Raw genomic sequence first — 56,274 nt, 5'->3', positions numbered from 1 at the left:
GATAATTTTTTCGAGATTATTATCGCGATCGGTGGCCGGGCCTAAGGTGGTTACGATCTTGGTTCTGCGAAGCCTTCTGGACATGTAATACTCCGTTGACTGAAACAACTTTGGTGTTGCGTGAACATTGAATCGGCCTTCATCTGCTGCAAGGCAGCGGCGAGGGGACCGAATGCCGTAAATCGTTACATCGTCATTATTCGTGACGTATTCGTTATCAACTATCAGGGAACATCGCTCTTTATAAGCAATTCTTTATCAAAACGCGATTCCTTCAGCGCTTCCTTGACCCGCTTCAAGTTATCCCGGAATTTTGCCCCCCGACGTAAGGTAAAACCGGTCGCGAGCACGTCAATCACGGTAAGCTGGGCCAGGCGGGAGACCATCGGCATATAAATGTCGGTATCTTCCGGCACGTCGAGGGTGATCGCCAGCGTTGCCTCACGCGCCAGCGGCGTGCCTGCCGTTGTGAGGGCAATCACCATGGCATCGTTTTCACGGGCCAGCTGCGCCAGCTCAACCTGACTCTTGGTGCGGCCGGTATGCGAAATCAGTACCACGACGTCATCTTCACTGCAATTCATACAGCTCATGCGTTGCAGGACAATGTCATCGGAATAAATCACCGGGACGTTAAAGCGGAAAAATTTGTTCATGGCGTCATGCGCGACGGCTGCCGACGACCCGAGCCCAAAGAACGCAATTCGCTTGGCCTGGGTGAGTAAATCCACCGCGCGATTCACGGAGCTCATGTCCAGTGACTGACGGACGTGGTCGAGCGAAGCCATGGCCGACTCAAAAATTTTCGCGGTATAGGCATCAACGCTGTCGTCTTCATCCACATTACGATTAACATAAGGGGTGCCGTTAGCCAGACTTTGCGCCAGATGCAGTTTAAAATCAGGAAAGCCGCGCGTTTCCAGGCTGCGGCAAAAGCGATTGACCGTGGGTTCGCTAACACCCGCTTCCTGTGCCAGAGCGGCGATGCTTGAATGAATCGCCTGAGCGGGAGAGGCGAGAATGACCTCGGCCACTTTTCGCTCGGATTTGCTAAGGTGTTCCAGTTGAAACTGGATTTTTTCCAGCATGTTCATGTTAACAGGATGCTCATGGGTGTAAACGATTTCATAAATTGATGAAATCGTGATTCGATTTAGCCGATATTACCCTTGTGGCTTCCATTAAGGGTAACAATCGACAAGATAATGTTGTTGTTTTTTTTCATTACTTGATCGGTGTCGGGTTTTGCTATGACCCTGTTGCGCAAAGAAACGACGGTTGTTGCGTCATTAAGCCGTCGAAATCATCCGAAGGGTGAAAAATCGCGGTATCGCACGCGACGATAAGCGCTAATGGTTTCGGGAATGACGTAAAAGCAGTACAGTGCATTGTAATAAAATTACAACGATACCTGGCAGAAGTACCAGGTGATCCAACTGAGGAGAATGACATGGCGGTAACGCAAACAGCCCAGGCATGTGACCTGGTCATTTTCGGCGCGAAAGGCGATCTTGCACGCCGAAAATTGCTGCCTTCCCTGTATCAACTGGAGAAAGCGGGCCAAATTCATCCGGATACCCGTATCCTGGGTGTAGGGCGCGCCGACTGGGACAAGGACGCTTATACCAAAGTTGTCCGCGAGGCGCTCGAAACTTTCATGAAGGAAAAAATTGATGAAAGTTTGTGGGATACCCTGAGTGGACGTCTCGATTTCTGCAACCTGGACGTTAATGACGTCAGCGCGTTTACCCGCTTAGGCGCGATGCTGGATCAGAAAAACCGTGTCACGATTAACTATTTCGCCATGCCGCCAAGCACCTTCGGCGCCATCTGCAAAGGCCTGGGCGAAGCCAAACTGAACGCCAAACCGGCGCGCGTCGTGATGGAGAAGCCGCTGGGTACGTCGCTGGCAACCTCGCGTGAAATCAACGACCAGGTGGGCGAGTTCTTTGAAGAGTGCCAGGTCTACCGTATCGACCACTATCTCGGTAAAGAGACGGTACTGAACCTGCTGGCCCTGCGTTTCGCTAACTCCCTGTTTGTGAATAACTGGGACAACCGCACTATCGACCACGTGGAAATCACCGTGGCAGAAGAGGTGGGTATTGAAGGCCGCTGGGGTTACTTTGACCAGGCCGGCCAGATGCGCGACATGATCCAGAACCACCTGCTGCAGATTCTGTGCATGATTGCCATGTCTCCACCGTCTGACCTGACGGCGGACAGCATTCGTGACGCAAAAGTGAAAGTGCTGAAATCGCTGCGTCGCATCGACCGCTCCAACGTGCGTGAGAAGACCGTTCGCGGCCAGTACACCGCCGGGTTTGCGCAGGGCAAAAAAGTGCCGGGGTACCTGGAAGAAGAGGGCGCGAACAAGTCCAGCAACACCGAGACGTTCGTGGCGATCCGCGTGGATATCGACGACTGGCGCTGGGCGGGTGTTCCGTTCTACCTGCGCACCGGTAAGCGTCTGCCTGCGAAATGTTCCGAAGTGGTTGTCTACTTTAAGAACCCGGAACTGAACCTGTTCAAAGAGTCCTGGCAGGAACTGCCGCAGAACAAGCTGACCATTCGTCTGCAGCCGGATGAGGGCGTGGATATCCAGATCCTGAACAAAGTGCCGGGCCTGGATCATAAACACAACCTGCAGACCACCAAGCTGGATCTGAGCTACTCCGAAACCTTCAACCAGACGCACCTGGCCGATGCGTACGAGCGTCTGCTGCTGGAAACCATGCGCGGTATTCAGGCGTTGTTCGTACGTCGCGATGAAGTGGAAGAGGCGTGGAAATGGGTCGACTCCATCACCGAAGCCTGGGCTGCCGATCAGGATGCGCCAAAACCGTATCAGGCGGGTACCTGGGGACCTGTCGCGTCGGTGGCGATGATCACCCGCGATGGCCGCTCCTGGAATGAGTTTGAGTAAGATAATCCGCTAGCCCGAAAGTGTTATTTTACCGGTAACATGATCTAACACAGCTCGTGGCACAATTTTCAACTTTTAAGCTCCGCGTGGATTCACCCGCGGAGCTTTTTTTATTACACTGCCGGAAGTGATTTTGCCCCTGAGCTCCGGACAGCAAGCGTTTCAGCGTTGTTAACAACTGCCAGCGACTTTGTAAACTCCCGAGCCCGGACAGATAAATGAGAGGAGCTTTTATGAATCCGACATTGTTACGCGTAACACAACGCATTATTGAGCGCTCGAAAGAGACCCGTTCGGCCTACCTCGCCCGGATTGAGCAGGCAAAGAGCAACACCGTCCACCGATCTCAACTGGCCTGCGGTAACCTGGCGCACGGCTTCGCCGCCTGCCAGCCTGACGATAAAGCGTCGCTGAAAAGCATGTTGCGTAACAATATCGCCATCATTACCGCCTATAACGATATGCTCTCCGCGCACCAGCCCTATGAGGTTTACCCGGATATCATCCGTAAAGCGCTGCACAGCGTGAATGCGGTCGGCCAGGTGGCGGGTGGGGTACCCGCCATGTGCGACGGCGTAACGCAGGGTCAGGACGGTATGGAGCTCTCCCTACTGAGCCGCGAAGTGATTGCCATGTCCGCGGCGGTGGGTCTGTCACACAACATGTTTGATGGTGCGCTCTATCTCGGCGTGTGCGACAAGATTGTTCCGGGCCTGGTGATGGCCGCGCTGTCGTTTGGTCATCTGCCCGCGATCTTTGTGCCGTCAGGCCCAATGGCAAGCGGCCTGCCGAACAAAGAAAAAGTCCGTATCCGCCAGCTGTACGCGGAAGGGAAAGCAGACCGTCAGGCGCTGCTGGAGGCGGAAGCCGCGTCCTACCATGCGCCGGGCACCTGTACGTTCTACGGTACCGCGAACACGAACCAGATGGTGGTGGAGTTTATGGGGATGCAGCTTCCGGGCTCATCCTTTATCCAGCCGGACGCGCCGCTGCGCAAAGCGCTGACCGAGGCTGCGGCCCGTCAGGTCACGCGTCTGACCGGCAACGGCAACGAATGGATGCCGATGGGCAAAATGGTCGACGAAAAGGTCATCGTCAACGGGATTGTCGCGCTGCTGGCAACCGGTGGGTCAACCAACCACACCATGCACCTGGTGGCCATGGCGCGTGCTGCGGGCATTCTGATTAACTGGGATGACTTCTCCGAGATCTCTTCCGTGGTGCCGTTGATGGCGCGCCTGTACCCGAATGGCCCGGCGGACATTAACCACTTCCAGGCCGCGGGCGGCGTACCGCTGCTGATGCGCGAGCTGCTGAAAGGCGGTCTGCTGCACGAAGATGTCAACACCGTGGCGGGCTTTGGCCTGCAGCGCTACACCCAGGAGCCATGGCTGAACAACGGCGAGCTGGACTGGCGTGATGGGGCGAGCGCGTCTCTTGATGCGCAGGTTATCGCCACCATCGACAAACCGTTCTCTCCTCACGGTGGCACCAAAGTGCTCAGCGGTAACCTCGGTCGCGCGGTGATGAAGACCTCTGCCGTACCGGAAGAGAACCAGATTATCGAAGCGCCGGCGGTGGTATTTGAAAGCCAGCACGACGTATTACCTGCCTTTGACGCCGGTCTGCTCGATAAAGACTGCGTGGTGGTGGTGCGTCATCAGGGGCCTAAAGCCAACGGGATGCCAGAATTACATAAACTTATGCCACCACTTGGTGTATTATTGGACCGCCGTTTCAAAATTGCACTGGTGACCGATGGACGCCTCTCTGGCGCCTCAGGTAAAGTGCCTTCAGCCATCCACGTGACGCCGGAAGCGTACGACGGTGGCCTGCTGGCGAAAGTGCGTGACGGTGACATGATCCGCGTTAACGGTCAGACAGGCGAGTTAACCCTGCTGGTGGATGATGCCGAACTGGCGGCACGTCAGCCCCATATTCCTGACCTGAGCGCGTCGCGCGTGGGAACAGGACGCGAAATGTTTGGCGCGCTGCGTGAGAAACTCTCCGGTGCTGAGCAGGGCGCAACCTGTATTACGTTTTAAGACGACTTGATTTTAACGATCTGGCGAGAGAAAACTCTGATGAAAAACTGGAAAACAAGTGCAGAAGCAATCCTGACCACGGGCCCTGTCGTGCCGGTTATCGTGGTAAACAAGCTGGAGCACGCTGTACCGATGGCGAAAGCGCTGGTTGCGGGCGGCGTTCGCGTTTTGGAAGTGACCCTGCGTACCGCCTGCGCGATGGACGCCATTCGCGCCATTGCTAAAGAAGTGCCGGACGCCATCATCGGTGCGGGTACCGTGACGAACGCAAAACAGCTGGCTGAAGTGACCGAAGCGGGCGCACAGTTTGCCATCAGCCCGGGCCTGACCGAGTCGCTGCTGAAGGCCGCGACCGAAGGCACTATTCCGCTGATCCCGGGTATCAGCACCGTCTCTGAACTGATGCTGGGCATGGACTACGGTCTGAAAGAGTTTAAATTCTTCCCGGCGGAAGCGAACGGCGGCACCAAAGCGCTGCAGGCGATTGCGGGTCCATTCTCTCAGGTACGCTTCTGCCCGACGGGCGGTATCTCTCCTGCCAACTACCGTGACTACCTGGCGCTGAAAAGCGTGCTGTGCATCGGTGGCTCATGGCTGGTTCCGGCGGATGCGCTGGAAGCGGGCGACTGGGATCGCATCACCAAACTGGCTCGCGAAGCGGTGGAAGGCGCGAAGCAGTAAGTCATTCGTCGCATGAAAAACGGGCCTTTCGGCCCGTTTTTTTTATCCCTCTACCTTAACGCTTGCTGCGGCCGCTTTCGCTCTCGCCACGGCGTCGTCAACGTTATCCCCGGTGGCTAATGCCACGCCAAGACGACGGGTTCCGTCGATCTCCGGCTTACCGAACAAACGTACCTGTAACCCGGCACCCACCGCCGCGTCGACGTTATCAAACGTAACGTTCTGGCTGGTTAACTGCGGCAGGATCACCGCCGAGGCGGCCGGGCCGTACTGACGGATACCGCCGACGGGCAGGCCGAGGAAGGCACGCACGTGCAGAGCGAACTCGGAAAGATCCTGCGAAATGAGTGTGACCATGCCGGTGTCATGCGGGCGCGGGGAGATCTCGCTGAAAATCACCTCATCACCGCACACAAACAGCTCCACGCCGAACAGGCCATAGCCGCCCAACGCCAGGACGGTTTTACGGGCGATCGCCTGCGCACGTTCCAGCGCCAGAGCGCTCATCTGCTGCGGCTGCCAGGATTCGCGGTAATCGCCATCCTCCTGGCGGTGGCCAATCGGGTCGCAGAAATGGACGCCGTCAACGGCGCTGACGGTCAGCAGCGTGATCTCGAAATCAAACTTCACCACGCCTTCGACAATGACGCGACCGGCACCGGCGCGGCCACCCTGCTGGGCGTAATCCCACGCCTTGTCGAGCGTGCTGCTGTCGCGAATAAAGCTCTGTCCTTTACCGGAGGAGCTCATCACCGGCTTAACGATGCAAGGGTAACCAATCTCCTCTACGGCCTGCAGGAATGCGGCCTTATCGCCAGCAAAACGATAGCCCGAGGTGGGCAATTCCAGCTCTTCCGCCGCCAGGCGACGAATGCCTTCGCGGTTCATGGTCAGCTTTGCGGCTTTCGCGCAGGGCACCACGCGCTGGCCTTCCTGCTCAAGCGCAATCAGCGTATCGGTGGCGATGGCTTCAATTTCCGGTACAACGAAATCGGGTTTCTCGCGCGTAATCAGCTCGCGAAGGGCATCGCCATCCAGCATGTTAATCACATAAGAACGATGGGCGACGTGCATGGCGGGCGCATCGGCGTAACGGTCTACGGCAATGACTTCCACGCCTAAACGCTGGCACTCAATGGCGACCTCTTTTCCCAGCTCGCCCGATCCCAACAGCATCACTCGCGTCGCCGCAGGTCGCAGCGCGGTTCCTAAACGAATCATAACAATCCCCCTGAAAAAGTTGCGGGCAGTATAAACGAAAACGTTTGCGTCTGTCTTGTGCACCGCTAAGCGCGGGAGGAAGAAATTTGCGCTTCTTTAGCCCGGCCAGACATTTCCTGACGCCTGCTCGCTTACGCTGTGGAACATATTCACCGTTAAGTGAGGGAAACCATGTCTGGCTGGCTAAATCAATTGCAATCACTGTTAGGGCAGAAAACATCGTCTTCCGGCGAGCGGGACCTCAGTAAACTGCTGGTACCCGGGGCGCTCGGCGGGCTGGCTGGCCTGCTGGTCGCGAATAAATCCTCGCGCAAGCTGCTGGCAAAGTACGGGACAGGCGCGCTGCTGGCCGGTGGGGGCGCCATTGCGGGCACCGTCCTGTGGAATAAATACAAGGACAGGGTCCGGACCGCGCACAGCGACGAACCGCATTATGGCGAGCATACCTCGCCGCTGGATCTGCGTACTGAACGGCTGATCCTGGCGCTGGTTTTTGCCGCGAAAAGTGACGGGCATATTGACGATAAGGAACGACTGGCGATCGAACAGCAACTGCGTGAAGCTGGCGTTGAAGAGAAGGGCAGAGCGCTGGTGGCGCAGGCCATCGAACAGCCTCTGGAGCCGCAGCGTCTGGCGCAAAGCGTGAAAAATGAGGAAGAGGCGCTTGAACTCTATTTCCTCAGCTGCGCCGCCATCGATATCGATCACTTTATGGAACGCAGCTACCTGAATGCGCTTGGGGACGCGCTGAAGATCCCCCAGGACGTGCGTGAGGGCATTGAGCGGGATATCCGGGAACAAAAACAGGCGTTACAGGGATAGTACTCGCCGTTGCGATCCGGTTTCGCTTGCATCATGCGTGGGTTTTGCCAACCTTATAGGGTGTAAAACTAAAAAGAATGATGACATGCCACCGAAAGCCCGACGTATACCTTATGCGATCACCACGCATGGCGATACGCGTATAGACAACTATTACTGGCTACGGGACGATTCGCGCTCCCGGCCAGAGGTACTCGACTATCTGCACGAGGAAAATGACTACGGCCGCAAGGTCATGTCCAGCCAGCAGACACTTCAGGACCAGCTGCTGAATGAGATGGTGCAGCGCATTCCTCAGCGCGATATCTCGGCGCCCTGGACCAAAAACGGCTATCGCTACCGCCATATTTACGAGCCCGGCAACGAGTATCCCATCTACCAGCGTCAGTCGGTGCTCAGCGCCGAATGGGATGCGTGGGATATTCTGCTGGATGCCAACCAGCGCGCCGCCCACAGCGAGTTTTATACTCTGGGCGGCATGTCCATTTCACCTGATAACGCGGTAATGGCGCTGGCGGAGGATTATCTCTCGCGTCGCCAGTACGGCCTGCGTTTTCGCAATCTGGACACCGGCAACTGGTATCCTGAAATGCTGGAAAACGTCTCCCCGGATTTTGTCTGGGCGAATGATTCCGAGACGGTTTACTACGTCAAAAAGCATGCCTCTACGCTGCTGCCCTATCAGGTATGGCGACATACCGTGGGGACAGACTCTGCAGACGACGAGCTGGTCTATGAAGAGAAAGACGAAACGTTCTATGTCAGCCTGCATAAAACCTCCTCGCGCCATTATGTGATTATCTTCCTGGCCAGCGCCACGACGTCGGAAGTCCTGCTGCTGGATGCCGAGCTGCCCGACGCCCAGCCGCTCTGTTTCCTGCCGCGCCGGAAGGATCATGAGTACAGCCTGGATCACTTCCAGCACAGCTTTTATCTGCGTTCGAATCGCGAGGGTAAAAACTTTGGTCTTTATAAAACCAAAGTGCGCGATGAGCGCAAATGGGAGGTGCTTATCCCCGCGCGGGATCAGGTGATGCTTGAAGGGTTCACCCTGTTCACCGACTGGCTGGTGGTGGAGGAGCGTCAGCGCGGGCTGACCAGCATCCGGCAAATCAACCGTAAAACGCGGGAAGTGGTGGGGATCGCGTTCGATGACCCGGCCTATGTGACGTGGATTGGTTTCAACCCGGAACCTGAATCCTCGCGGCTGCGCTACGGCTACTCATCGATGACCACACCGGACACCCTGTTTGAGCTGGACATGGATACGGGGCAGCGCCAGGTGATTAAACAGACCGAGGTCAAAGGGTTTGAGTCTGAAAACTACCGCAGCGAGCACCTGTGGGTCACCGCCCGGGATGGCGTCGAGGTCCCCGTCTCGCTCGTCTATCACAAAGCCCATTTCCAGAAAGGCAAAAACCCGATCCTGGTGTACGGGTACGGCTCCTACGGCTCAAGCATGGATGCCGATTTCAGCAGCAGCCGATTAAGCCTGCTCGACCGCGGCTTTGTTTTCGCCATCGCCCATATTCGCGGCGGCGGTGAGCTGGGGCAGCACTGGTACGAGGACGGGAAATTCCTGAAAAAGAAAAACACCTTCAATGACTACCTCGACGTCTGCGATGCGCTGATTGAGCAGGGCTATGGCGATCCGCAGCTCTGCTTTGGCATGGGCGGCAGCGCAGGAGGCATGCTGATGGGGGCGGTGATCAACCAGCGCCCCGAGCGCTTTAAGGGGATTGTCGCGCAGGTGCCGTTTGTCGATGTGGTGACGACTATGCTCGATGAATCCATCCCCCTTACAACAGGGGAGTTTGAAGAGTGGGGCAATCCGCAGGATGAGATTTACTACCGCTATATGAAAACGTACAGCCCGTACGATAACGTGGAAGCGAAAGCCTATCCCCACATGCTTGTCACCACCGGTCTGCATGATTCTCAGGTGCAGTACTGGGAGCCGGCAAAATGGGTGGCGAAACTGCGGGAGCTGAAAACCGACGACAACCTGCTGCTGCTGTGTACCGATATGGACTCCGGTCACGGCGGGAAATCGGGTCGATTTAAATCCTACGAAGGGGTTGCTCTGGAATATGCCTTCCTGATTGGCCTGGCGCAGGAGACGCTGCCAGGCCGTGCGGAGCGTTAAGCTTCGCCCAGATAATGTTTCAGCGTCAGGCGCAGTTCCGGGCTCATTTTATCGAGGTTGTTATACAGCCAGCGCAAATAGCCCGGGTCTTTATCCGCAATATCCGACACCGCTCTGCCCCGGTATTTACCAAAAGTAAACGTGGTCAGCAGTGCGGGGCGTCCGGTAATCGTTGCCATATCGTCCGGCGTCCAGCCCGAGGTGTTCATAATATCGATGAGTAGCGCGGCGGTGATATAGCAGTCATACAGGGCCCGGTGATGGTGAAGCCCTTCAGGCGTGCGGACGCTGAGCTTGCGGGACTTGTACAGCGCCATATTGCTGTATTTAATGCCTGGCCAGAGGCGACGCGCCAGCTTCATGGTACAAATCCATTCCCCCGGCATCTCAGGTAGCACCCGGCGGTCAAAACTGGCGTTATGCGCGACGTACCAGGGGCTACCGTAATAGTGGGGAATGATCTCTTCGATCCACGGCTTGTCCGCCACCATCGATTCGGTAATGCGATGGATAGCCATCGCCTGAGGGCTGATGGGGCGGTCGGGACGCACCAGATGGCTCATTGGGTTGACGATTTTACCATCAACCACGTCGACAGAGGCCACTTCCACAATTCCGCCCTGAAGATCGCAAGTTTCGGTATCGATGACGCGCAGCATTGAACACTCCTGAGCTTAAAACGCCTAGCCTAAAGGAATGATATCGCCTTGCCAACCCTCTCCGCCGAGCGTGCCGGTCAACAGCAGCTCGCCCCGATCGGCGCGGACGATCAGCTGGCCTTTTTCATCCCACAGCGCGCTACCGCCGCAGGCGTTCGCCATCAGCACCGCAATGGCATATTTATGCGCGAAGCGCTGCAGGGTACTGATGGATTGCCGCCAGCGGTGATCCTCCACGGACTGGCTGCTGGTAAACAGCGACGCTCTGGGATCGAGATTGGGGGAATCGGCATGCGCATCAATAATGCTGAGCTGTTTCTCCCCCGGCACCAGGCTGGCACCGCTACCTTGCGGGTAACGCAGGATGCGGTGACGGGCGGGCGTGAAGAGCGCGAGGCCTTTCTGGCGCTGACCGTTCCGTTCCAGGGGGAGCCCGGCAATCACGGTAATCCGGTAAAAATGCGCCGCGTCCAGCAGCGGTTCCAGCTGCGCGTCATCGGGTGGGGGAGGTAGCGTCGTCGTACCCGAGCCTGTTAATGAGAGTTCAGGGAACACCAGCAGATCGCACCGCTGCCGTGCTGCTTCGGCGATGAAGCGCAGGTGGTGCGTGATATGGTCATCGACACTCTGATGCTGCCCACCATACTGGGCTGCCGCTATATTCCAATGTGACATCGTGACTTCCTTATACACTGAGTCGCAGAGATTTAAGAATACACCTAAATTTATCAGGGTTTTCTTATCCTGCCAGATTCAGCGTAAGGAAGTGTAACGGCTCGTTAAGCTTATTTAACTTTAGGTTCGTACGGTAAACGGGAGAGGTTAACCGAGGCGAGACGGTGGGCGATGAGTCTTTCGCGAAACCAGTCGCGCAGATGGGCGGGCTGTTCCCGTTCAACGACTTCAGCCACGACAGGCATGTTGTAACGCTCTTTGAACGCGACGCCAGCGGCAGCGAGATCGACATTCACTTTATCCATCTCGTCCTGTGGAAGGGCGGCCAGATTGATCTTCATTACCTTCTCCTTTTTCTGCGGCGGCAACGTTACCGCGATTGCACGACGATGACAAGCGGAGGCAGGATGTTCCTCGACTCGTTTATTATACAGCGTTATTCTTTAGCATACAGACATAACAAAAAGGAATGATTGCGATGGGTTTCTCCGCTTCCCGCGCGGTATGCGCACTGGTTTTTCTGACCTCTACAATGATGACCTCCTCCGCGCTGGCGCATGCGCACCTTAAGCAGCCGATCCCGGCAGCGGACAGCGTGGTGAGCGCTCCGCAGGCACTTACGCTGCATTTTTCAGAAGGCATCGAACCGGGATTTAGCGGTGTGGTGGTGACGGACGCACAAAAGCAGGTCATCAAAACGGGTACCGCTACGCGAGACGAAAAGAACAAGGCGCAACTCACCGTTCCGCTGGAACAAACGCTGACGTCAGGGACGTACCAGGTAGACTGGCATGTCGTCTCTGTAGACGGTCATAAAACCAAAGGCAGCTATCACTTTAGCGTGAAATAGCATGCTGGCGCTGTGTTATATCGGGTTGCGCTTTGTCCATTTCGGGGCGCTGATGCTGGTTTTTGGCAACGCGCTTTACAGCGTCTGGTTTGCCCCTTCCTCTCTCCAGCGGCTGATGTCCCGGCGTTTCCAGCTGCAGCAGAAAGTGGCAGCCTTAGTGAGCCTGACGGCTGCACTCCTGATGTTTATGCTTCAGGGCGGACTGATGGGTAACGGCTGGGGAGATGTGTTTGCCCCGCAGGTCTGGTACGGCGTGATGAGGACACAGTTTGGCGGCGTCTGGCTGTGGCAAACGATTCTTGCTGTGATGACGGTCGCTGCAGCATGGCTCGCGCCGCTGAAAGGTTCGCGGCTGCTGCTGCTCGCCATGGGCCAGCTTATCCTGTTGGCGGGGGTAGGGCACGCGGCGATGAACGACGGTCCGATGGGGGCGTTGCAGCGCCTTAATCACGCCTTTCACCTGATCTGTGCCGCAGCCTGGCTGGGCGGATTACTGCCCCTGCTGTTCTGTATGCGTCTGGCGAAAGGGCGCTGGCAGAATGCCGCCATCTATACCATGATGCGCTTCTCGCGCGTGGGCCATTATGCGGTCGCGGGCGTGCTGCTCAGCGGAGCGATCAATGTGCTCATGATACTGGGCGTCCATATTCCCTGGCAGGCTGACTACGTGCAGTTTTTGTTGTTCAAATGTGCGCTGGTGGCGTTGATGGTGGTAATTGCGCTGGCAAATCGGTATTTTCTGGTGCCACGGTTTCGTCCGGAGACCGGGCGAGCACAACAGATTTTTATCAGGATGACACAGGCAGAAGTGGTGCTGGGGGCGCTGGTACTGGCAACGGTCAGTCTGTTCGCCACCTGGGAACCCTTCTGACAAGGTTAAATATCATATGAAAAAGACAGTACTTTCTCTCATATTGCTGGCCTGCACGGGGAGCGCGTTAGCCGCACCGCAGGTTATCACCGTCAGCCGTTTTGAAGTGGGTAAGGATAAATGGGCGTTCAACCGCGAAGAGGTGATGCTGACCTGCCGTCCGGGCCATGCGCTGTATGCCATCAACCCGAGCACGCTGGTGCAATACCCGTTAAATGAAACCGCCGAGCAGCAAGTGGCCAGCGGAAAGAGCAGCGGCCAGCCGATTAGCATTATTCAGATCGATGACCCGGCGAATCCGGGCCAGAAAATGAGTCTGGCCCCGTTTATCGAGCGCGCCGACAAGCTCTGCTAACTGTTCAGGTTTCCAATAAAAAACCGCAGATGCTTGCGAAAGCACTGCGGTTTTTCACATTTTATGATGCTCTGGCGCTTTTTTTCCGACCGCTTTAGCTGTGGACTGGAAAACCTGGCGTCGTCATCTATTCTTAAAAGGCAAGGCGACTTAGCCTGCATTAATGCCAACTTTTAGCGCACGGCTCTCTCCCAAGAGCCATTTCCCTGGACCGAATACAGGAATCGTATTCGGTCTCTTTTTATCTGCGTTTTATTTCAGTCACTTACGGCGCTCCGTCCGAAAATGTCCTAAAATTGTCCGAACTTCAATATCCGGCATTTCTCGTTATACCATACCGTTTTTAACATTCACAATTCATTTACACGCAAATTTATCAAATCATCATGAATTCTTTTTTCCTGCTGTCCAGGTACTTTGTGGTCATTTTTTCTGACTTGTGATCGAACAGCCGCTGAACAAACTCCTTCTCTTACATCCTCCCGGACAGGCTTCGGATCTCATGAAATGACGGTGGCCTGTCCATAAACTCAAGCCCTGAATAATTCCTCGCCTTTACAAACCCTTTCGTAAGACTATCCAGATTTATACTGCCGTCCTGGCTGTTTTTTCGGATCCCTGGGCTTATCAAAAAATCGCACCGGCTAACCAGGCGGCAGCAATCGCTCACTTTTGATAGCTGCAGGCCCGGTGCTGCTTTCCGGCGATACGGCAGGGAAATTTGCGAAGATGCATTGCATTAGTACCCCTGTCATAGGGTCGTTATCATTTAGTGCTTAAATTGTCTGGTACGTCCGCGCCTGCAACGGACTGTATTTTCCAGGTTCCATCCTCTTTCACCATGCAATCAATCACGGTGTGATCTTTCTTTTTGCCGAAAGAAATATAAACCTGCATGCATGCTGCATCGAAATCGAGTCCCACGGCGCTGACAACACCCCAGTCATCGTAATAATCCTGAGACTTAATGAACATATCAACATCGGGAACGTCGTATTCATTGGGATCAAGCTTATCCATGGCTTCGAGTTTGTGGATGGTGTCGCGGGTTACGTACTTACCCAGTGCGGCATAATCGGCCTCTGGCTGCTTGTCGCTCATGATCTGCGAGATGTACCATTTATTAAACTGCAACGCTGCATCCACTTCTGGTGGTAACTTCCCCGCAGCTGACGCTATCAAGGGAAGTAACAAGGCTGTCAGGATAATTTTTCTCATATTAGTTATGCCTGTAAATTTCGTATGCGGGTTGTATTTCTCTGTACCCCTTTCCTGGGTACATCGAAGACTGAACAAAATCAGAATACCAGACACCGCTTCCGCTATAGATGCACGCATGGCCCCAGGGGTGTCCGGGGATAGGCTGAATAACTGCCACGTCACCTTTAATGGGTGTCCCGTAAACGAGATGGAAACCGGCAGCAATCAAATTGCTTTTCATATCCTTAGCGTAATGCGTGTTGTGAATATTCGCACCACCTGCGCGAATGGCCTTCGAGACAAATTCGGCACATCTTTTTTGACTATGAGCGCCGGCATGCTGGCGAGCATACGAAACGGCGCTATTTGCATTCCACATAATGTTTTCCTTGTCAATTGAATGAGTAACTGGAAAAACATTACGCCAATAAGTTAGGCATTTATGTAAGGAATGATGACTTGCGATTAACCACTATCGGTATGATTTATGGGAATAAATTAAATAATAAACCAGCCTGATGCCCGCCGTTAAGTGGGATTTTTTTATGGGCGAATTCCCATGCCCTACAAACACACTTTGTCTGAAGTGCTGATGTTCTACTGTATCAAGCCGTTCATTCCGGTCATGCAGACAATCTTTAGTATGCAGGTGCCGCGTGGCACGATTGCAATCGCCATTTCGTTACTGGGTGCGCATATGGTCAATGGAATCATTAAATTTTTCGTTAAACGCAAGGCAGGGTTAGGCCTGCAGGAGATAAGTAAAAATGGGTCATGTATCCCCGCATTTCAGCCTTAAAGAGTTTGCCTGTAAATGTGGCGGCGGCTTTACCGCCGTGGCGATTCACAAACAAATGAAACGGTTCCTGTGGACGTTTTGATGAGTCTTCCGGGGTTTAATGCTCACAGCGGTGCGGTATCAAAATATCCGCTGACCAACACCAGTCGCGGACATATTATTCATGCCCCGAAAGAGGCCATTTTCAACCGCAGGTCAACGCTCGATTTTCAGATGAAAAAGCCAGTCGTTGAGAAGAGGGTAAAAGAACCCGGTTCGACATGGTGCGAACTTGTGACATTAATATTCGATACGGAAATCGAACAATGTGCCTTTTTATTTTCAGAACGATCCTGACGATAATAACGTATTCAGATTTGAAGAACGTAACAGCCCTTTCAGGGCAGTTACGTTGTCAGTCGTTATTTATGACTTAGAAGTGAGACCGAACCGACGCCTCAATTTCATCAAGCAGCTCAAAGCGACGGCGGTATTCAGCGCGTTTTTTACTGGCGATCTCTTCAAGGGATTTGCGTGCCATCTGCAGCGGCAGCTGCCAGCAGAAAGCGGAGAGTTTTTTACCGTCCAGAGATGCCCAGAATTCATCATAGCTGGCGTGGAAATGGCGGCCTTTGCTGAGGCGATAGCGCAACGCGCGGAATACGTGGCCCTCATCGCTGACGGCAAAAATCGCCCGGACAGAGGACTGTGCAGCCAGCTGGAAAAGCACTTCCATCAACACGCGCTTTGGGAACAAGCCGTGGCAGGCGCGGGTGGCCTGTTTAATCACGTCACGCGTTACGCTGCGGCGGGGACCCTGAAGTCCGCCAATGACCATGACTTGCTGACCATTACTGCGCGCGACGCTAAAGGTCAGGCTGGCCAGCAGCGTATCCTCGTTGTCGCGAAGCCACAGCGTGCTTTCACCTTCACGCTCGGCTTTCCCAGCAGAGGACGCATTGACCGTATAGATAACACCGTCTTTTGCATGGAACTGCGCAACGGGTTGCTCCTGCGGGCTGGTCAGGGCCTGGGCGAGGCAGCTCTCTTTCAGGCTATCAATCCAGTAATAATGGCTAACGATCGCGTCGGCGCGATCGTTAGCCGTCAAACCGCGCATCAGGTACTGCCGGTGGGTTTTGCTTGGCAATGTAATTTGAGAGGCCAGCAGTTTGTCGAAATCGTCGCGACCAGAAAGCGCCTCCAGCATGCGATGGGTAGAAGACCAGAACACCAGCGAACGTAACAGGAACTTCAGGCGATATTCGCGTTTGCGCCAGATCGGTCCCGGGACGCGTTTGCCGTTCACCAGCTCGGAAATAATATTTGTGCGATGCGGATAGAAAACATCGTTATGCAGGTGCGTATTAGACACGTGAAGACCCCTCTTTTTTTCTCCCTTTATTCTAAAGAGCCAGGAAAAAGGGATTAATAGCGCGAGGATCTTTATTTCTGTTTGGTTTACCGTTTGTTTCACTTCGTGAGGACCACGCCCGCCTGTTGCATTTTCTGCGGCGGCTATACTGTTAACAGGAGGGGCTATGTATCAGCGAATTGAAGGTGGGATGTGGCGTCACGTCTGGGTTGTCAGCGATATACATGGCTGTTATCAGTGGCTTATGGAGGAGCTTAAACGCCGTCATTTTAACCCGTATGAGGATTTGCTTATTTCCGTTGGGGATATGATCGATCGTGGGCCTGATAGCGTGAAATGCCTGCAGTTAATTCATGAAAAATGGTTTCGTGCCGTCCGGGGCAACCATGAGCAAATGGCGCTCGACGGTCTGGATAATAACGATTTTTCTCTCTGGATGATGAATGGCGGAATGTGGTTTGCGCAACTTGAACGCGACCAGCAACAGCTTGCGCTGTCGTTGCTCGAGGCCTGTCGCGATTTACCGCATATCATTGAGATAACCTGTGCGAACGGTCTGAACGTGATTGCCCATGCGGATTATCCGGCAGCGGAATACTGCTGGCAAAAACCGGTCAGTGCCCATCGCGTTTTATGGGACCGCGATCGGTTGATGGGGTTTATGGTGGGCAAAGGGCAGGGCATCAGCGGTGCGGATCATTTCTGGTTCGGACATACGCCTGTCGACAGAAGGTATGATTTTGCCAATCTTCACTACATTGATACGGGCGCCGTATTTGACGGTTACTTTACGCTGGCGCAGCTGCAGTAATAAATAACCCGCCTTCGGGCGGGTTCTCTTTAGGTCAGGCAAGACGCATGACCCAGGCATCGGTTTTACTATCGTAATGCTCACGGTAAAGGACTGAGTGTTCGCCATCAAGTATTGCCGGGACGCTGGTGTCTGCATCCCATGCATCGAGCTGCATGCACAAATCCGGGTCGGATTTGCAGGGAATACTTAACGTTCGATCGCCTTGTGCTTCGCCGCGCAGCTCTGCGTCGTCGATTTCGAAAGCGCCAATACGCACGCTGGTTTTCGTCATAGTGCTCTCCGGGTCGGTTGTCAAAATCTGGTATGACCAGTGCGGCCACCCATTTTTGATCGTAGACAAGGAGAGCAAAATCGCCAGTAAAAAAATGCGCTTTTTTTCAGGCCATGCGATCGTTACCGGTAAACAGCCGTCCATCGCGAACCAGCTCGCGCGGATAGCTGTTTTTCAGTCGTGAACCGACTTTTTTTGCCAGCCCGAGCGGGTATCCCTGATACGTCACGATCACTTCATCGCCTGATGGCGTGCTGTCAGGATAGACATCGCGACCACGATACCACTCTTCGGCTTCCTGATGCGTCAGGGCAAAGGCATTTTCGTGCCCGGCAAGGGCGATGACGGCCTCATGCTGCCAGCGATAGCCTTTATTATGCACTTCCGCCAGGCGGATCCCGATTCGGGAAAAACGGACCTTTCCGATGAGCGGTTCGATCTCAGCCGGGAACAGCCATACCTCTTTATCACGGATCCAGAGGTGCAGGCTCTCATCCCAGGCCAGGCCAACTTTTTCGGCGGCGGCGACAAGCTGTGCTGCATCGCGACCTTTGAGGGGGACAAACGGGAAGTTGCCGACCTTGAATTTAGGTGCGGGCAGGGGAGCAACCGCCTGTGTTTTACGCAGACGTGCCACAAAGAAGCCTTCGCAGTCGTAAATCTGTGGGAACACATGAAGGAAACCCTCAGGGGTGACCGCCTCCTGTGCTGAGGCAAACAGATCGTTAAGCGGCAGGAATTCGACCGCATCCGGGTATTGCGCTTTCAGCCACAAACAGACGTCTTCGTTTTCATCGCGGTTTAAGGTGCACGTTGAATAGACCAGTGTGCCGCCTGGGCGCAGGGCATGGAATGCGCTCTCGATCAGCTCCCGCTGCGTGGCGGCGATCTCAAGGTTGCTTTCCACGGACCAGTTCTTTAACGCATCGGGATCTTTACGCACCACCCCTTCGCCGGAGCAGGGGGCGTCCAGCAGGATGGCGTCGAAGGCTTCCGGCAAGGCGGCGCCAAACACGCGCCCGTCGAAGTGCGTCAGGGCAACATTATGAATACCGCAGCGGCTGATGTTGGCATGCAACACCTTCACGCGGCTGGCGGAAAACTCGTTGGCGAGGATCGCACCGCGGTTACCCAGGCGGGCTGCAATTTGCGTGGTTTTTGAGCCAGGCGCCGCGGCCACATCCATCACGCGATCGGGCGCGTTGCCCTCTGCGAACAGGGCAGCCACCGGCAGCATCGAGCTGGCTTCCTGGATATAGAACAGGCCGCTCAGATGTTCAGCGGTGCTTCCCAGCGGCACGGCGTCTTCGTCATCGCGCTCGATCCAGAACCCCTCAGCGCACCACGGTACCGGCGTAAGCTGCCAGCTGTAGGGCGCGACCAGCGCCAGAAAATCCTCTACGCTGATTTTCAGCGTATTGACGCGAATACTCCGGCGTAACGGACGCTGGCAGGCGGCGATAAAATCGTCTAACGACAGGTGAGAAGGAAGCGCCTCGCGCATCTGCGCCAGGAATTGTTCAGGAAGAAATACGGAGTTTTGAGCCACGGGCACACCACAGGGAAAAGTTCAGGTGCGCAGTGTAACATAAAGGCCCCGGTGCGTTGACACCGGAGCCTTGCAGATTAACGCGGCAGGGCGGTTCCCCATTCGCGCCACTCTTTCGGTTCGCTTTCGAGCAGCAGGAAGTGTTTACCCGGCTGCGCTTTCGGCGCCAGCGGCGTTCCCGGCGGCGTGGCAAAGGCAATGCCACCGCGAATGAACTGGTTGAAGGTGCCGGTTTTCACCACGCCTCCCGTCAGGCCAAAGTCCAGCGAATAGCCGGATGCCAGCCAGAATACCGAGTTATTACGTACCAGGTGCTGGTAGCGTTCACTGATGCGCAACGCCACCATTACGCGGTCGGAGAGCGTACCGAGCGTCAGGCCCGTGACCGTACCTACTTCAATACCGCGGAACAGTACAGGGGTGCCGATGCTCAGCGAGCCCGCTTCCGGCACTTCCACCACGATGCTCAGGCCACCAAGGTAGCGCGAGTCGGTGATCGTGGCTTCCTGCAGCTCGAAATCACGACGGGCATTGCCCTGGCCGGGCTCCACGTTGATGTACGGCTGCAAAATGGTATCGAGATGCTCAACGCCTGCGGCCGAGATCTGCGGCGTGACTACCGAGAAGCGCGTACCTGTACGGGCAAAGGTCTGCACATATTCCGGGTAAAGTACGGCGGTGGCCTGCACCTCGTTACGCGAGGTGATCAGCGTCAGCTTCTGGATCTGCCCGATATCAATACCCAGATAGCGGATGGGCATGCCTTCCGCCAGCTTACCGGCGTCAAATGCGTGGAGGGTAATCTGCCCCCCCACGGCGCGGGCGGCGGTCTCGGACGGGAAGAGAATACGTTTATCGCCCTTGCGCAGATTCGCGCCCGCACCGCTGAGGTTATCGAAGCTAATCGCCCCCCGCAGCGCGCGTGACAGCGGAGAGGCCTGCACGGTCAGTCCGTTGCCGTTAAGCTGAACTTTCGCGCCGCCTTCGGCCCAGAAGACGCTGTTTGGCGTCAGCAGCTTGCGGTACTCCGGCTTGATGTGCAGTTCGATATCAAAGGCGTCGGCACGCGGGCGTACGGTAATCACTTCCCCGACTTCAAACTTGCGATACAGCACCACGGAGCCCGCCTGAACGTCCGGCAGGGTCTCGGCGCTTAACGTCAGCGTGGTGGTAGGAAGATCGCTCAGGCTGTTTTCAATCGCTTTCTCCAGGTTGGCATACAGCGGGTAGCTGTCGCGCACGGGGCCTTTATCCCCCGGTAAAATGCGGATACCGCCGTTGACCCATTCGCTGGCGCTGGCACCGAGAAACTCCACGCCGTCCAGACCCACCTTCACGTCGACGCGACTGTTCACCACGAATTTACTGTCACCGTGCACCAGGTCTCTGTATTGCGGGTCGATGGCGACGGAGAATTGCACCCCATCCGCGGAGAGCTTGCGCTCCAGCACCTGTCCCACCTGCACGCCGTGCAAAATCAACGGCTGACCGGCTTCAATCCCATAGCTTTCAGGCGCATTCAGGGTAACCGTCACCACACCCGGTTTTTGCAACAGAGCTTTATCCGCCGGGGCAATCACGAAGCTGTTGCTGGGCTGACCTTCACCCGGGATCAGCTCAAAGGTATTGCCGGTCAACAGCGTGCTGAGGCTGGTATCGTTCAGGGAGATCTTTGGACTGCGCATTTCGATGCGCGTTTTCTCGCGCAGGAGATCGACCACGCTCGGATCGACCGTCATTTCGCCGGTGACCGACCCGCCCGGGTTGAGCGTCATTTTGGTGAGCTGGCCGACCTGCAGACCCTGATACATCAGCGGCGTTGAACCCGCTTTTAGCCCCTTAGCATCGGGCAGGGCAAGTTTGACGATCACGCCGCGCTGGCTGTGCGCCAGGTCGGCGTACAATCCGAACGTGTCATCAGCGGTGGCTGGGCTTGAGTTTTCCGGGGAGTCAAAGGCAATGGCGCCGTTCACCAGGGCGGCCAGACTTTCCAGCTTCACTTTCGCACCGCTCAGGCTGAGGTCGGCATCCACGCCGGAGACGTTCCAGAAGCGGCTGCCCTTTTTCACCAGATTGGTGAAGCGACGCTCGATCAGCACATCAATAGTGACGCCCTGTTTGTTCGGGTTAATCGAGTAATCGTACACGCGGCCCACCGGGATCTTACGGAAATAGACCAGGGAGCCACTGTTCAGGGAACCGAGGTCCGGCGCCTGGAGATGAATCATCAAATCGCCGTTATTGAGGCGGTATTTGGGCTGCGTATCCAGAGCCACAAAGTGATCCTGCGGCTCGCCTTTGCCCGGCATCATGCCGATATAGTTACCGCCCACGAGCGCATCCAGCCCGGACACGCCGGCCAGAGAGGCTTTTGGCGTCACCAGCCAGAACTGCGTTTCGCTGCGCAGGGCATCCTGCATGTCAGATTTGATACTGACCCGCACCTGAATCTTGTTCAGCCCTTTTCCAAGGGAGATATCCTGCACCGTACCGACCTCAACCCCCTGGAAGCGAACGGGCGTTCGTCCGGCGACGATGCCGTCGGCGGTCTGGAAATCAATGGTGACGGTACTCCCGCGATCTTCATAGCTTGTCCAGATAAGCCAGCCTGCAATCATCAGGGCGATGACGGGCAGCAACCAGAATGGCGAAATGCGGCGTTTTGTTTTAATTCTCGCTTCAGTCGGCGAAGCGGGGGTTTCCTGACTCATGTGCATCCCAAAGTAAGCGGCTATCCAGCCATTCCACAGCAAGAATAGTCAATATCACCGCAGAGCCGAAATAAAAAGCCGCGGGTCCCATAGTAAAAGCAAGTAACTGATCGCGATTGATGAGCGACATCATCAGCGAAATCACGAACAAATCTAACATTGACCAGCGGCCAATCCAGGTGACGAATCGCAGAAGCAGAATGCGGGTCCGTAAACCTTGTTCACACTTTAAGTGAATGCTGATGAGCAGGGTAATCATCACTACCACTTTGGTAAAGGGAACCAGGATACTGGCAATAAAGACGATCGCCGCCACCCCGACATTGCTGTGCGCAAGGGAGATAATTCCGGAGAGGATAGTATCCTCCTGGCGTCCGCCATTCACGTAAATGATGGAAATCGGAAGCATATTGGCGGGGATCAGGAACACCAGGGAGGCGATCAGCGCGGCCCAGCATTTTTGCAGGCTGTTGTTGCGCCGCAGCCGTAATGGAATGTGGCACCGCGGGCAGCGTCCGCGCGGGTCGGGCAACCCGGTATAGTGGCAACCCAGACAGACGCGCAGATTTTCATCGGGGCGCGTGGCGGGGCGCTGAGGGTAAAAACGCTCCCAGAGCTGCTCAACGTTCAGGTGGATCAGCGTCAGGATGCTCAGCAACACCAGACAGATGAAAGCAAAGAGTCCAATGCCGGGCTGCAAAAAGGCGTAGTCCTGGACTTTTATGGACGCAACGCCCACGCCGACCAGATAAATATCCAGCATGACCCACTCTTTGAGCTTATCCAGCATCAGCAGCACCGGGCGAAGGTTCATGCCAAGAATATTGCCAAACCAGAGATAGGCAATGGCGGCAACCAGCACCAGCGGTGCGCCCACGGTGCAGAACAGCACCATCGCGGCAGTAATCGGATCGCCCTGACGGGTCATCTGCCAGATACCCTGCAGCACGTTAGCATCAATGCGCACGCCAAGCAGATAGAGCTTCAGCAGCGGTTCGCTCCAGGCGAAGGGCATCAGCAGCAGCATGGTGACGGCCATGGCGGCGAGGCGGGTCAACGACCAGTCGCGGCCATCGCGAATTTTGGCGTCGCAGCGGGGACAGAAGGCACTTTGGTGCGATTTCATCTTCGGCAACATAAAAAGCGTATCGCACTGGGGGCAACGCTGATAATGTGCACGAGGCAAAGCTTCGCTTACCGTATGGACAGTTATCTTTCTTGTCGGCGTAATTTTGGTTGTTTTTAAGGCCATCAGCTGCGCACAAATAAGTATTGTTGAAAGTTATAATAACTCATGAACGGATTCATCTTGAGCATGAGCGCATTTAATGCTTATTTTAATAGGCTATGCGGTAATTTTGTAAGACAACTAAGTGATTGAATAATGAACAAAACAGAATTCTACGCGGATCTGAACCGCGATTTTAAGGCATTGATGGCGGGTGAGACCAGCTTCTTAGCCACTCTGGCAAATACTAGCGCATTGCTGTTTGAACGTCTCTCTGACGTAAACTGGGCGGGCTTTTACCTTCTGGAAGGTGAAACGCTGGTGCTCGGTCCGTTCCAGGGAAAGCTGGCGTGCGTGCGTATCCCGGTTGGGCGTGGCGTATGCGGCACGGCGGTGGCCGAGAATCAGGTCCAGCGTGTGGAAGACGTTCATGCGTTTGACGGACACATTGCCTGTGATGCTGCCAGTAATTCTGAAATCGTTCTGCCGCTGGTGGTCAAAAATCAGATTATTGGCGTTCTGGACATCGACAGTACGGTCTTCAGTCGCTTTACAACCGAGGACGAACAGGGGCTGCGCGAGCTGGTGGCGAATCTGGAAAACGTACTCGCAGCAACCGATTATCAAAAATTCTTTGCGAGCGTCGCAGGATAATCAACGGATAACGTAGCATTTACTGATAGCGTCATTATAATGACGCCTGTTCATGCCTGCGCTTGTTGGCAACGTCCGTTGTAATCAGGAAATTTCATGGAAAATCAACCTAAGTTGAATAGCAGTAAAGAAGTTATCGCATTTCTGGCCGAGCGTTTCCCGCAGTGCTTCAGCGCGGAAGGCGAAGCTCGTCCCCTGAAAGTCGGTATTTTTCAGGATCTGGTGGCACGTGTTGAAGGGGAAATGAACCTCAGCAAAACTCAGCTGCGTTCCGCCTTACGTCTTTATACTTCGAGCTGGCGTTATCTGTACGGTATCAAACCTGGCGCGACTCGCGTGGATCTCGACGGCAACCCTTGCGGTGAGCTGGACGAGCAGCACGTTGAGCATGCGCGCAAGCAGCTGGAAGAAGCCAAAGCACGCGTTCAGGCACAACGTGCGGAACAGCAAGCGAAAAAACGCGAAGCCGCCGCGGCAAACGGCCAGGAAGAAGCGCCTCGTCGTGAGCGTAAACCACGCCCTGCGCCGCGTCGTCACGATAATAACGATCGCAAACCGCGTGCAGACAAACCAGCAGCAAAAGCCCCGCGTGCGCCTCGTGAAGAGCCGCGCCATACGCCGGTTTCTGACATTAACGCCCTGAGCGTCGGTCAGGCACTGAAGGTAAAAGCGGGTAACAATGCTATGGACGCCACCGTACTGGAAATCACCAAAGATGGCGTTCGTGTACAGCTGACTTCTGGTATGTCAATGATTGTACGCGCAGAACACTTGTTGTTCTGAAACGGAGGCCAAGCCTGGCATGAACACTTTTTTTAAGCTCACCGCGCTGGCGGGTCTGTTTGCTATAACAGGTCACGCTTTTGCAGTGGACGATATCACGCGTGTTGATCAAATTCCGGTTCTCAAGGAAGAGACGCAGCACGCGACGGTGAGCGAGCGCGTGACCTCACGTTTCACCCGTTCGCACTATCGTCAGTTCGATCTCGATCAGGCCTTTTCGGCCAAAATCTTTGACCGCTATCTGAACTTGCTGGATTACAGCCATAACGTTTTGCTCGCCAGCGATGTCGAGCAGTTCGCTAAGCGAAAATCCGAGGTGGGTGACGAGTTGCGTTCAGGCAAGCTGGATCTGTTCTACGATCTCTACAACCTGTCGCAAAAGCGCCGCTTCGAACGCTATCAGTACGCGCTGAAAGTGCTGGAACGTCCAATGGACTTCACCGGCAACGACACCTTCAATCTGGACCGCAGCAAAGCGCCCTGGCCAAAAGATGAAGCCGAGCTGAATGCGCTGTGGGACGGCAAAGTTAAATACGACGAACTGAGCCTTAAGCTCACCGGCAAAGACGAAAAAGAGATCCGTGACACGCTGACGCGTCGTTACAAATTTGCCATTCGTCGCCTGGCCCAGACCAACAGTGAGGATGTCTTCTCGCTGGCCATGACGGCCTTTGCGCACGAAATCGATCCGCACACCAACTATCTCTCACCACGCAACACCGAACAGTTCAATACCGAGATGAGCCTGTCTCTGGAAGGTATCGGCGCGGTGCTGCAGATGGACGATGATTACACGGTGATCAATTCGATGGTCGCGGGTGGCCCGGCATCTAAAAGCAAAGCGATTAGCGTTGGCGATCGTATTGTGGGTGTGGGACAAACCGGCCAGAACATGGTCGACGTGATCGGCTGGCGTCTTGATGACGTGGTTGCGCTGATCAAAGGTCCGAAAGGCAGCAAGGTTCGTCTGGAAATTCTGCCAGCCGGAAAAGGCACCAAAACCCGTATCGTTACCCTGACCCGTGAGCGTATCCGTCTGGAAGACCGCGCGGTGAAAATGTCGGTGAAAACCGTGGGTAAAGAGAAGGTGGGCGTCCTGGATATTCCTGGCTTCTACGTCGGCCTGACTGACGATGTGAAAGTTCAGCTGCAGAAGCTTGAAAAGCAGAACGTCAGCAGCATCATCATCGACCTGCGCAGTAACGGCGGCGGGGCGCTGACGGAAGCGGTTTCTCTCTCTGGCCTGTTCATCCCATCTGGCCCGGTGGTTCAGGTGCGCGATAACAACGGTAAAGTGCGCGAAGATGCGGACAATGACGGTGTGGTCTACTACAAAGGCCCGCTGGTTGTTCTCGTTGACCGCTTCAGCGCTTCCGCGTCTGAGATCTTTGCCGCAGCCATGCAGGACTACGGCCGCGCGCTGATCGTCGGTGAGCCAACCTTCGGGAAAGGCACTGTTCAGCAGTACCGCTCTCTGAATCGTATTTACGATCAGATGCTGCGTCCGGAATGGCCTGCGCTGGGCTCGGTTCAGTACACCATTCAGAAATTCTACCGCGTAAATGGCGGCAGTACGCAGCGTAAGGGCGTCACGCCGGACATCATCATGCCGACTGGCACTCAGGAGACGGAAACCGGCGAGAAGTTTGAAGATAACGCGTTGCCGTGGGACAGCATCAATGCCGCGACCTACGTGAAAGCGGGTGATATGACGCAGTTTGGCCCTGAGTTGCTGAAGGCGCATAACGACCGCATCGCGAAAGATCCGGAGTTCCAGTACATCATGAAGGACATTGCGCGATTCAATGCTCTGAAGGATAAGCGGAATATTGTTTCTCTGAACTACGCTCAGCGTGAAAAAGAGAACAACGAAGACGATGCAACCCGCCTGGCGCGTATCAACGATCGCTTCAAGCGTGAAGGCAAGCCTCTGCTCAAGAAACTGGACGATCTGCCAAAAGATTACCAGGAGCCGGATCCGTATCTCGACGAGACGGTGCATATCGCTCTCGACCTGGCGAATCAGGAAAAAGAGAAACCTGCCGTACAGCCCGCTCCGGCAAAATAACCTCCCAACAGGCACAAGACATTGTGCCTGTTTCTTTTTGTACTTTATCCTTCCGTCAGCCAGATTTTCAATTGTGTAAAGTTGTGTCTTTCTGGTGACTTACGCCCTCAGGATGCTTGAAAATAGCCGCAATACCCATACGATGTGGGTAATCGCATAGTGCGTTTTGTTAAACTGAGGTAAAAAGAAAATTATGATGCGAATCGCGCTCTTCCTGCTCACCAACCTGGCGGTGATGGTGGTTTTCGGGCTCGTGCTAAGCCTGACAGGAATTCAGTCGAGCAGCGTTCAGGGTCTGTTGATTATGGCGCTGCTGTTTGGTTTTGGTGGCTCGTTCATCTCCCTGCTGATGTCGAAGTGGATGGCACTGAAATCGGTAGGGGGTGAGGTCATTGAGCAACCCCGTAACGATATGGAACAGTGGCTGATGAATACGGTGGCTCAGCAGTCCCGTCAGGCCGGGATCGCCATGCCGCAGGTGGCCATTTACCATGCTCCGGATATCAACGCGTTCGCCACGGGGGCCCGTCGCGATGCGTCACTGGTTGCTGTCAGCACCGGACTGCTGCAGAACATGAGCCGTGACGAAGCCGAAGCGGTTATCGCCCACGAAATTAGCCATATCGCTAACGGTGACATGGTGACCATGACCCTGATTCAGGGCGTGGTAAACACCTTCGTGATCTTTATCTCCCGTATTCTGGCGCAGATTGCCGCGGGCTTCATGGGCGGCAACCGCGACGAAGGCGAAGAGAGCAACGGCAACCCGCTGATCTATTTTGCTGTGTCGATGGTTCTGGAACTGGTATTCGGTATTCTGGCGAGCATCATCACCATGTGGTTCTCTCGTCACCGTGAATTCCACGCGGATGCCGGCTCTGCGAAGCTGGTTGGTCGTGAGAAGATGATTGCCGCGCTGCAGCGTCTCAAAACCTCCTACGAGCCGCAGGAAGCGAACAGCATGATGGCCTTCTGCATTAACGGTAAATCCAAATCGCTGAGCGAGCTGTTTATGTCTCACCCGCCGCTGGATAAGCGTATTGAAGCGCTGCGCAGTGGGGAATACCTGAAGTAACGCAACAAAACACAAAAAGCCGGGCGGGAGAACACTCCGCCCGGCTTTTTTTATGCCTGAACCCTGGGCTGGGTCACCCGCAGGCCACTGACGACCGCCGCGAGGGTGGCAAGGGCGCCTGCGGTGAGGAGCGCAAGGTGGTTACCGTTTTGTCCGGCAAGGTTAAACATCAGGGCGACCAGTGCCGCACCGCTGCTTTGGCCCAGCAGACGCGCGGTTCCCAGCATACCGCTTGCCCCACCGCTGCGATGCCGTGGTGCTGAGGTGATAATGGTGTGATTATTGGGGGACTGGAACAGGCCAAACCCTGCGCCGCAGAGGATCATGCGCCAGATGATGTCCAGATCCGAAGGCGACGAGGGCAACAATGCTAACGCGAAAAGGCCTGTCGCCATCACCGTCAGCCCCAAAGCGCCCAATAAACCGGCATGAACGCGTTCAATTAAATAACCTGCCAGCGGTGCCATCACCATCGTCGCCAGCGGCCAGGGGGTGAGCAGCAGCCCGGTTTCCACTTCTGAACGGCCAACTACGCTCTGCAGAAAGAAGGGCAGGGAGACCAGAGCCAGCATCTGGGCGCAGAACGAGCAGACAGACGTGCAGATGGAGAGCGAAAAGAGGGGAATACGCAGCAGGTCAACGGGCAGCAAAGGAACTGGCAGGGTGAGCTGGCGGCGTACAAAGAAGAAGCCGATCGCCAGCAGGGCGATGAGCTCCGCGGCGGTAATCATCAGAGATTGTCCCTGCGCAAAGCCGCTCAGCGCCGTAATCAACAGGCCGAAAGTCAGGGCATTCATCACCGCACTTGCCACGTCGAAGCGTGGCATGCTGCTTTTGGGACCGTTAGCGGGAAGAAAGCGCAGGGCAAAAAAGATGGCGACGACACCCAGCGGCACGTTAATGGCGAACAGCCATTGCCATGACGCAACGGAGAGGATCGCCGCCGCAATCGTTGGCCCGGCGGCAGAAGAGACGGCGACAATAAACGAGTTTATCCCCATTCCGCGCCCCAGATGACGCTGCGGATAAATTAAGCGGATCAGCGCCGTGTTTACGCTCATGAGCGCCGCGCCGCCAAAACCCTGCGCAATACGCGCAAGCGTCAGGGTATGCAGTGAATCTGAAAGGGCACAGAGCAGGGAGGTTAAAGTGAAAACCACCAGGCCGCACTGATATACCCGGCGGTAGCCGAACATATCGCCGAGGAAAGAGAACGAGAGCAGTGACACCACAATCGCAATCTGGTAGGCGTTAACAATCCAAATCGAACTGGCGGGTGAGGCATGCAGGTCGCTGGCGATGGTTGGCAGGGCAACGTTTGCAATCGCGCCGTCAAGGACGGCCATTGAGATACCGATAATGATGGTCGCTATTGCGCCATACCGTTGGGGTAATGGCAGGCCATCAGAAAGATTCTTTTCCATCAGGAGTAAAAAGCTCAGCGTGAAATTATTCTCAGGGTAACTATTTTAGCATTGTTACAGCCGCGATATGTCGCAGATTTGTAACGAAGTAAACGCGGATTGATTGCAGGTGACATGACGGGAACTTATAATAAAAACCGGTTCTGATTTTTATAAAACACTCGCTATGAGGTGGTAAATGGCTATTGCGGATTTGGATAAACAGCCAGATTCTGTTTCTTCCGTGCTGAAGGTGTTTGGCATCTTACAGGCGCTTGGAGAAGAGCGTGAAATAGGTATTACAGAGCTGTCGCAGCGCGTGATGATGTCAAAAAGCACCGTTTATCGCTTTTTGCAAACCATGAAGTCGCTGGGTTACGTTGCGCAGGAAGGCGAATCTGAAAAGTATTCTCTGACGCTTAAGCTGTTTGAATTGGGTGCGCGTGCGCTACAAAATGTTGACCTGATCCGCAGCGCTGACATTCAGATGCGCGAAATCTCTCGCCTGACCAAAGAGACCATTCATCTCGGTGCCCTGGATGAAGACAGCATCGTTTACATCCATAAAATCGACTCCATGTACAATCTGCGCATGTATTCGCGGATTGGTCGCCGCAACCCGCTCTACAGTACCGCCATTGGTAAAGTTCTGCTGGCGTGGCGCGATCGCGAGGAAGTGAAGCAGATCCTCGAAGGCGTGGAATACAAACGCAGCACGGAACGAACCATTACCAGCACGGATGCGCTGCTGACGGTGCTTGACCGCGTGCGCGAGCAGGGATATGGCGAAGATAACGAAGAGCAGGAAGAGGGGCTGCGCTGCATCGGCGTTCCGGTATTTGACCGCTTTGGCGTTGTAATCGCGGGCTTGAGTATCTCCTTCCCAACCTTACGCTTCTCCGAAGAGCGTCTGCATGAGTATGTGGCTATTCTGCACACTGCGGCACGGAAAATTTCTGAACAGATGGGATATCACGACTACCCGTTTTAATCCCTGCTGGTAGAGAAAAACGCCGCATCTGATGCGGCGTTTTTTGTATGTCATTCACCAGGCTGATTAGCCATTATCAATCACGACGGATGTTTTACGCAGTACAGGGCAGTGGGTTAAGCCAACGATCCCGCTGTCAGTATGCAGATACTGGGCAGTGCTAATTCCCTGTGCTGTGAGGTATTTACACTGAATGCCTAGCCCGGCTGCGTTTTCGGTGCTCCCCACGAGCACGCCATAGCCCGTTAACAGAAGGCCAATCCAGACAAGGGCCAGTGCAATAATTGTTCGAATGATGAATCGCATCATTACCTCTTTTATCGTTGTTATCGTAATGCTAGCGTAAAGCGTTTACGCGATGAAACAAGTGCAGGATTCTGAAAAAAAACGCGATGGAGGCACAGTTAGTCCTTGTTTAAGATAAGCGTGATAATCTCGTTACATCAGGTCCTTAGACGGAGTGTGGAGTGAAAAAAATACGCTGGGTAATTCTGATTATCGTGCTGATAGCGTGCGTGGTGTTATGGACGCAGACGATCAATGTGATGTGCGATCAGGATGTACAGTTTTTTAGCGGCGTTTGCGCAATAAACAAGTTTATTCCGTGGTAATAGACATTTTTTCTCAACGTGATTTCCTTCCTTCGCGCCAGTGGTAAAATAGACGTTTTTATTGAGGTGGTGAAATGGGTGAGTTACTGAATTCAGGGCTGCTGAATATAGCATCCCTGATGATTTCTTTGGTGGTTCTGCTTGTGGGGCTGGTCATCTGGTTTTTCGTGAACCGCGCCAGTTCCCGTACTAACGAGCAGATCGAACTGCTGGAAGCGCTGCTCGATCAGCAAAAACGTCAGAATGCGCTGCTACGCCGTCTGTGTGAGGCTAACGAACCGGAAGAGAAAGACGCGCCGAAAGACGCGGTCGCTGAAGATAACAAAGACGAAGACGACTTTATCCGCCTGGTGGCTGAGCGTTAATCTTTTTGTCCTGGGAGGTGGCTGTGGTCTGGAAAAATCCCTGGTATGATCCCTCCCTGAAACATCACACCCCAAACGGTTTTTGTAATACCGATCCTGTCGGACATCAACCCGGCGACCTTGACCGTTGGCGTAAAGCGCGTAAAGAGGCCGGATTACCGAAGCCGCCTGCGCTGGGTTATGAAGACTTTATCCGCCAGTGGTGGCAACCGGTTGAGCTTACGCAACCTCAGGAAGATGGGGTATGGTGGCTCGGACACGCGAGCGTGTTGCTGCAGTTGGACGGCAATGTCATCCTTACCGATCCGGTGTTTTCTCGACGCGCTTCTCCGCTGCCTTTCCTGGGACCCCAGCGTAAGACACCCCCCGTACTGTCTGTCGAGCAACTTCATCAGCTGGATGCGGTCGTCATTTCCCATAATCATTACGATCATCTTGATGACGCAACCCTTCGCCGAATCCTCAAACGCTTTCCCGACGTCAGTATTTTTGTTCCGTTGGGCCTCGCCGACTGGTTTCGTCGCCGGGGAGCAAAACACGTGGTCGAACTCGACTGGTGGCAGAGTTTCACCTGGCAGGGGATGACGCTGACCGCCGTACCGGCACAGCACTGGAGCATGCGCACGCCATGGAACCGCAATCGTTCCTTATGGTGCGGCTGGGTGATGGAAGGACGACATCACCGCTTCTGGTTCAGCGGTGATACCGGTTATTCACCTGAGCTGCTGTTAATTCCTGAACGCCTGGGCCAGATAGATGCCGCCGCGTTACCGATTGGTGCCTATGCCCCACGATGGTTCATGGCTGTCCATCATATGGATCCGCAATCTGCGGTGGCATTGTGGCAGCAGCTGGGCTCACCTCTGGCGTTCCCTATTCACTGGGGCGTGTTCGAACTGGCAGATGAATCCTTAGATGAACCTGTGCAGGAGTTAACTCACGCACTCGATAATTTAGCACCAGTTAACCATTCTTTCAGGATACTGAAAATTGGTGAATATTTATCCTTATAAACGAAGCGATAAATTGTTGCATATATTGTTGATGTAAAGGCGCGCAGGAATGTTTTATTTTTATCGAAACGTTTTGCTTGCCTTCTTTTGATGCAGAGTCATAAAAATTTCATTATTTTGGTGCATAACGCTGTTTATTCGCTGGTGCATTTTAATACAGCTGGGCGCGGGTTATTAACACTGTTTTTTCTCTGAAACAATTTGGTCGCGTTACAATGATTTAAGCATAAGTTTTCACAAATTGTTCTAACTCAATCAAGACGTAAGATTTCTTTTCCTGTTTGCTGGACGGTTCGTAATGATTGAGCTATGTTAAAAAAGTCTTAGATTACAGCGGTTGTGAAAGCAACGCTGGGTCTTTGTTACGCAGCAGGGCTGTCTGTACGTGATGCGCATAATTGTGCAAAACCTGACAGGCACTGTTCGAATTTGTGCGGCGGATCGAGACATGTTTAAAAATGGCTTGCCATATTAAACATAGTGTGTGATAACACGTTTTGGGTCAAACGAGGTACAGTTCTGTTTATGTGTGGCATTTTCAGTAAAGAAGTCCTGAGTAAACACGTTGTCGTTGAATACCGCTTCTCTGCCGAACCTTATATTAGTGCCTCATGCAGTAATGTCTCAGTTTTATCTCAGTTAATGCCTGCGGGCTAAGAAAACACTCTAAGGAATTTTGCAAAATGGCAAAGATTAAAGGTCAAGTTAAGTGGTTCAACGAGTCTAAAGGTTTTGGTTTCATTACTCCTGCTGACGGCAGCAAAGACGTGTTCGTACACTTCTCTGCAATCCAGGGTAACGGCTTCAAAACTCTGGCTGAAGGCCAGAACGTTGAGTTCGAAATTCAGGACGGCCAGAAAGGCCCAGCTGCAGTTAACGTAACTGCTATCTGATCGAACCGCTGCTGACTGAAGTGCCCGGCACTTCACTCTCAGACATAAAGCCTCGCCTGTCGCGGGGCTTTTTTATGTTCCTTATCTTTCAAAATATTACCATCCGCGGTCTTGTTAGTAACTTGTTGCAAAGCTGCGAGGTTAGTAGCACTGTTTCGCCACCTTCTCGCCGTCTTTTCCCGTTAAATCAGGGCGTTGTTTTACAGCCCTGGGGTTCAGGTGAAGAAGACATTGATAACAGCAACTGGAAATTTCACGCCGGCGCGTTTTGCTCTGCTCTGTTTAGCTATTTTTTGTAGTCTGGCTTTTCTGCTGGGCCGCGTTGCCTGGCTGCAAATCATCAAGCCTGACAATCTGGTGAAGCAGGAGGATATGCGATCCCTACGCCAGCTGGCGATTGATGCGCCGCGCGGCATGATAATGGATCGTGAGGGTCGTCCCCTGGCGGTGAGCGTGCCTGTCCAGGCCGTTTGGGCCGATCCTAAAACGGTGCTGGCAAAAGGGGGCGTTGGGCTTGATGAGCGCTGGCAGGCGCTGGCCAGCGCGCTGCATCTCTCCCTCGGCACACTCTCGGCACGCATCAACGCCAACCCACAGGGCCGTTTTATTTACCTTGCCCGTCAGGTCGATCCTGCGCAGGCAAAGTGGATCGACAAACTGAATCTGCCCGGCATCAATTTGCGCGATGAGTCCCGCCGTTTTTATCCTGCTGGCCATGTGGCAGCGAACCTGATTGGCTTCACCAATATTGACGGGCAGGGCATCGAAGGTGTGGAAAAGAGCTTCAACGCGCAACTCACCGGCAAGCCGGGTGTGCGTCAGGTAAGGGAAGATCGCTATGGACGCGTGGTTGAAAACCTGACCGAAATTGCGCCCGCACCGGCGCATAACATCCAGTTAAGTATTGACGAGCGGCTGCAAACCATCACCGAAGATGCGCTCGACAATGCCGTGGCCTGGAACAAGGCCGAGTCGGGGGCGTCGGTGCTCATTAATATCCCAACCGGGGAAATCCTCGCCATGGCGAGCTACCCGGATTTTAACCCCAATAATCGTGAAGGGGCGACGATAAACGATTTCCGCAACCGCGCAATCAGCGATACGTTCGAACCTGGTTCGACCGTCAAGCCGCTGGTGCTGATGACGGCCCTGCAGCAGGGGCTGGTCCAGCCGGACAGCGTGATTGACACCCACCCGTATACCCTTGACGGACATCGCATTCGCGACGTGGGCTTTTACCCTGAGCTGACGATGACCGGGATCCTGCAAAAATCGAGCGACACCGGCGTTTCCCGACTTTCGCTGGCGATGCCTGTCCAGCATCTCATCGATACCTATCGAAACTTTGGTTTTGGCACCAATACGGGGCTTGGCTTAACGGGGGAAAGCTCGGGGCTGTTGCCACAGCGTAAATACTGGAGCCAGCTCGATCGCGCGACTTTTGCCTTCGGCTACGGGCTGATGGTTACGCCGCTCCAGCTGGCCCACGTCTACGCCACGATTGGTGGGTACGGGCTTGAGCGTCCGCTCTCGATCACCCGCATCGATCCCCCCGTTATCGGGCATCGCGTCATGCCGGAAGAGATTGCCCATGAAGTGGAGCACATGATGGAGAGCGTTGCGCTGCCGGGTGGCGGAGGCGTTAAGGCTGCCGTGCGTGATTACCGGGTGGCGGTGAAAACCGGTACGGCGAAGAAAATTGATGATAGCGGGAAGTATGTCGATAAATACGTCGCCTACACGGCGGGGGTTGCCCCTGCCAGCAATCCGCGTTTTGCCCTGGTGGTGGTGATTAACGATCCGCAAAACGGGGCTTACTACGGCGGGGCCGTCTCTGCCCCTGTCTTCAGTGAGATTATGGGTAACGTGCTGCGTCTGGAGAATATCAAACCTGACGGGTTACCGGCGGGATCCGATCACCTTATCGTCATGCGCTAACCGGGCGTTTATAACAGGGGCGAATAGCGGTACACTTCGCCCTTTGATTATGCTCCGGAGTTGCCATGTCCTTCAGCTGTCCCCTTTGCCACGCCCCCCTGACGCACTCTGATAAACGGTATACCTGCCCGCAGGGGCATCAGTTTGACCGGGCAAAAGAAGGCTACGTGAATCTTCTGCCGGTACAGCATAAGCGTTCCCGCGATCCTGGCGACAGTGCTGAGATGATGCGGGCTCGCCGCGCGTTTCTCGATGCCGGACACTATCTGCCGCTGCGGGAGGCCGTCACGCAGATGCTCAATGATATTCTGCCTGCTTCAGCCACCGCCATGCTCGATATCGGCTGTGGGGAAGGATACTACACCGCACGGTTTGCCGAGGTTGCTCGTGAGAAGGGCGCGCAGACATTCGGTCTGGACGTGTCGAAAGTGGCCATACGCGCGGCGGCAAAGCGTTATACCGACGTGACGTTCTGCGTGGCCTCCAGCCACCGGCTGCCGTTTGACGATGCCAGCATGGACGCGGTTATCCGTATCTACGCGCCGTGTAAGGCAGAGGAGCTGGCGCGCGTGGTGAAGCCGGGTGGATCGGTGGTCACCGTGACCCCAGGCCCGCGTCATCTGATGGAGCTGAAAGGGCTGATCTACGACGAAGTGCGTCTGCATGCCCCGCATTCAGAGCAGCTGGGCGGTTTTACCCTGAAGCAGGCGGAATCAGTGGCGTACGAAATGACGCTGAAAGGGGAAGAGGCCGTCGCGTTATTGCAGATGACGCCGTTCGCGTGGCGGGCAAAACCGGAGGTGTGGGAAACGCTGGCGGCACATTCAACATTTCGCTGCCAGACGGACTTCAGCATCCACATCTGGCAGCGCGAAGATTAACCGGCGAAGTGTGCCCAGAGGATCTGGGCGCCAATGCCAATCAGCACAATCCCCCCGAGGATCTCGGCGCGTTTACCCAGCAGCGGGCCGATAAACCGTCCGACCATCATGCCCAGCGTGGACATAATCAGGGTTGCACAGCCAATAGCCAGCGCGGTGGCGATAATATTGACCTGCAGAAATGCCAGACCCACACCAACGGCCATCGCATCAAGGCTGGTGGCAATTGCGGTGGTGACCAGCAGCCAGAAGCCGTGGCGATGCTGCGGCTCCTCGTGTTCATCATCACCGCCGCGGAAACCTTCAATGACCATTCGGCCTCCGAGGAACACCAGCAGGACGAAGGCAATCCAGTGGTTCCACTCCAGCACGAACTGGCTGGCGAGCATGCCAAGTCCCCAGCCGATAAGCGGGGTCAGCGTTTCGATAGCGCCAAAAATCAGGCCGGTACGCAGGGCTTCTGAGAATTTAGGTTTGTGTAGCGTGGCACCTTTTCCGATGGAAGCAGCGAATGCGTCCATGGACATGCCAAAAGCGAGAAGGATCGTAGCGGAGATATTCATAACAGCGTCCAGACCGGGGATATCCATATGACACATCACTGCCCCCAGTAAACAGCAGTTGATGTATCTATGGTCTCGCCTGATCGCAATGCACATAAGATGTGCGGTAAGCGATCCGTACGTGCCACGTTTTTCAACGAGTATGTTGACACGTACATTTCCTGTGAACAGGAAATCGGCTACTCCCCAACGACGGGCGCAACCTTAACATATTTTGAGAATATAAAACAACAATGAAAAGGCATTATTTAAAACGTTTGTTGATAACGATTTTCATTTGTCTTTAATCGTGAAAATATCGTTAACAAATAGCGTTCAAATTAGCGGTGAGGATATAGCTTCGGCTATATTTCTTGCGCAAAATAAACACAGGATATAGCCGTTGCTATATATCTAACTCATTGAGTTTTAACGAGTAACTTGTATATCTTTTCCAGGTCATCAATATTCTTCACCCGAATAAGCAGGCGGCGTTGTTCTAATTGCATCACCAGCACGCCGTCTTCGGATAAATTCATCTCTTTAATACGGTTATATTCTATCCATACATTGGCGAAGAAGAATCCGTGGGATTTAAAAATGATTTTTGGCGTGCGGATCCAGAACAGATAAATCGCCATTAATGCCAGCGCACATAATAACCATGTGGTTAATAATGCACCATGGCTGGTGACGTTATTGTAAATAAGAATGGCGATGAGACCCACGAAGATAAAGGCATCCACGCGCCCGCGTCGTAGCAGGGGAAGGGAGAGCAGCGTCTCGCCGTGACGGCGGGGCATAATGAACTCGTCATAGATCGCGTAAGCCAGAAGGGCAACAACAAATAAAACCAGTACGATGTCCGTGACAGTCATTCATCCTCCAGATAAAAAAAACCGGGGGCAAGCCCCCGGCCTATAGCATTGATACTTACAGACCCAGCAGGCCGACGGCGTAGCCCGCAATACCGATGACGAAGAAGCCAACGATGATCCACAGCGGGTTCACTTTCTTACGCAGCAGCCACATACAGGCGAAGGTCAACAGCAGCGGGACCAGGCCCGGCATCAGCTGATCCAGAATCGTCTGCACGGTGGTGACGCGGGTCTGACCATCCTGTCCAGTGATGGTCGATACCACCAGTGGGATGTTCACGTGCGTCCACTTGTTTACCAGCGCGCCCATGACAAACAGGCCGAGGATTGACGCCCCCTCAGTCAGTTTCTGCAGGAAGCCGCCGCCCATGTCCTTAACGATGTCCACCCCTTTACGGTAGCCGTAGGCCACGCCGTAGTAACGGGTCAGCAGACGCACGGCGTTGAACAGGATGAAGAACAGCAGCGGGCCAAGCAGGCTGCCGCTCATCGCGATACCGGCACCCAGTGCCGCGAAGACCGGACGCACGGTACCCCAGAAGATAGGGTCACCGACACCGGCCAGCGGACCCATCAGACCGACTTTGATACCGTTGATGGCACCATCGTCAATCTCTGCGCCGTTTGCACGCTGCTCTTCCATCGCCAGCGTTACGCCCAGTACGGGGGCCGCAACGTAAGGATGGGTGTTAAAGAATTCCAGGTGACGCTTGATGGCCTGACGGCGTGCTTCGTTGTTTTCCGGGTACAGGCGTTTGATCGCCGGTACCATGGAGAAGCAGAAACCCAGCGCCTGCATACGTTCGAAGTTCCATGAACCCTGAAACAGGTTAGAACGGATGAACACGCCACGAATATCACCCGGAGTGAGTTTTTTCTCGGTGGTAGTTTTTGTCATATCAACCATTTCGCTCACCTGTTAGTCCAGTTCGTTATCGAGATCGTTGTTACCAGCAGCCTGCGCTGGGGCACCCGCGACGCGGTTATATTTCGGGCTGAGCTGGATGTAGAGAATCGCCATCACCGCACCGATCACACCCAGTGCAACCAGGTTGAAGTTGGTGAAGGCCGCGGTCACGAAGCCGAGGTAGAAGAACGGCATCAGGTAGCCTGCGCGCATCATGTTGATGACCATCGCATAACCAACGACCACGATCATACCGCCCGCGATGTTCAGGCCGCCGGTGACCACTTCAGGAATGGCGTTCAGCATGCTCTGGACTTCACTGGTACCCACAGAGATCGCGACGATAACCGCCGGGATTGCGATACGCATCGCCTGCAGGAACAGGGATGAAACGTGGATCCATGACAGGGCCGTGAGGTTGCCGTTGTCGGCCGCCTTATCCGCCGCGTGCTGGAAGGCAACGGTGATAGTACGAACGATGATGGTCAGAACCTGGCCTGCGGCTGCCAGCGGGATTGCCAGGGCGATACCTGCACCAATACTCTGGTGACCGGCAATAACCAGAACGGTAGAAATGATAGAGGCCAGCGCGGCATCGGGCGCAACCGCCGCACCGATGTTCATCCAGCCCAGGGCGATCATTTCCAGGGTACCACCGATGATGATACCGGTTTTCATGTCACCCAGAACGGCCCCAATCAGCGTACAGGCCACCAGAGGACGGTGGAACTGAAATTCATCAAGTACGGATTCCATACCCGCAATACATGCGACCACGAACACCAGCACAATCTGAAGAGTGGTAATCTCCATTGTACTTCTCCTATTACATAAGCATTATGTGAAAAACCGGCGCGGGCTTATTTCCCAACTTTGCCGATCAAATCCATCATTTTCAGTTTCTGGTCCGTGGAAACCTTACGGGCTTCCAGCTCAATACCGCGTGCATTCAGCTTGTTGAATGCTTCGATATCTTTCGCATCGACTGAAATGGCGTTGTTGACCTGCGTTTTGCCCTGACGGAATGCCATACCACCAATGTTAACGGAGGTGATTTTCACGCCGCCTTCAACAATGCGCTCAACGTCTGTCGGGTTAGTGAACAGGAGCATCACGCGTTCGCCCGCATATTTCGGGTTGTTGTATACGCGAATCATCTTGGCGACATCCACAACGTGCGCGGTAACGCCAGGAGGAGCAACCTGAGTCAGAAGGGTTTTACGTACGGTATCAGCGGCCACTTCGTCGCTGACCACGATAATGCGTCGAACGTTGGTCTCTTTGGTCCAGCGCGTGGCTACCTGACCGTGGATTAAGCGGTCATCAATACGCGCAAGGCCGATCACCATGTAATCATTCGGGCCCATCGGTTTTGCCGGTGCCGCCGCTTTCGGTGCCGCTGCAGGCGCAGGGGCAGGTTTTTCAACCGGCTGTGCCTTCAGGGCCTTAACCCCTTCGCGGCCGGTTTCAACGGCCAGTGCAACCAGCTCATCGAAGGACGGATTGTCGTCGCGTGCCATAAGGGTTTCCACCAGCATGGGAATATTTACCCCGGCGACAACTTCATAGTGCTCTTTATCGACGACAATGCGGCTGGCAGCATTGAACGGGCTGCCGCCCCATGTATCAACGAGAAACAGCACGCCTTTGCTGGTATCCAGCTTCTCGAGCTGAGCGTTGTACTTCTCTATCAGCGTCTCGGCGTTTTCACCGGGAACGAAATCGATCCAGCCGACGTTTTCCTGCTCGCCCAACAGCATCTCTGCCGTTTTGAGTAGCTGCTCAGCAGCCCAACCATGTGTGCCTATGACAATAGCAATGGTCACTTGCTACCTCCTTTTATTATCATTAATACGCCTGCCAGGCAGTCGTACTGAGAATCGTATTGGCGAACCGAATCGATTCAGATAAGGGTTAGAGTTCAAAAAACTAAGACTTCCGCGAATTATTTTAGATAGTGAAAAAATAATTTATGTGATGAAGATCCGTAATTTAGCCACGCGTTACAGAATTATCTGTAGCGTAAAGCCGCTGTGTTACAGAACTTTGCAAAGGAACGTAAATCTTTGCTAAAAACACAGTCTCTCTGATATGTTTAGCATCCGTTTAATTGTTCAGGAGTATAGGGCTCCAGCCCACTATATGGACCGTCACCGACGTCAGTCATCTTCCAGGCCATTTCGCGCCTTTTTCACCGGCGATCCTCGCCACGTATCGTCTCTGTCTGCCTCTGTTTTGCCCACATTGAGTGGGGCACCGTTTCGTCATTCCTTTAGCAGGAGCTTGTCATGGAATTCTTAATGGACCCGTCAATCTGGGTGGGATTGCTCACGCTGGTCGTGCTGGAGATCGTTCTCGGCATTGATAACCTGGTGTTTATCGCCATCCTTGCGGATAAGTTGCCGCCAAAACAGCGTGATAAAGCGCGTCTGATTGGACTCTCGCTGGCGCTGGTCATGCGACTGGGGCTGCTCTCCGTCATCTCGTGGATGGTCACGCTGACCAAACCGCTGTTCTCCGTCATGGATTACACCTTCTCCGGCCGTGATTTGATCATGCTGATCGGGGGGATATTCCTGCTCTTCAAAGCGACGACAGAACTTCATGAGCGGCTGGAAAACCGTCAGCACGATGATGGGCACGGTAAAGGCTATGCCAGTTTCTGGGTGGTGGTGCTGCAGATCGTGGTGCTGGATGCGGTCTTCTCGCTGGATGCGGTGATCACGGCGGTCGGCATGGTGAACCATCTGCCGGTCATGATGGCAGCGGTGGTTATTGCGATGGCGGTCATGCTGCTGGCGTCGAAACCGCTGACGCGTTTCGTGAACCAGCATCCAACGGTGGTGGTACTGTGTCTGAGCTTCCTGCTGATGATTGGTCTGAGCCTGGTGGCGGAAGGCTTTGGCTTCCATATTCCGAAAGGCTACCTGTACGCCGCGATTGGCTTCTCGATCCTGATCGAGCTGTTCAACCAGATTGCGCGCCGTAACTTTATCAAGCAGCAGTCAAATCAGCCGCTGCGCGCCAGGACCGCGGATGCCATTCTGCGCCTGATGGGCGGTCGTCGTCAGGTGAACGTGCAGTCTGATTCCGAAAACCACAACCCGGTTCCGGTCCCGGAAGGGGCGTTTGTGGAACAGGAACGCTACATGATTAACGGCGTGCTCTCTCTGGCCTCCCGTTCGCTGCGCGGCATCATGACGCCGCGCGGGGAGATCAGCTGGGTCGATGCTAACCTGAGCGTTGATGAAATTCGCCAGCAGCTGCTCTCTTCACCGCACAGCCTGTTCCCGGTATGTCGTGGTGAACTGGATGAGATCATCGGCGTGGTGCGGGCGAAAGAGATGCTGGTCGCCCTGGAAGAGGGCGTTAACGTCGAAGCCGTTGCTGCTGCATCGCCTGCGATTGTGGTGCCGGAAACGCTGGATCCGATCAACCTGCTCGGGGTGCTGCGCCGCGCTCGCGGTAGCTTTGTTATTGTCACCAACGAGTTTGGCGTGGTGCAGGGGCTGGTGACACCGCTGGACGTGCTGGAAGCGATCGCCGGTGAATTCCCGGATGAAGACGAAACGCCGGAAATTGTTGCCGATGGCGAAGGCTGGCTGGTTAAAGGTACCACCGACCTGCACGCGCTCTCGCACACGCTGGGGCTGGAAAACGTGGTCAACGATGAAGAAGACATCGCGACCGTTGCCGGTCTGGTTATCGCCGTAAATGGCCAGATCCCGCGTGTTGGCGATGTGATCGAGCTGCCGCCGCTGCACATTACCATTGTCGAAGCCAACGACTATCGCGTTGATATGGTTCGTATTGTTAAAGAACAATCTGCCCACGACGAAGATGAGTAAGTCTGCTTAACGCAGTGGCATTAAGGGTACGATGTGCCCGTTATGACGCGCTGGCGGGGGAGCACTTCCCGCCAGCCAGTCTGGAAAGTCCCGTAGCGGCATCGGCCGCGCATAGAAAAAGCCCTGCAGGACTGGAACGCCATGACGGCGTAAATAGCGCGCCTGCTCTTCCGTTTCGACCCCTTCCGCAACCAGCTCGATATTCAGCCGCTGGCCCAGCGCAATGATCATGTCCGTCACCGTTGAATTCACGGCATCCGTACCAATGGCGGTGGTAAAGGACTGGTCAATTTTCAGAACGTCCGGATGCAGCTTCTCAAGCCAGGAGAGGGAGCTGTTCCCGGTGCCAAAATCGTCGATAGCGAGCTTCACGCCTTTGCGATGCAGTTCGCGCACGATGCGATAATCCGCGTCCAGCAGCGCATCCCGTTCCGTGAGTTCAATCACCAGCTGCTGTCGCGGATTGGCGCTGAACCAGAGACGGTTCAGGTCCTGTACCAGTACAGCGTGACGGAAATGGCTGGCGGCAACGTTAATGCCGATGTGGAAACCGGCGCTGGACGGGAAGTAGCCTATCTGGCGCACCGTTTCGGCGATGACATAGCGGGTCAGGGGGACAATCTGGTTATGTTCTTCTGCCAGAGGGATAAACACCTCCGGGGTGATCCAACCCTGACGGGGGTTATTCCAGCGCAGCAGGATCTCAACGCCCGTGCACGCCTGGGTGCGGGCATTCACCAGCGGCTGGCAGAAAAGCTCAAATTCCCGCGCCGCAATGCCCATATCGATCTCCCACGTAAAGCTCATCCGGTTTGCCGTCGCCAGCCAGGCGAGATAGCCCAGCAGCAGGCTGAGCATCAGCCCCAGCGGCAGCTGGGCGGGCAGGCTTTTTAAGGCTAACTCACCGGGGCCAGGTCCGCTGACCGTAATGGTGAAAGGATTTCGGGTAGATGACTGCTGGAAAAGGGCGCTCTCCTCATCAAACGTCAGGCTGTCGGTGACGCGTTGACCGTAGCGTAAAAAACGATCGCCGACTGTCAGCACCACGTCATTGATGAGCGGACGCTGGGGCTCGAGGATCATTCTGGCGATCAGGTCGATATTAATAATCTCGACGACGCCTTCTTCACCGTCCTGGGAGACGGGATACCACTGGATCAAAATAGGGCTGCCCTTAAGCAGCCACTGGTCGGTCGATAAAATCAGCTTCGCCGTGCTGGCGGGGAGTTCCTGAAGGAAGTCACGAACAGGCTCGCTGCGGCTGCCGAAAATACTCGAACAATACAGGATACCGTCTTTAATCAGGGCGATAGAACGTACCGTCTGCAAAATGGCGGCCTGCTGTCGCAGCGCCAGCTGCACCTGCGGGCAGGGCTGTCCCACCAGCGGCTGCAGCACGTTGCGGTGGTTTTCCAGCGAAAGCAGAACGTTATCAAGGGCGCGAACGGTATGGCTGGTAAAATCGAGGATCCGCTGTTGGTTAACGTTGCGCTGGGAAATAAAGCGAATGCCCAGCGTCAGGATGAGCGTGAGGAGCGCAACCGTCACACAGACGATAACGCGTTTTCGGCGATAGTTTTTAATGATCGTTTGTGCAGTTTGCATGAACGGTCGCCTGATAAGCCACCAGCCACAAAAGCCGGACGCAACAGTGAAAGTGTAGTGGGGAAAGCAGAAGGAGACGAGGAAGAAGAGGGAAATTCGCCCATCCGTTGCAGATGGGCGAAAGGCAGTATTAGTCGCACTGCACCTTAATGGCCAGGCCACCACGGGACGTCTCGCGGTATTTCGCGTTCATGTCTTTGCCCGTTTCGTACATGGTTTCAATCACCTTATCCAGCGATACGCGAGGTTCGCTGGTACGGCGCATCGCCATACGTGAGGCGTTGATGGCTTTCACCGAGGCAATCGCGTTACGCTCAATGCACGGCACCTGCACCTGGCCCGCGACCGGATCGCAGGTCAGACCGAGGTTATGTTCCATACCGATTTCAGCCGCCACGCAGACCTGCTCAGGGCTTGCACCCAACAGCTCTGCCAGACCTGCCGCCGCCATGGAGCAGGCCACGCCGACTTCACCCTGGCAGCCCACTTCCGCACCGGAAATGGAGGCATTCATCTTGTACAGCGCGCCGATGGCACCTGCTGCCAGGAAATAACGGATATAGATGTCCGGCGTCACGGGCTCAATAAAGTGGTCGTAATACGCCAGCACCGCAGGAACAATACCGCACGCGCCGTTGGTTGGCGCCGTCACGACGCGGCCACCGGCGGCGTTCTCTTCGTTAACCGCAAGTGCAAACATATTCACCCAGTCGACCACGTTCATCGGGTCGTTGGAGAATTTGTCCGTGGTCACCAGCATACGACGCAGAGCAGAGGCACGACGCGGCACGCGCAGCGGACCCGGCAGAACCCCTTCGGTGTTCATCCCGCGATCGATACAGGCGCGCATGGTTTGCCAGACGTTGGCAAAATAGTCTTCAATCTCTTGTTTGCTGTGCAGGGCCAGTTCGTTCTGCATCACCATGCCGGACAGGGAAAGACCGGTCTGTTTGCAGTAACCCAGCATCTCGGTCGCCGATTTGAACGGGTACGGTACGCTGACGTCGCCGACGCTGTCTTTACCAAAATGCTCTTCATCCACGATGAAACCACCGCCGATGGAGTAGTACGTTTTGCTGTAGATCTCTTTTTCACCGCTATAAGCGTGAATGGTCATGCCGTTTTCATGCAGCGGCAGGTTGTCGCTGCGAAAACGCATGCCGTCATCCTGCGGGAAATCGACTTCCTGCTGGCCGTTTGCCAGCAGCAGGCGGCCGCGTGTTTCCACGTCGCGGATGAATGCCGGGATGGCATCAATATCAACGGTATCCGGCATATTGCCTGCCAGACCCATAATAATGGCGATATCGGTGTGGTGGCCTTTACCCGTTAATGACAGCGAGCCGTAAACATCCACGGCGACACGGGTAACGCTTTCCAGTAATCCTTTTTCGACCAGATCATCGACGAACTGTTTACCGGCCTTCATCGGGCCAACAGTATGGGAAGACGAAGGGCCAATTCCCACTTTGAACATGTCGAATATACTAATCACTTTCACACTCCTGACAGGGTTACCGGGGTTCCAGTAACGATGTTATAACTGCGCATAGTGTAAGAGGGAACACCGACCTCGGCTTAACTATTCACATGAATTAAACTAATGGTTAACGATGGGTTTTGCTAATAGCGCGACGCAGATCGCAAACCTGGCAGAAGAGGGCGGAATGTAAAGTATAGTCAAGGCTTCAGGCCGATTTGCAACGCCAGCTCACGAATAATGCCCGCCGTCATGCCCCAGACAAAATAATGCTGATACCAGGACAACCAGACCCGATGGTCATGCCCACGACGCTGAATATCCAGCGGGTGATAACGACTCAGTCGGAGGGCTTCTTCCAGCGGCATTTCAAACACCGCGGAGACTTCATCGACGCTGGCGTGATACTGCAGGCCCGGCGGGATAATGCCGACTACCGGCGTGACCTGAAAACCGGTGACGCTGTCGACGGGCGGCAGCACGCCGATGACCTCAACGGCCTCCGGCGGAATGGCAACCTCTTCCTGCGCTTCGCGCAGCGCGGCGGCAATCAGCGAGGCGTCGGAACTGTCTACCGCGCCCCCCGGAAAAGCGACCTGACCCGCGTGCTTGCGTAAATGGGCGGAACGCTGGGTGAGCAGCAGGCCCGGCTGCGCGCGACGCACGACCGGGATCAGCACGGCCGCCTGACGTTGATTCAGCGCTTCGCGGTTGACCTGCGGTCGTAATAGCTGAAAGCGAGATAAAAAGTCATCCAGCGTCAGATTCTCTTTTTCCACCCGTGTTTACTCCAGTTGTTTCAGGATACGGTTAACTTTATCAAAGGTTTCCTGATATTCCGCATCGACCTGGCTGTCGGCAACAATGCCGCCCCCGGCCGAACAGTAAAGGTTTCCGTTGCAGGCGGTCAGCGTACGGATGGTAATGCTGGTATCCAGCGTGCCGCACAGGCTGATATAGCCGATGCTACCGCACCAGGCATTACGGCGGTGGGGCTCCAGCTCATCAATGATCTCCATTGCCCGCACCTTCGGCGCGCCGGTGATGGAGCCGCCCGGGAACGCGGCGCGCAGCAGGTCGCAGGCCGTGCGCGAGTCAGGCAGCCGCGCGGTAATGGTGCTGACCAGATGATGCACCGCCGGGAAAGGCTCAACGACAAACAGTTCCGGCACGCGGACGCTGCCCGGCACGGCCACCCGGCCAATGTCGTTACGCATCAGATCGACAATCATCAGGTTTTCGGCGCGGTCTTTTGGCGAGGCGGCCAGTTTTTCCGCCTGCTGGCGATCGGCATCAGGATCGGCAAGGCGTGGAAGCGTGCCCTTAATCGGGCGGGTTTGGATCGTGCCCTCGGCCAGATGAATAAAGCGCTCGGGCGAGAGGCTGAGGATCGCCCCCTGTTCCAGACGCACAAAGGCGCTGAACGGCGCCTTATTGCTGGCATTAAGGCGGGTAAACGCCTGCCACTCATCTCCCCGATAGGTCGCCTCGAAGCGCTGGGCGAGGTTAACCTGATAGCAGTCGCCGCTTTGCAGATACGCCTGAACGCGCGCGAATTTTTCGGCATATTCCGCGGCGCTCATGTTCGAGCGCCAGCCGGAGGTCAGCGTGAACGTCTCTGCGGGTGCAGCCTGTTGCGCCTCAAGCCAGGCCAGACGCGCCTGCACGTCACGATGGCTCAGCAGGGAAACCGTTTTTTTCTGGTGATCGACAATTAACGCCCAGTCATACAGCCCCACGGCCATGTCGGGCAGGGGAATATCAGCCTGCGCATGCTCGGGCAGCGTTTCGAAACGGCGACCCAAATCGTAGCCAAACAGGCCCAGCGCGCCCCCCTGAAAAGGAAGGTCCGGGTTGGGTGTGGCAGATAAGCCCAGCGCGTTAATGTCGTGCTGAAGCTGCACCAGGGGATCGTCCGTCAGCGACAGGTCATCGGTTGTCAGCGTCTTCAGCGGATCGGCGACCAGAATATCAAAGCGGCTATAGGGATGGTCCGCATGACCGGAGTGCAGCAGCATCGCAAACGGAAGATGGCTCAGGCGGGAAAACCAGTATTCAGCGGCGTCTGTCCGCCAGGGCAGGGTAATAACAGTGGGGAAGCGCATGTTCATGTGTGGCATACTACCGGGCAGCGTGAAATAATTAGCGCGAATAATTTAGCAGGAGTTGACGATGTTTGCAGGTTTACCTTCTCTGAGCCATGAACAGCAGCAGAAAGCGGTTGAGCGAATTCAGGAACTGATGTCCCAGGGGATGAGCAGCGGACAGGCGATTTCCCAGGTGGCGGAAGAACTGCGCGCCACACATACCGGCGAGCGGATCGTGGCGCGTTTCGAGGATGAAGATGAAGAGTGATCGGGCTTAAACCGCCGCGATAATCTTAATCTCTACCTTGTATTCCGGCTTCATCAGCGTGGCCTGTACGGTGCAACGTACAGGCGCGTGACCCGCCACCACCCACGCGTCCCAGGCTTTGTTCATTGCCGCGAAGTCATCTTTGTTTGCCAGGAAAATCGTCGCATCCAGAATCCGTGATTTGTCGCTGCCCTGTTTTTCCAGCACCGCGTCAATCTGCGCCAGGGTATTGGCCGTCTGCTCGAACGCATCCGCGTCCAGGTTAGCCGGGACGCCGGTGTAGTAGAGCGTCTGGTTATGGATCACCACATCAGACCAGCGGGCTTCGGCATCAATGCGCACAATTGTCATAAACGTTTCCTCGTTATTTTTCGTCGTCAGGCGGCAAGACTGCCATATTGTTCATCCGTCGTCACTATTTGGGGTGGCACATGAGTGGATGGGCTGACATAATCCCTGTGCAAAAATACAGTGAGAGAGCACCGTGGCAGACGATTTTTCCCCTGAAGGTCAATTAGCGCAGGCTATCCCCGGCTTCAAACCCCGAGAGCCTCAGCGACAGATGGCGCACGCCGTTGCACGCGCCATCGATAAGGCTCAGCCGCTGGTGGTCGAAGCCGGTACCGGCACGGGTAAAACCTATGCTTACCTTGCGCCGGCGCTGCGGGCGAAAAAGAAGGTGATTATTTCCACCGGTTCGAAGGCGCTGCAGGATCAGCTCTACAGCCGCGATTTGCCCACCGTGGCAAAGGCGCTGAAATATAAAGGCCGTCTGGCCCTGCTGAAGGGGCGCTCCAACTATCTCTGTCTGGAACGCCTTGAGCAGCAGGCGCTGGCGGGCGGCGACCTGCCGGTGCAAACCCTGAGCGACGTCATTATCCTTCGCGCCTGGGCGAACCAGACCGAAGAGGGCGATATCAGCACCTGCGCGAGCGTGCCGGAAGACTCTCCCGCCTGGCCGCTGGTGACCAGCACCAACGACAACTGCCTCGGCAGCGACTGCCCGCTGTATAAAGACTGCTTCGTGGTGAAAGCGCGCAAAACGGCGATGGATGCGGATGTGGTGGTGGTGAACCACCATCTGTTCCTTGCGGATATGGTGGTTAAGGACAGCGGCTTTGGTGAGCTGATCCCGGAAGCGGACGTGATGATCTTCGACGAAGCCCACCAGCTGCCGGACATCGCCAGCCAGTACTTTGGTCAGTCGCTCTCCAGCCGTCAGCTGCAGGATCTGGCGAAAGATTTCACCATTGCTTACCGGACCGAACTCAAAGATACCCAGCAGCTGCAGAAGTGCGCCGACCGTCTGGCGCAGAGCGCGCAGGATTTCCGTTTACAGCTCGGCGAGCCGGGCTATCGTGGTAACCTGCGCGAGCTGCTGGCGGACAAAAACATCCAGCGCGCGCTGCTGCTGCTCGATGATGCGCTTGAGCTCTGCTACGACGTGGCAAAACTGTCACTCGGCCGCTCCGCGCTGCTGGATGCGGCCTTCGAGCGCGCCACGCTTTATCGCGGGCGGCTCAAACGACTGAAAGAGATTAACCAGCCGGGTTACAGCTACTGGTACGAGTGCACCTCGCGCCACTTTACCCTGGCGCTGACGCCGCTGACGGTGGCGGATAAATTTAAAGAGGTGATGGCGCAGAAGCCGGGCAGCTGGATCTTTACGTCGGCAACCCTGTCGGTGAATGACGATCTGCACCACTTCACCGAGCGCCTCGGCATTGAGCAGGCGGAATCGCTGCTTCTGCCCAGCCCGTTCGATTACGAAAAGCAGGCGCTGCTCTGCGTGCCGCGCAATTTGCCGCTTCCCAACCAGCCGGGTGCGGCCCGTCTGCTGGCGGCGATGCTGAAGCCAATGATCGAGGCCAATAACGGCCGCTGCTTTATGCTCTGCACCTCCCACGCCATGATGCGCGACCTCGCCGAGCAGTTTCGCGCTACGATGACGTTGCCGGTGCTGTTGCAGGGCGAAACCAGCAAAGGCCAGCTTCTGCAGCAGTTCGTGAGTGCCGGTAATGCCCTGCTGGTCGCAACCAGCAGCTTCTGGGAAGGGGTGGACGTGCGCGGCGACACGCTTTCGCTGGTGATCATTGATAAGCTGCCGTTTACCTCCCCGGACGATCCGCTGCTGAAGGCGCGGATGGAAGACTGTCGCCTGCGCGGCGGCGATCCGTTTGACGAGGTTCAGCTGCCGGATGCGGTCATTACGCTTAAGCAAGGGGTAGGGCGCTTAATCCGTGACGTCACCGACCGCGGCGTGCTGGTCATCTGCGATAACCGGCTGGTGATGCGTCCTTACGGTGCGACTTTCCTTGCAAGCCTGCCGCCCGCGTCGCGGACGCGGGACATAAAACGCGCGGTGCGTTTCCTGGCAAACCCAACGGCGGAGTAATTTACCCCGGAGTGTGCTAAGATGCGCGCCATTTTGTGACTGACCCTTGCGAGAGCGCGACGACCGATGCGAATTCTGGCTATTGATACCGCGACAGAGGCTTGCTCTGTTGCTCTGTTGAACGACGGTGCTGTTTCTGCCCATTTCGAAGAGTGCCCACGGGAACACACCCAACGCATTCTGCCCCTGGTAAAAGCCATTTTAACCCAGGGAAACACCTCCTTAACCGACCTCGACGCGCTGGCCTTTGGCCGCGGCCCCGGCAGCTTTACGGGCGTACGTATCGGGATTGGCATTGCGCAGGGGCTGGCGCTGGGCGCCGAACTGCCGATGATCGGTGTCTCTACCCTCGCCACCATGGCGCAGGGCGCATGGCGCACGACCGGGGCAACGCGCGTCCTGGCAGCGATTGATGCCCGCATGGGCGAAGTCTACTGGGCCGAATACACCCGTGACGAGCAGGGCGTGTGGCACGGTGAAGAGACGGAGGCCGTGCTTAAGCCAGAAGCGGTGACAGAACGACTGAAGCAGCTGTCCGGCGAGTGGGCGACCGTCGGCACGGGCTGGCCAGCGTGGCCTGAGATGGCGAACGACACCGGGTTGACGCTGGTGGACGGCAACATGCTTTTGCCGGCTGCGGAAGATATGCTTCCGATTGCCAGCCAGTTGCTCGCAGCAGGCAAAACCGTGGCTGTTGAACAGGCGGAACCGGTTTATTTGCGAAACACCGTCGCGTGGAAGAAACTTCCGGGCCGCGAGTGAATCTCAGTAACAGGAACTGAGAAAAAGGAGTCGCATCATGGCGGTTCAGACTAAAGTAGTACGCCTTATTATGGCAGGCGCGGTTGCCATAGCACTGAGCGGATGCGTTTCCGTTCCTGATGCGATTAAGGGCAGCAGCCCGACGCCACAGCAGGATCTGGTTCGGGTGATGAATGCGCCTGAGCTGTACGTGGGCCAGGAAGCGCGCTTTGGCGGTAAGGTGATTGACGTACAAAACCAGCAGGGGAAAACCCGCCTGGAGATCGCCACCGTTCCGCTGGACAGCGGCGCGCGGCCTGTACTGGGCGAGGCCTCCCGGGGACGTATCTATGCGGACGTCAGCGGGTTCCTCGATCCGGTCGATTTTCGCGGACAGCTGGTGACCGTCGTCGGGCCGATTACCGGCGCCGTACAGGGCAAAATCGGCAACACGCCGTATAAATTTATGACCATGCAGGTCAACGGATACAAGCGCTGGCGGCTGGCCCAGCAGGTGATCATGCCGCCGCAGCCGATCGATCCGTGGATGTGGGGTCCGCATCCTTATCGCTATGGCTACCCGGGCTGGGGCTGGTATAACCCGGGACCTGCACAGGTACAGACGATCGTTACTGAGTAACTTACTGTTATTGTTAGAAAAGAGACAGCGGCTCAGCCGCTGTCTCTGTTTTTTTACGGATAAAACGAAAAAAAAGAGTGACGCGCTTCGCAACCTTAAATCTGAACAATTAATAAACTGGTACGCTGAGTTAATATAATGTTAACAAACTGTTTATTATCGGGGTTGTGATGACGACGAACACTCATTTCAGAGGTGATGCATTGAAGAAGGTTTGGCTTAACCGTTATCCCGCAGATGTTCCTGCTGAGATCAATCCTGACCGTTATCAATCCCTGGTGGAATTATTTGAACACTCGGTAAGGCGCTACGCGGATCAGCCCGCATTTGTGAATATGGGCGAGGTGATGACGTTCCGTAAGCTGGAGGAGCGCAGCCGGGCGTTTGCGGCGTATCTGCAGGAAGGGCTGGGGCTGCAAAAAGGGGATCGCGTCGCGCTGATGATGCCGAACCTGCTGCAATACCCGGTGGCGCTGTTCGGTATCCTGCGTGCCGGGATGATCGTCGTCAACGTCAACCCGCTGTATACCCCGCGCGAGCTGGAGCATCAGCTGAACGACAGCGGCGCGGTTGCGATTGTCATTGTGTCCAACTTTGCCCATACGCTGGAAAAAGTGGTCGACAAAACCCAGGTGAAACACGTCATCCTGACGCGCATGGGGGACCAGCTCTCTACCGCCAAAGGCACGCTGGTTAACTTTGTCGTCAAATACGTCAAACGTCTGGTGCCAAAATACCATCTGCCGGACGCTATCTCCTTCCGCCGCGCGCTGCATGCGGGCTATCGGATGCAGTACGTCAAGCCGGAAGTGGTCTCAGAAGATCTCGCCTTCCTGCAGTATACCGGTGGTACCACCGGCGTGGCGAAAGGCGCAATGCTGACCCACCGCAACATGCTGGCGAACCTTGAGCAGGTCAACGCAACCTACGGGCCGCTGCTGCATCCCGGCAAAGAGCTGGTCATCACGGCGCTGCCGCTGTACCACATTTTCGCACTGACCATGAACTGTCTGCTGTTTATTGAGCTGGGCGGTCAAAACGTGCTGATTACCAACCCGCGTGATATCCCGGGGCTGGTGAAAGAGCTGGCAAAATACCCGTTCACCGCCATGACCGGGGTAAATACCCTTTTCAACGCGCTGCTTAATAACAAAGAGTTCCAGCAGCTGGACTTCTCCACGCTGCACCTCTCTGCGGGCGGCGGTATGCCGGTTCAGCAGGCGGTGGCCGAGCGCTGGGTGAAGCTCACCGGCCAGTATCTGCTGGAGGGCTATGGCCTGACGGAATGCGCGCCGCTGGTCAGCGTTAACCCGCATGACATCGACTACCACAGCGGAAGCATTGGTCTGCCCGTTCCTTCCACTGAAGCGAAACTGGTCGATGATAACGATAATGAAGTTGCGCCGGGTGAGCCGGGTGAGCTGTGCGTCAAAGGTCCACAGGTGATGCTGGGCTACTGGCAGCGTCCCGACGCGACTGACGAAATCATCAAAGACGGCTGGCTGCATACCGGTGACATCGCGGTGATGGATGACGAGGGCTTCCTGCGCATTGTCGATCGCAAGAAAGATATGATCCTGGTCTCCGGCTTCAACGTCTATCCGAATGAGATCGAAGACGTGGTCATGCAGCACAGCGGCGTACTCGAAGTGGCCGCAGTCGGCGTGCCTTCCGGCAGCAGCGGTGAAGCGGTGAAGATATTTGTGGTCAAGAAAGATCCTTCTCTCACCGAGGAAGCGCTGGTAACGTTTTGTCGTCGTCAGCTGACGGGCTATAAAGTGCCGAAGCTGGTGGAATTCCGCGACGAGCTCCCGAAATCCAACGTCGGGAAGATATTACGACGAGAATTACGTGACGAAGCCCGTGCCAAAGTAGACAATAAGGCCTGAGCTACACGTTAATCGCCCAGACGCCGGTTAAGCCGGCGTTTTTTATGGGCGCAAACAAAAGAGAATCCGATTTGAATTACCAGATGATCACGACCAACGACGAGCTGGCTTCGCTGTGCGAAGTGACGCGCGACTTTCCTGCCATTGCCCTGGATACCGAGTTTGTCCGTACCCGGACGTACTATCCGCAGCTGGGGTTGATTCAGATGTACGACGGTAAAAACGTGTCGCTGATCGACCCTCTCGGCATTACCGACTGGACGCCGATGCGCGACCTGCTGCTCGATACCGCCGTCACGAAATACCTGCATGCAGGCAGTGAAGATCTGGAAGTCTTTCTGAATACCTTTGGCATCATGCCTCAGCCGCTGATTGATACGCAGATCCTCGCGGCGTTCAGCGGTCGCCCGCTCTCATGGGGCTTTGCCGCCATGGTGGAGGAGTATACGGGCCTGACCCTGGATAAAAGCGAATCCCGTACCGACTGGCTGGCGCGTCCGCTTACCGCCCGCCAGCTGGAGTATGCGGCGGCTGACGTGTTTTACCTGCTGCCGATCGCCGGACAGCTGATGAAAGAGGCGGAAGCCTCCGGATGGCTCCCGGCTGCGCTGGATGAGTGCCGTATGACCCAGCAGCGTCGTCAGGAAGTGGTGGATCCGAAAGAGGCCTGGCGCGACATCAGCAACGCCTGGCAGCTGCGCACGCGTCAGCTGGCATGCCTGCAGCTGCTGGCAGACTGGCGCTTGCGTAAAGCGCGCGAGCGCGATCTGGCCGTTAACTTTGTCGTCCGCGAAGAGCATCTCTGGGCGGTGGCGCGCTATATGCCGGGCAGCCTTGGCGAGCTGGACAGCATTGGGCTTTCGGGCAGTGAGATCCGTTTCCACGGCAAAACCCTGCTGGCGCTGGTCGCAAAAGCGCAAGAATTACCCGACGACGCGCTGCCGGAACCGCTGCTGAACCTGATGGACATGCCGGGCTATCGCAAAGCGTTTAAAGATATCAAAGCGCTGGTGCAGACTGTGGCAACGGAAAGCAAGCTGAGCGCGGAACTGCTTGCCTCACGCCGTCAGATTAACCAGCTACTGAACTGGCACTGGAAGCTGAAGCCGCAGAATGGCGTACCGGAAATGATGGCGGGATGGCGCGGGGAATTGATGGCCGATCGCCTGAATACGTTGCTGGAAGGTTATCCGCGATAAAAATATGCCGGGGGATAACCCGGCATATTCCCCCGGTGGCGCTGCGCTTACCGGGGCTACGAAATCCTAAACTACGGACGCGACTCTTCCGCTTCCGGGAGCGTCACGTTCAGCTCCAGAATCGAAATATCCCCGTCTTTTTGTTCCAGCTGCACCGTCACCATCTCCGGGTCAATCTGCACGTACTTACAGATCACTTCCAGGATGTCCTTACGCAGCTGCGGCAGGTAGTGAGGCTCGGCGTCGCTACGACGACGCTCCGCAACGATAATTTGCAGACGTTCTTTTGCGATGTTGGCGGTGTTCTTTTTCCGCGAGAGAAAAAAGTCCAGTAATGCCATAACTTATCCTCCGAACAGGCGTTTGAGGAAACCTTTCTTCTCTTCTTCAATGAAGCGGAAAGGACGTTCTTCTCCCAGCAGACGGTCAACGGTATCGGCGTAAGCTTTACCTGCATCTGCCATTGTATCCAGGATCACTGGCTCGCCCTGGTTAGAGGCGCGTAACACGGACTGATCTTCCGGGATAACGCCCACCAGCTTAATGCGCAGGATCTCCAGCACGTCTTCCATGCTCAGCATGTCACCTTTATTCACGCGGCCCGGGTTGTAGCGGGTGAGCAGCAGGTGTTCTTTAATCGGGTCTTCGCCATTTTCCGCACGACGGGATTTAGAGGCGAGGATCCCGAGAATACGGTCTGAGTCACGCACGGATGAAACTTCAGGGTTGGTGGTGATGATCGCTTCATCAGCGAAGTAGAGCGCCATCAAGGCACCGGTTTCGATGCCGGCAGGGGAGTCACAGACGATGAAGTCGAACTCCATTTTTTTCAGCTCGTCGAGCACCTTTTCTACCCCTTCACGGGTCAGGGCGTCTTTGTCACGCGTCTGAGAGGCCGGGAGAATGTAGAGGTTCTCGGTGCGCTTGTCTTTAATCAGCGCCTGGTTCAGCGTGGCATCGCCCTGAATGACGTTCACGAAGTCATACACGACGCGACGCTCACATCCCATGATGAGGTCGAGGTTACGCAGGCCGATATCGAAGTCGATAACGACGGTTTTCTTTCCCTTCTGGGCCAAACCAGTAGCGATGGCCGCGCTGGAGGTGGTCTTGCCAACGCCTCCTTTACCCGAAGTAACAACAATAATGCGTGCCATAGAAATTCCTTGTTAAAAAGGGATCAATTCAACGGTTGAACGGTCAACGCGTCGTCTGCCAGAAGCAGGCGAGCCGCTTTGCCATAAAATTCGGCTGGGATCTTGTCGCTCAGCCAATATTCACCTGCGATGGACACCAGTTCCGCCGTCAGGTGAGTACAAAATATTTGCGCGTCCCGATCGCCACTTGCACCCGCGAGCGCACGTCCACGCATCATACCGTATACGTGAATATTGCCATCTGCAATCAGCTCAGCGCCAGCGCTGACGTGGCTTGTAACAATCAGATCACAGTTTGGTGCATAAATGCGCTGACCGGAACGAACCGGCACATCAATCATTCGCGTTTTTGTGATGGTTGTAACGTTTTGCGCCGCAGGAGGGGGCGTTTCGACGGCAACGGGTGTCGCACGGGGGGCTTTTTCTTTGCCTTCATTCAGAAGCGGCAGCCCCGCACGGTCGATTTCCGCTTTCAGTTCAGTATCTTTGCAGCCGCTGATGCCGACAATACGCAGTCCGGTAGAGGAGACGGCCTGCTGGAGAAGTTTCCAGTTAACCGGCGCCTCAAGACCGCTGACGTTGATCACAACAGGGGCGTGCTTCAGAAAGGCGGGAGCCTGGGCGATTTTGTCTTCTAACGCCTGACGAATAACCTCGGGTTTTGCATCATGCAAATGTACCACTGATAAGGTGAAGCTACTGCCTTTAAGCTCGATGGGCGTGTTTGACATCCTGGCCTTACTCAATTTGCTATTAACCGCAACCACTCGCTGCGATATTCCGAAG

Annotated in this window: 58 protein-coding genes, 1 pseudogene and 1 riboswitch (1 of these 60 running past the window's edge); of the genes and pseudogenes, 31 read left to right on the top strand and 28 right to left on the bottom strand. The window is 55.4% G+C overall.

Annotated features, from left to right (window positions below):
• Window positions 1–84, bottom strand: the 5' portion of a protein-coding gene (pyk, locus tag ACMGGQ_RS12080) for a pyruvate kinase (protein WP_008500455.1). It extends 1,359 nt beyond the left edge of the window; only the first 84 of its 1,443 coding nucleotides appear in the window; its start codon is at window positions 82–84; its stop codon lies off the left edge, out of view.
• A 140-nt stretch (window positions 85–224) separates the two neighbouring features.
• Window positions 225–1,094 carry a MurR/RpiR family transcriptional regulator gene (locus ACMGGQ_RS12075; protein ID WP_023312229.1) on the bottom strand — a complete coding sequence of 290 codons (870 nt, stop codon included), beginning with the start codon at window positions 1,092–1,094 and terminating at the stop codon, window positions 225–227.
• A 356-nt stretch (window positions 1,095–1,450) separates the two neighbouring features.
• On the opposite strand from ACMGGQ_RS12075, the gene zwf reads away from it, so the two are divergent.
• The 3 genes from zwf (at window position 1,451) to kdgA (ending at window position 5,652) form a co-directional block, all read left to right on the top strand.
• A complete protein-coding gene (gene zwf / locus ACMGGQ_RS12070) occupies window positions 1,451–2,926 on the top strand; it encodes a glucose-6-phosphate dehydrogenase (protein WP_023312228.1) in 1,476 nt (491 codons plus the stop codon).
• Window positions 2,927–3,159: 233 nt separating this feature from the next.
• On the top strand, window positions 3,160–4,971 hold the full coding sequence (gene edd, locus ACMGGQ_RS12065) for a phosphogluconate dehydratase (RefSeq protein WP_048029427.1): 1,812 nt from the start codon (window positions 3,160–3,162) through the stop codon (window positions 4,969–4,971).
• Between the two features lie 39 nt (window positions 4,972–5,010).
• A complete protein-coding gene (gene kdgA / locus ACMGGQ_RS12060) occupies window positions 5,011–5,652 on the top strand; it encodes a bifunctional 4-hydroxy-2-oxoglutarate aldolase/2-dehydro-3-deoxy-phosphogluconate aldolase (protein ID WP_008500459.1) in 642 nt (213 codons plus the stop codon).
• 42 nt (window positions 5,653–5,694) lie between these two features.
• Here kdgA and purT read toward each other — a convergent pair whose 3' ends face one another.
• The gene (gene purT, locus ACMGGQ_RS12055) at window positions 5,695–6,873 is read right to left on the bottom strand and encodes a formate-dependent phosphoribosylglycinamide formyltransferase (protein WP_420290080.1); all 1,179 of its coding nucleotides are present in this window, start codon (window positions 6,871–6,873) and stop codon (window positions 5,695–5,697) included.
• A 171-nt stretch (window positions 6,874–7,044) separates the two neighbouring features.
• On the opposite strand from purT, the gene ACMGGQ_RS12050 reads away from it, so the two are divergent.
• Both ACMGGQ_RS12050 and ptrB read left to right on the top strand, forming a co-directional pair.
• Window positions 7,045–7,695 carry a tellurite resistance TerB family protein gene (locus tag ACMGGQ_RS12050; RefSeq protein WP_008500461.1) on the top strand — a complete coding sequence of 217 codons (651 nt, stop codon included), beginning with the start codon at window positions 7,045–7,047 and terminating at the stop codon, window positions 7,693–7,695.
• 85 nt (window positions 7,696–7,780) lie between these two features.
• Entirely contained in the window at window positions 7,781–9,841 is a 2,061-nt protein-coding gene (ptrB, locus tag ACMGGQ_RS12045) for an oligopeptidase B (protein WP_045908214.1), read from the top strand.
• Here ptrB and exoX read toward each other — a convergent pair.
• The 3 genes from exoX to ACMGGQ_RS12030 all read right to left on the bottom strand — a co-directional run bounded on the left by exoX (window position 9,838) and on the right by ACMGGQ_RS12030 (window position 11,516).
• Window positions 9,838–10,500, bottom strand: coding sequence for an exodeoxyribonuclease X (gene exoX / locus ACMGGQ_RS12040; protein WP_008500463.1), 663 nt, complete (start codon window positions 10,498–10,500; stop codon window positions 9,838–9,840). The genes ptrB and exoX overlap by 4 nt on opposite strands.
• Window positions 10,501–10,524: 24 nt before the next feature.
• Window positions 10,525–11,175 (bottom strand): carbon-nitrogen hydrolase family protein, encoded by a 651-nt coding sequence (locus tag ACMGGQ_RS12035; protein ID WP_048223735.1) that lies wholly within the window; start codon window positions 11,173–11,175, stop codon window positions 10,525–10,527.
• A 110-nt stretch (window positions 11,176–11,285) separates the two neighbouring features.
• Window positions 11,286–11,516 (bottom strand): DNA polymerase III subunit theta, encoded by a 231-nt coding sequence (locus tag ACMGGQ_RS12030; RefSeq protein WP_008500465.1) that lies wholly within the window; start codon window positions 11,514–11,516, stop codon window positions 11,286–11,288.
• 137 nt (window positions 11,517–11,653) lie between these two features.
• On the opposite strand from ACMGGQ_RS12030, the gene yobA reads away from it, so the two are divergent.
• Genes yobA through ACMGGQ_RS12015 form a run of 3 tightly spaced genes read left to right on the top strand, consistent with a single transcriptional unit; the run spans window position 11,654 to window position 13,251 of the window.
• Window positions 11,654–12,025 (top strand): CopC domain-containing protein YobA, encoded by a 372-nt coding sequence (gene yobA / locus ACMGGQ_RS12025; RefSeq protein WP_048029432.1) that lies wholly within the window; start codon window positions 11,654–11,656, stop codon window positions 12,023–12,025.
• 1 nt (window position 12,026) lies between these two features.
• Window positions 12,027–12,896 carry a copper homeostasis membrane protein CopD gene (gene copD / locus ACMGGQ_RS12020; RefSeq protein ID WP_420290079.1) on the top strand — a complete coding sequence of 290 codons (870 nt, stop codon included), beginning with the start codon at window positions 12,027–12,029 and terminating at the stop codon, window positions 12,894–12,896.
• 16 nt (window positions 12,897–12,912) lie between these two features.
• Window positions 12,913–13,251, top strand: a complete 339-nt coding sequence (locus tag ACMGGQ_RS12015) for a YebY family protein (RefSeq protein ID WP_048029434.1) — start codon at window positions 12,913–12,915, stop codon at window positions 13,249–13,251.
• A gap of 765 nt (window positions 13,252–14,016) precedes the next feature.
• Here the strand turns inward: ACMGGQ_RS12015 and ACMGGQ_RS12010 are convergent.
• Both ACMGGQ_RS12010 and ACMGGQ_RS12005 read right to left on the bottom strand, forming a co-directional pair.
• Complete coding sequence (locus ACMGGQ_RS12010) at window positions 14,017–14,469, bottom strand: DUF3828 domain-containing protein (protein ID WP_045908220.1); 453 nt, start codon at window positions 14,467–14,469, stop codon at window positions 14,017–14,019.
• A 1-nt stretch (window position 14,470) separates the two neighbouring features.
• Window positions 14,471–14,830, bottom strand: a complete 360-nt coding sequence (locus ACMGGQ_RS12005) for a hypothetical protein (protein ID WP_048223729.1) — start codon at window positions 14,828–14,830, stop codon at window positions 14,471–14,473.
• A gap of 180 nt (window positions 14,831–15,010) precedes the next feature.
• Here ACMGGQ_RS12005 and ACMGGQ_RS12000 point away from each other — a divergent pair, with 180 nt between their 5' ends.
• Window positions 15,011–15,250 (top strand): hypothetical protein, encoded by a 240-nt coding sequence (locus ACMGGQ_RS12000; RefSeq protein WP_167211274.1) that lies wholly within the window; start codon window positions 15,011–15,013, stop codon window positions 15,248–15,250.
• 15 nt (window positions 15,251–15,265) lie between these two features.
• The gene (locus ACMGGQ_RS11995; RefSeq protein ID WP_176252826.1) at window positions 15,266–15,586 is read left to right on the top strand and encodes a hypothetical protein; all 321 of its coding nucleotides are present in this window, start codon (window positions 15,266–15,268) and stop codon (window positions 15,584–15,586) included.
• A gap of 76 nt (window positions 15,587–15,662) precedes the next feature.
• On the opposite strand, the gene ACMGGQ_RS11990 is transcribed toward ACMGGQ_RS11995, so the two are convergent.
• Window positions 15,663–16,604 carry a VirK/YbjX family protein gene (locus ACMGGQ_RS11990; RefSeq protein WP_223539172.1) on the bottom strand — a complete coding sequence of 314 codons (942 nt, stop codon included), beginning with the start codon at window positions 16,602–16,604 and terminating at the stop codon, window positions 15,663–15,665.
• Between the two features lie 166 nt (window positions 16,605–16,770).
• On the opposite strand from ACMGGQ_RS11990, the gene pphA reads away from it, so the two are divergent.
• Window positions 16,771–17,415, top strand: coding sequence for a protein-serine/threonine phosphatase (pphA, locus tag ACMGGQ_RS11985; RefSeq protein WP_111966411.1), 645 nt, complete (start codon window positions 16,771–16,773; stop codon window positions 17,413–17,415).
• Between the two features lie 34 nt (window positions 17,416–17,449).
• Here the strand turns inward: pphA and ACMGGQ_RS11980 are convergent, their stop codons facing one another.
• From ACMGGQ_RS11980 to yebS, 4 genes are all read right to left on the bottom strand, one after another.
• Window positions 17,450–17,689 carry a YebV family protein gene (locus tag ACMGGQ_RS11980; RefSeq protein WP_008500472.1) on the bottom strand — a complete coding sequence of 80 codons (240 nt, stop codon included), beginning with the start codon at window positions 17,687–17,689 and terminating at the stop codon, window positions 17,450–17,452.
• Window positions 17,690–17,795: 106 nt separating this feature from the next.
• Complete coding sequence (gene rsmF / locus ACMGGQ_RS11975) at window positions 17,796–19,238, bottom strand: 16S rRNA (cytosine(1407)-C(5))-methyltransferase RsmF (RefSeq protein ID WP_420290078.1); 1,443 nt, start codon at window positions 19,236–19,238, stop codon at window positions 17,796–17,798.
• A 77-nt stretch (window positions 19,239–19,315) separates the two neighbouring features.
• A complete protein-coding gene (locus ACMGGQ_RS11970) occupies window positions 19,316–21,949 on the bottom strand; it encodes a PqiB family protein (protein WP_045908226.1) in 2,634 nt (877 codons plus the stop codon).
• Window positions 21,918–23,201, bottom strand: a complete 1,284-nt coding sequence (gene yebS / locus ACMGGQ_RS11965; protein ID WP_045908227.1) for a membrane integrity lipid transport subunit YebS — start codon at window positions 23,199–23,201, stop codon at window positions 21,918–21,920. Before yebS ends, ACMGGQ_RS11970 begins: the two co-directional genes overlap by 32 nt.
• Window positions 23,202–23,333: 132 nt before the next feature.
• Between yebS and ACMGGQ_RS11960 the strand changes: the two genes are divergently transcribed.
• The 4 genes from ACMGGQ_RS11960 to htpX all read left to right on the top strand — a co-directional run bounded on the left by ACMGGQ_RS11960 (window position 23,334) and on the right by htpX (window position 27,757).
• Window positions 23,334–23,831, top strand: coding sequence for a GAF domain-containing protein (locus tag ACMGGQ_RS11960; protein ID WP_008500476.1), 498 nt, complete (start codon window positions 23,334–23,336; stop codon window positions 23,829–23,831).
• A 96-nt stretch (window positions 23,832–23,927) separates the two neighbouring features.
• Window positions 23,928–24,614: an RNA chaperone ProQ gene (proQ, locus tag ACMGGQ_RS11955; protein WP_014884292.1), complete on the top strand. Its 687-nt coding sequence runs from the start codon at window positions 23,928–23,930 to the stop codon at window positions 24,612–24,614.
• Between the two features lie 19 nt (window positions 24,615–24,633).
• Complete coding sequence (gene prc, locus ACMGGQ_RS11950) at window positions 24,634–26,682, top strand: carboxy terminal-processing peptidase (protein WP_025910096.1); 2,049 nt, start codon at window positions 24,634–24,636, stop codon at window positions 26,680–26,682.
• A gap of 193 nt (window positions 26,683–26,875) precedes the next feature.
• On the top strand, window positions 26,876–27,757 hold the full coding sequence (gene htpX / locus ACMGGQ_RS11945) for a protease HtpX (protein WP_014884290.1): 882 nt from the start codon (window positions 26,876–26,878) through the stop codon (window positions 27,755–27,757).
• Between the two features lie 50 nt (window positions 27,758–27,807).
• Here the strand turns inward: htpX and ACMGGQ_RS11940 are convergent, their stop codons facing one another.
• Window positions 27,808–29,181, bottom strand: coding sequence for an MFS transporter (locus ACMGGQ_RS11940; RefSeq protein WP_420290077.1), 1,374 nt, complete (start codon window positions 29,179–29,181; stop codon window positions 27,808–27,810).
• A 178-nt stretch (window positions 29,182–29,359) separates the two neighbouring features.
• Between ACMGGQ_RS11940 and kdgR the strand changes: the two genes are divergently transcribed.
• Complete coding sequence (gene kdgR / locus ACMGGQ_RS11935; RefSeq protein ID WP_048029440.1) at window positions 29,360–30,151, top strand: DNA-binding transcriptional regulator KdgR; 792 nt, start codon at window positions 29,360–29,362, stop codon at window positions 30,149–30,151.
• A gap of 66 nt (window positions 30,152–30,217) precedes the next feature.
• Here the strand turns inward: kdgR and ACMGGQ_RS11930 are convergent, their stop codons facing one another.
• The gene (locus ACMGGQ_RS11930) at window positions 30,218–30,457 is read right to left on the bottom strand and encodes a YobH family protein (RefSeq protein WP_420290568.1); all 240 of its coding nucleotides are present in this window, start codon (window positions 30,455–30,457) and stop codon (window positions 30,218–30,220) included.
• A 161-nt stretch (window positions 30,458–30,618) separates the two neighbouring features.
• Here ACMGGQ_RS11930 and mgrB point away from each other — a divergent pair, with 161 nt between their 5' ends.
• From mgrB to rlmA, 7 genes and pseudogenes are all read left to right on the top strand, one after another.
• Window positions 30,619–30,762 carry a PhoP/PhoQ regulator MgrB gene (mgrB, locus tag ACMGGQ_RS11925; protein WP_006175995.1) on the top strand — a complete coding sequence of 48 codons (144 nt, stop codon included), beginning with the start codon at window positions 30,619–30,621 and terminating at the stop codon, window positions 30,760–30,762.
• A 74-nt stretch (window positions 30,763–30,836) separates the two neighbouring features.
• On the top strand, window positions 30,837–31,127 hold the full coding sequence (locus ACMGGQ_RS11920) for a YebO family protein (RefSeq protein WP_024909723.1): 291 nt from the start codon (window positions 30,837–30,839) through the stop codon (window positions 31,125–31,127).
• A 23-nt stretch (window positions 31,128–31,150) separates the two neighbouring features.
• Window positions 31,151–32,140: an MBL fold metallo-hydrolase gene (locus tag ACMGGQ_RS11915; protein ID WP_420290076.1), complete on the top strand. Its 990-nt coding sequence runs from the start codon at window positions 31,151–31,153 to the stop codon at window positions 32,138–32,140.
• Window positions 32,141–32,665: 525 nt separating this feature from the next.
• Window positions 32,666–32,810 (top strand): annotated as a pseudogene (locus ACMGGQ_RS11910) (DUF2627 domain-containing protein).
• Window positions 32,811–32,823: 13 nt separating this feature from the next.
• Window positions 32,824–33,033: a transcription antiterminator/RNA stability regulator CspE gene (gene cspE, locus ACMGGQ_RS11905; protein ID WP_001062678.1), complete on the top strand. Its 210-nt coding sequence runs from the start codon at window positions 32,824–32,826 to the stop codon at window positions 33,031–33,033.
• Between the two features lie 219 nt (window positions 33,034–33,252).
• Window positions 33,253–34,971, top strand: coding sequence for a peptidoglycan glycosyltransferase FtsI (gene ftsI / locus ACMGGQ_RS11900; protein WP_045908232.1), 1,719 nt, complete (start codon window positions 33,253–33,255; stop codon window positions 34,969–34,971).
• A gap of 65 nt (window positions 34,972–35,036) precedes the next feature.
• Window positions 35,037–35,852: a 23S rRNA (guanine(745)-N(1))-methyltransferase gene (rlmA, locus tag ACMGGQ_RS11895; RefSeq protein ID WP_111966419.1), complete on the top strand. Its 816-nt coding sequence runs from the start codon at window positions 35,037–35,039 to the stop codon at window positions 35,850–35,852.
• On the opposite strand, the gene mntP is transcribed toward rlmA, so the two are convergent.
• From mntP to manX, 5 genes are all read right to left on the bottom strand, one after another.
• Window positions 35,849–36,415, bottom strand: coding sequence for a manganese efflux pump MntP (gene mntP / locus ACMGGQ_RS11890; RefSeq protein WP_045908281.1), 567 nt, complete (start codon window positions 36,413–36,415; stop codon window positions 35,849–35,851). The genes rlmA and mntP overlap by 4 nt on opposite strands.
• Before the next feature lie 10 nt (window positions 36,416–36,425).
• A riboswitch (yybP-ykoY riboswitch) is annotated at window positions 36,426–36,615 on the bottom strand.
• A gap of 198 nt (window positions 36,616–36,813) precedes the next feature.
• Window positions 36,814–37,272, bottom strand: coding sequence for a DUF986 family protein (locus tag ACMGGQ_RS11885; protein WP_048029444.1), 459 nt, complete (start codon window positions 37,270–37,272; stop codon window positions 36,814–36,816).
• Window positions 37,273–37,327: 55 nt separating this feature from the next.
• Window positions 37,328–38,179 (bottom strand): PTS mannose transporter subunit IID, encoded by an 852-nt coding sequence (locus tag ACMGGQ_RS11880; RefSeq protein WP_006810994.1) that lies wholly within the window; start codon window positions 38,177–38,179, stop codon window positions 37,328–37,330.
• Window positions 38,180–38,191: 12 nt separating this feature from the next.
• On the bottom strand, window positions 38,192–38,992 hold the full coding sequence (manY, locus tag ACMGGQ_RS11875) for a PTS mannose transporter subunit IIC (protein ID WP_024909729.1): 801 nt from the start codon (window positions 38,990–38,992) through the stop codon (window positions 38,192–38,194).
• A gap of 47 nt (window positions 38,993–39,039) precedes the next feature.
• Window positions 39,040–40,005: a PTS mannose transporter subunit IIAB gene (gene manX / locus ACMGGQ_RS11870; RefSeq protein ID WP_045908235.1), complete on the bottom strand. Its 966-nt coding sequence runs from the start codon at window positions 40,003–40,005 to the stop codon at window positions 39,040–39,042.
• Between the two features lie 265 nt (window positions 40,006–40,270).
• Here manX and ACMGGQ_RS11865 point away from each other — a divergent pair, with 265 nt between their 5' ends.
• A complete protein-coding gene (locus tag ACMGGQ_RS11865; protein ID WP_420290075.1) occupies window positions 40,271–40,480 on the top strand; it encodes a protein YoaL in 210 nt (69 codons plus the stop codon).
• A complete protein-coding gene (gene yoaE, locus ACMGGQ_RS11860; protein WP_008500492.1) occupies window positions 40,468–42,027 on the top strand; it encodes a CNNM family cation transport protein YoaE in 1,560 nt (519 codons plus the stop codon). The genes ACMGGQ_RS11865 and yoaE overlap by 13 nt, the downstream gene beginning before the upstream one ends.
• 6 nt (window positions 42,028–42,033) lie before the next feature.
• Here the strand turns inward: yoaE and ACMGGQ_RS11855 are convergent, their stop codons facing one another.
• The 4 genes from ACMGGQ_RS11855 to pabB form a co-directional block, all read right to left on the bottom strand.
• The gene (locus tag ACMGGQ_RS11855) at window positions 42,034–43,632 is read right to left on the bottom strand and encodes a cyclic diguanylate phosphodiesterase (RefSeq protein WP_048029448.1); all 1,599 of its coding nucleotides are present in this window, start codon (window positions 43,630–43,632) and stop codon (window positions 42,034–42,036) included.
• A gap of 130 nt (window positions 43,633–43,762) precedes the next feature.
• On the bottom strand, window positions 43,763–45,127 hold the full coding sequence (sdaA, locus tag ACMGGQ_RS11850) for an L-serine ammonia-lyase (RefSeq protein ID WP_008500494.1): 1,365 nt from the start codon (window positions 45,125–45,127) through the stop codon (window positions 43,763–43,765).
• 185 nt (window positions 45,128–45,312) lie between these two features.
• The gene (locus ACMGGQ_RS11845) at window positions 45,313–45,891 is read right to left on the bottom strand and encodes a CoA pyrophosphatase (protein ID WP_048029449.1); all 579 of its coding nucleotides are present in this window, start codon (window positions 45,889–45,891) and stop codon (window positions 45,313–45,315) included.
• A 6-nt stretch (window positions 45,892–45,897) separates the two neighbouring features.
• Window positions 45,898–47,223 (bottom strand): aminodeoxychorismate synthase component 1, encoded by a 1,326-nt coding sequence (gene pabB / locus ACMGGQ_RS11840; RefSeq protein WP_420290567.1) that lies wholly within the window; start codon window positions 47,221–47,223, stop codon window positions 45,898–45,900.
• Between the two features lie 61 nt (window positions 47,224–47,284).
• On the opposite strand from pabB, the gene ACMGGQ_RS11835 reads away from it, so the two are divergent.
• The gene (locus ACMGGQ_RS11835) at window positions 47,285–47,467 is read left to right on the top strand and encodes a YoaH family protein (RefSeq protein WP_008500497.1); all 183 of its coding nucleotides are present in this window, start codon (window positions 47,285–47,287) and stop codon (window positions 47,465–47,467) included.
• Window positions 47,468–47,473: 6 nt separating this feature from the next.
• Here ACMGGQ_RS11835 and ACMGGQ_RS11830 read toward each other — a convergent pair whose 3' ends face one another.
• On the bottom strand, window positions 47,474–47,818 hold the full coding sequence (locus tag ACMGGQ_RS11830) for a RidA family protein (protein ID WP_008500498.1): 345 nt from the start codon (window positions 47,816–47,818) through the stop codon (window positions 47,474–47,476).
• A 133-nt stretch (window positions 47,819–47,951) separates the two neighbouring features.
• Here ACMGGQ_RS11830 and ACMGGQ_RS11825 point away from each other — a divergent pair, with 133 nt between their 5' ends.
• The 5 genes from ACMGGQ_RS11825 (at window position 47,952) to rnd (ending at window position 54,331) form a co-directional block, all read left to right on the top strand.
• Window positions 47,952–49,862, top strand: coding sequence for an ATP-dependent DNA helicase (locus ACMGGQ_RS11825; RefSeq protein ID WP_420290074.1), 1,911 nt, complete (start codon window positions 47,952–47,954; stop codon window positions 49,860–49,862).
• A 66-nt stretch (window positions 49,863–49,928) separates the two neighbouring features.
• Complete coding sequence (tsaB, locus tag ACMGGQ_RS11820; protein WP_045908240.1) at window positions 49,929–50,624, top strand: tRNA (adenosine(37)-N6)-threonylcarbamoyltransferase complex dimerization subunit type 1 TsaB; 696 nt, start codon at window positions 49,929–49,931, stop codon at window positions 50,622–50,624.
• Between the two features lie 37 nt (window positions 50,625–50,661).
• Window positions 50,662–51,243: a Slp family lipoprotein gene (locus tag ACMGGQ_RS11815; protein WP_028018678.1), complete on the top strand. Its 582-nt coding sequence runs from the start codon at window positions 50,662–50,664 to the stop codon at window positions 51,241–51,243.
• A gap of 203 nt (window positions 51,244–51,446) precedes the next feature.
• Complete coding sequence (gene fadD / locus ACMGGQ_RS11810) at window positions 51,447–53,132, top strand: long-chain-fatty-acid--CoA ligase FadD (RefSeq protein ID WP_074180385.1); 1,686 nt, start codon at window positions 51,447–51,449, stop codon at window positions 53,130–53,132.
• A 71-nt stretch (window positions 53,133–53,203) separates the two neighbouring features.
• Complete coding sequence (gene rnd, locus ACMGGQ_RS11805; RefSeq protein WP_111967062.1) at window positions 53,204–54,331, top strand: ribonuclease D; 1,128 nt, start codon at window positions 53,204–53,206, stop codon at window positions 54,329–54,331.
• A 71-nt stretch (window positions 54,332–54,402) separates the two neighbouring features.
• Here the strand turns inward: rnd and minE are convergent, their stop codons facing one another.
• From minE to minC, 3 genes are read right to left on the bottom strand one after another with little or no spacing between them, the layout of a single operon-like run.
• Window positions 54,403–54,672, bottom strand: a complete 270-nt coding sequence (gene minE, locus ACMGGQ_RS11800; RefSeq protein ID WP_008500504.1) for a cell division topological specificity factor MinE — start codon at window positions 54,670–54,672, stop codon at window positions 54,403–54,405.
• 3 nt (window positions 54,673–54,675) lie between these two features.
• Window positions 54,676–55,488: a septum site-determining protein MinD gene (minD, locus tag ACMGGQ_RS11795; protein WP_008500505.1), complete on the bottom strand. Its 813-nt coding sequence runs from the start codon at window positions 55,486–55,488 to the stop codon at window positions 54,676–54,678.
• 23 nt (window positions 55,489–55,511) lie between these two features.
• On the bottom strand, window positions 55,512–56,219 hold the full coding sequence (gene minC / locus ACMGGQ_RS11790; RefSeq protein ID WP_048029452.1) for a septum site-determining protein MinC: 708 nt from the start codon (window positions 56,217–56,219) through the stop codon (window positions 55,512–55,514).
• Window positions 56,220–56,274 lie beyond the last annotated feature (55 nt).

Origin of the sequence: Enterobacter sp. BNK-13 (genome assembly GCF_048685015.1) — a bacterium.
Taxonomy (GTDB): Bacteria; Pseudomonadota; Gammaproteobacteria; order Enterobacterales; family Enterobacteriaceae; genus Enterobacter; species Enterobacter quasiroggenkampii.
The sequence above is the reverse complement of the archived record's forward strand: the minus strand, read 5'-3'. Positions and strand labels throughout refer to the sequence as shown.

Coding starts and splice junctions, on each gene's coding strand:
- zwf (WP_023312228.1), top strand. CDS start 1,451: ATGGCGGTAACGCAAACAGCCCAGGCATGTGACCTGGTCATTTTCGGC.
- ACMGGQ_RS11930 (WP_420290568.1), bottom strand. CDS start 30,457: ATGCGATTCATCATTCGAACAATTATTGCACTGGCCCTTGTCTGGATT.
- tsaB (WP_045908240.1), top strand. CDS start 49,929: ATGCGAATTCTGGCTATTGATACCGCGACAGAGGCTTGCTCTGTTGCT.
- ACMGGQ_RS11855 (WP_048029448.1), bottom strand. CDS start 43,632: ATGCAAACTGCACAAACGATCATTAAAAACTATCGCCGAAAACGCGTT.
- ACMGGQ_RS12000 (WP_167211274.1), top strand. CDS start 15,011: ATGCCCTACAAACACACTTTGTCTGAAGTGCTGATGTTCTACTGTATC.
- ACMGGQ_RS11995 (WP_176252826.1), top strand. CDS start 15,266: ATGTGGCGGCGGCTTTACCGCCGTGGCGATTCACAAACAAATGAAACG.
- ACMGGQ_RS12030 (WP_008500465.1), bottom strand. CDS start 11,516: ATGAAGATCAATCTGGCCGCCCTTCCACAGGACGAGATGGATAAAGTG.
- kdgR (WP_048029440.1), top strand. CDS start 29,360: ATGGCTATTGCGGATTTGGATAAACAGCCAGATTCTGTTTCTTCCGTG.
- ACMGGQ_RS11940 (WP_420290077.1), bottom strand. CDS start 29,181: ATGGAAAAGAATCTTTCTGATGGCCTGCCATTACCCCAACGGTATGGC.
- ACMGGQ_RS11970 (WP_045908226.1), bottom strand. CDS start 21,949: ATGAGTCAGGAAACCCCCGCTTCGCCGACTGAAGCGAGAATTAAAACA.
- mntP (WP_045908281.1), bottom strand. CDS start 36,415: ATGAATATCTCCGCTACGATCCTTCTCGCTTTTGGCATGTCCATGGAC.
- pabB (WP_420290567.1), bottom strand. CDS start 47,223: ATGAACATGCGCTTCCCCACTGTTATTACCCTGCCCTGGCGGACAGAC.
- prc (WP_025910096.1), top strand. CDS start 24,634: ATGAACACTTTTTTTAAGCTCACCGCGCTGGCGGGTCTGTTTGCTATA.
- edd (WP_048029427.1), top strand. CDS start 3,160: ATGAATCCGACATTGTTACGCGTAACACAACGCATTATTGAGCGCTCG.
- htpX (WP_014884290.1), top strand. CDS start 26,876: ATGATGCGAATCGCGCTCTTCCTGCTCACCAACCTGGCGGTGATGGTG.
- ACMGGQ_RS11980 (WP_008500472.1), bottom strand. CDS start 17,689: ATGACGAAAACCAGCGTGCGTATTGGCGCTTTCGAAATCGACGACGCA.
- ACMGGQ_RS12035 (WP_048223735.1), bottom strand. CDS start 11,175: ATGTCACATTGGAATATAGCGGCAGCCCAGTATGGTGGGCAGCATCAG.
- yebS (WP_045908227.1), bottom strand. CDS start 23,201: ATGGCCTTAAAAACAACCAAAATTACGCCGACAAGAAAGATAACTGTC.
- ACMGGQ_RS11880 (WP_006810994.1), bottom strand. CDS start 38,179: ATGGTTGATATGACAAAAACTACCACCGAGAAAAAACTCACTCCGGGT.
- cspE (WP_001062678.1), top strand. CDS start 32,824: ATGGCAAAGATTAAAGGTCAAGTTAAGTGGTTCAACGAGTCTAAAGGT.
- yoaE (WP_008500492.1), top strand. CDS start 40,468: ATGGAATTCTTAATGGACCCGTCAATCTGGGTGGGATTGCTCACGCTG.
- ACMGGQ_RS11835 (WP_008500497.1), top strand. CDS start 47,285: ATGTTTGCAGGTTTACCTTCTCTGAGCCATGAACAGCAGCAGAAAGCG.
- manY (WP_024909729.1), bottom strand. CDS start 38,992: ATGGAGATTACCACTCTTCAGATTGTGCTGGTGTTCGTGGTCGCATGT.
- ptrB (WP_045908214.1), top strand. CDS start 7,781: ATGCCACCGAAAGCCCGACGTATACCTTATGCGATCACCACGCATGGC.
- ACMGGQ_RS12005 (WP_048223729.1), bottom strand. CDS start 14,830: ATGTGGAATGCAAATAGCGCCGTTTCGTATGCTCGCCAGCATGCCGGC.
- ACMGGQ_RS12015 (WP_048029434.1), top strand. CDS start 12,913: ATGAAAAAGACAGTACTTTCTCTCATATTGCTGGCCTGCACGGGGAGC.
- yobA (WP_048029432.1), top strand. CDS start 11,654: ATGGGTTTCTCCGCTTCCCGCGCGGTATGCGCACTGGTTTTTCTGACC.
- proQ (WP_014884292.1), top strand. CDS start 23,928: ATGGAAAATCAACCTAAGTTGAATAGCAGTAAAGAAGTTATCGCATTT.
- copD (WP_420290079.1), top strand. CDS start 12,027: ATGCTGGCGCTGTGTTATATCGGGTTGCGCTTTGTCCATTTCGGGGCG.
- kdgA (WP_008500459.1), top strand. CDS start 5,011: ATGAAAAACTGGAAAACAAGTGCAGAAGCAATCCTGACCACGGGCCCT.
- ACMGGQ_RS11830 (WP_008500498.1), bottom strand. CDS start 47,818: ATGACAATTGTGCGCATTGATGCCGAAGCCCGCTGGTCTGATGTGGTG.
- rlmA (WP_111966419.1), top strand. CDS start 35,037: ATGTCCTTCAGCTGTCCCCTTTGCCACGCCCCCCTGACGCACTCTGAT.
- ACMGGQ_RS12075 (WP_023312229.1), bottom strand. CDS start 1,094: ATGAACATGCTGGAAAAAATCCAGTTTCAACTGGAACACCTTAGCAAA.
- ACMGGQ_RS11920 (WP_024909723.1), top strand. CDS start 30,837: ATGGGTGAGTTACTGAATTCAGGGCTGCTGAATATAGCATCCCTGATG.
- ACMGGQ_RS11865 (WP_420290075.1), top strand. CDS start 40,271: ATGTTTAGCATCCGTTTAATTGTTCAGGAGTATAGGGCTCCAGCCCAC.
- purT (WP_420290080.1), bottom strand. CDS start 6,873: ATGATTCGTTTAGGAACCGCGCTGCGACCTGCGGCGACGCGAGTGATG.
- minE (WP_008500504.1), bottom strand. CDS start 54,672: ATGGCATTACTGGACTTTTTTCTCTCGCGGAAAAAGAACACCGCCAAC.
- ACMGGQ_RS12010 (WP_045908220.1), bottom strand. CDS start 14,469: ATGAGAAAAATTATCCTGACAGCCTTGTTACTTCCCTTGATAGCGTCA.
- exoX (WP_008500463.1), bottom strand. CDS start 10,500: ATGCTGCGCGTCATCGATACCGAAACTTGCGATCTTCAGGGCGGAATT.
- ACMGGQ_RS11815 (WP_028018678.1), top strand. CDS start 50,662: ATGGCGGTTCAGACTAAAGTAGTACGCCTTATTATGGCAGGCGCGGTT.
- pphA (WP_111966411.1), top strand. CDS start 16,771: ATGTATCAGCGAATTGAAGGTGGGATGTGGCGTCACGTCTGGGTTGTC.
- minD (WP_008500505.1), bottom strand. CDS start 55,488: ATGGCACGCATTATTGTTGTTACTTCGGGTAAAGGAGGCGTTGGCAAG.
- ACMGGQ_RS11885 (WP_048029444.1), bottom strand. CDS start 37,272: ATGACTGTCACGGACATCGTACTGGTTTTATTTGTTGTTGCCCTTCTG.
- ACMGGQ_RS11960 (WP_008500476.1), top strand. CDS start 23,334: ATGAACAAAACAGAATTCTACGCGGATCTGAACCGCGATTTTAAGGCA.
- ACMGGQ_RS12050 (WP_008500461.1), top strand. CDS start 7,045: ATGTCTGGCTGGCTAAATCAATTGCAATCACTGTTAGGGCAGAAAACA.
- minC (WP_048029452.1), bottom strand. CDS start 56,219: ATGTCAAACACGCCCATCGAGCTTAAAGGCAGTAGCTTCACCTTATCA.